Genomic DNA, 57671 nt, shown 5'->3' with positions numbered 1-57671 from the left:
TCGTCGAAAGTTAGGTAAACTGTCTTTTTGCTCGCTTGGGAATCAGACTTCACCTTTGTTTCTGCGGATGCTTCATTTAGTCGGCTTTTATCTTCTTTAACCGCGCTTGCTTGTGCTGAACGAACTGCCTGTTTACTTGCTGCTTGCTTGACTGCCACTGTTGCTTCCGGTTTATTGATGCTGCTGTGAGCTGCATAGGCCATTTGTGAGACGACTGCCTTTGGGGGATTTTTCGATTCTCTATCTTCTGTGACTGCAGAGCTGTTATCTAATTTACTTTCTTTCTCCGCTGAGGAATTGGCCGAGCTAATGATTTGGGAAGGATTTATGTACGCTGTTACTGCCAATATAAACAAGACAACCATACCTGCTACGATACTCATTTTCGCTTTCATCCTCATTGCCCCCATCTTTTATATTCAATAAGTAGATTTTGAGATTCACAATGCTATCTTATGAAACGGGCGGCTAAAAAAGACTATACAATTTGCAAATTGCTAGATTCATATTTTGAATTAAGTTGGATTCATAAAGTACATTTGGGGTTATTTTCTATAAAAAAAGCCGATCCTTAATGGACCGGCGGCAGTAATGGACTTCTTAGATCGAGACTACTTCTCCATATGGGTCTGAATAAACGCAAGCGCATCATCAATATGGCCCTTCACTTTAACCTTGCGCCATTCTTTCACTAATATTCCTTCTTCATCAATTAAAAAAGTGGAGCGAACGATACCCATATACTCTTTGCCATACAGCTTTTTGAGCTGCCAGACCCCGTAAAGTTCAGACACCTGATGATCCTCATCTGACAAAAGTGTGAATGGAAGCTCATACTTGGTAATAAATTTATCGTGCCGGCTCGCCGGATCCGTACTTACCCCCAGAATCACTGTATTCAGTGTGCTGAACGATGCATGAGCATCTCGAAACTGGCATGCCTCATCCGTACAGGAAGCCGTCATATCCTTGGGATAAAAGTAAAGTACAACGCGTTTACCGCGATAGTCGGATAACCGAACCTTCTGTCCTCCGCTTCTTTCAAGCACAAAATCAGGCGCCTTTGCGCCAATGGTTAGTTCCATGTTGCAGCAATCCCTTCTTCTATTGTGTTGCCTTCATGTGCGCAGGCCATCCAGAATTGATTTGTTTCCCTAAAAGAACTTATAATGTACAAGATATCATATGTATATTATTGTAAATCAACGCCGCCTTCTCGACCTTTATAAAACTCATGTGACTGTGAAAGGAAGAGCTTCAGATGACCAAGAAGACCAAACGAATTCTGTGGACCGCTGTTACCGTTGTGATCCTTGCTGTCTTACTGCCTGCAGCTTATTATTTTACTTCGGTTGTAAATGAACTTCAAGATTTGCAGAAGGAAGGCGAGGAGTCCCCTTTCTACAACGTCGAGAAGGTAGACCAGGAGAGAACACCCGAGCCTCCGAAATGGGAAGGTAAAGAACCTGTGAACATCCTGCTCATGGGCGTTGACGCCAGAGGCATGGCCGAAGGTGAAATACCAAGATCAGATACGATGATGGTTGCCTCCCTCAACCCGGTTTCCAAGAAAATTTCACTGTTCTCTCTCCTTCGTGATACATACACCGAAATTCCCGGATACGGCAGCGATCGCATTAATACGGCGATTACCCATGGCCCTAATGTAGCGATGCAGGCAGCCAGTGATTTGCTCGGCATACCTGTTCAGTATTTCGTATATACGGACTTCCAAGGCTTTATTGCGCTGGTCGATGCGATCGGCGGCATTGAATTTGAGGTTGAAAAAGATATGCACTATGTTAGCAAGGCAGATCATCATGAATATGATATTGACCTTAAGCAGGGGCTTCAGCATCTGGATGGTGAAAAGGCATTAATGTATGTCCGATTCCGGCATGATGCCATGTCGGATTTCTCAAGAACCGAACGTCAGCGTGAGCTAATCGGTGCCATTGCAGACAAAATGCAGACAACAACGTCAATAGCCAAGCTGCCAACCATTTTAAATGAAGTAAATCCATATATCGATACAAATCTCACCTTAAATGACATGTGGAAGCTGGCTTCGCTTGGATATCAGAGCAATTTTCAGGGCAGCGAGCAGATTCCGCCAATGAGCCTTCTTGTTGAAGAGAAAATCGGCGGGGCCGCTGTGCTTAGCGTAAGAGATGATGAAGAATTAAAAACTTATGTCCAAGAGATTGTTAATCCAACGGAAACGGAAAAGGTCCAGGATACAACGACTATCGACAAATCAGCCAGCGGTGACAGTCAGTAGACAGCTTGCCAGAAGTCACATTCAATCCTGCTGCCTCCCTGCCATAACCATTTGCAAAGTGATATACTGTAATAGATACAAACAAGTAAGGGCAGCGGAAGCTGCCCTTTTGAGTTGTCCGCCTGAGGGCTTAACTTTACAATATAGAATGCAGAAAGGATGATACAAATGAATCGTACGCAATCGGAGCATCATTACGCTGAAGCTCTTGAGCATATTGTTGGAGGCGTCAACAGTCCTTCACGTTCTTTTAAGGCGGTTGGGGGCGGTGCGCCTGTATTTATGAAGCGTGGAGAAGGAGCTTACTTCTATGACGTGGATGACAACCGCTACATAGACTACCTGGCTGCCTATGGTCCAATTATTACGGGACATGCCCATCCGCATATTACGAAAGCCATTACGGATGCAGCAGTGAACGGAACATTATACGGTACACCGACTACGCTTGAGGTCAAGCTTGCCAAAATGCTGAAGGAAGCTATCCCTTCCATGGATAAAGTGCGCTTCGTCAACTCCGGTACAGAGGCCGTCATGACGACGATCCGGGTTGCCCGTGCCTATACGAAGCGAACCAAGATCATCAAGTTTGCCGGTAACTATCATGGCCACTCGGATCTGGTACTTGTTGCTGCAGGTTCTGGTCCTGCGACGCTCGGGATACCGGACAGTGCGGGTATTCCTGCAAGCATTGCTCAGGAGGTCATTACTGTACCTTACAATGATCTTGGCGGCCTGGAAGAAGCACTGAAGACATGGGGCCATGAGGTTGCAGCCGTTATGGTTGAGCCGATTGTCGGCAATTTCGGTATGGTGATGCCGAAGCCCGGATTTCTTGAAGGACTGGTGAAGCTTGCGCATGAGCATGGCGCACTTGTTATCTACGATGAGGTCATTACCGCATTTCGATTCCACTACGGTTCAACGCAAAACTATGCGGGACTGGATAACCATGATCTGATCAAACCGGACCTGACCGCCCTTGGAAAAATCATCGGAGGAGGACTCCCTATCGGAGCTTACGGGGGATCAAAGGAGATTATGGAGCAGGTTGCTCCGCTGGGTCCCGCCTATCAGGCCGGAACCATGGCAGGCAATCCAGCTTCGATCTCCGCAGGAATTGCTTGTCTTGAGGTGCTGAGTCAGCCTGGTGTGTACGAGGAAATGGAGCGCCTCACCATTAAATTGACAGATGGAATTAAAGCCGCTGCTGATCGAAACGGTATTCCGCTGACCATTAACCGGATTCGCGGCTCGTTCTCTACTCATTTCTGCGATCATCCGGTCACGAATTACGAAGAGGCCCAGGATACGGATGGAGAAGCGTTTGCGGCATTCTTCCGCCATATGCTGAACCGCGGTGTCCATCTGGCGCCTTCCAAGTATGAAGCATGGTTTCTAACTACCGCGCATACAGAGGCAGATATTGATGCCACCATTGAAGCGGCCGAGCAATCCTTTAAAGTAATGGCATAAGCCTAAACTATATAATAATGATTAGAAGCTGCAGCTCTCAGGAGGGACAATCCTCCTGGAAGCTGCAGCTTCATTCTTACGCCATATTTTCTTTGTGAATGAAAATTTATACAGCTGCGCACAATTAAATAAGTCTCTCGGTATATTTTCAAGGTGAGCGTATCCCAACAAGAAAGAGGCTGTTTAATGAATCCAGTGAAACCTTCCTTTTTACAAGCGGCGATGCTGATCATGCTGTCTGTGGGCTTAAGCAATCATGTGTTTATTATTCCGGTTCTGCTCCAAGTCGCAGGTCGGGACTCCTGGCTGTCTGTAGTGATCTCTTCCCTCCCAATCATCCTGTTTACCTTGGTCGTATTTCTCATATCCAAGCAGCTGAAAGAAAATACACTGGCTGAATGGCTATCAAGTAATTTGGGCAAGGCAGGCGGGTTCCTGTTCAAGCTGGTCAGTTCGGTTTATTTCCTGCAGGTCAGTTATTTTACCTTCTATGACACGGCCATGTGGGCAAAATCATCGTATTTATATGAATCGCCAATGTTTGTAATTGGCTTGATTCTGGCCTTCCTCTCTGTGTTAACAGCCTGCTTGGGGATGCGCACTTTGGCCTTCGCTTCTGGTATTTTACTGCCCCTGGTCGTCATCTTTGGCTTCTACGTTGCTACCGTCAACGTACAGTACAAGGACTATAATCGACTTCTGCCCTTATTCGAGCACGGATACACCCCGTTGTTCAGAGGTATATTCTACTGTATGTCCGGTTGGGTTGAAATTGCGCTGATTCTATTCATTCAGCCCTATCTCTCTAAGAAAATCAAGCTTTGGCAGCTCCTTCTGCTCATGTTTATTATGGTCGGCCTGACATTCGGCCCACTGACCGGAGCTATTATGGAGTTCGGTCCGTATGAGGCAGAACACATGCGATATCCTGCATTCGAAGAATGGCGCATTGCCTCACTTGGGAAATACATCACCCAGACCGACTTTTTCTCTATTTATCAATGGCTTGCTGGAGCCTTCACCCGAATTAGTCTTGCCATGTATATTGCCGTTGTCGTTTGGGACATTAAGAAGAAACGCAACTTAATCTTCATGATCTGGGGAATTCTGATGAGTTCAAGCTTGATCTACCCTTTGAATGACACTGTCTTTCAGAACCTGCTCATCACCTTGATTTTCCCGGTGAATTTTGCTTACTTTAGCTTTTTAATCGTTATTGCTCTGATGGCTATTCCCATCGGGAAGCTTAAGAAAAAAAGGAGGGGGAACGGTGCAACCACACGAGGAAGAAGCTCACCTTAATTATGAAATGCTGAACAACTTGTTTCAGAACTGTGCCGACGTGGTCGTGCATCATTTTACAGATATGTCCACGCCCATCACGCTGGTGTATTGCGACGGACTGACGGATCAGAAAACGATTAACGAAATTGTATTGCCACGGCTTACCTCTGTGGACTTGACTGACAGCTCCAATCTCTCTTCCAGGCTGGCTCTCACCTTGAATGAAATTGAATTCCCTGTTGATTCCGTTCAAATTGAGGAACCGGTATTCAGTGGACAGCTGCTGATCTTGACTGGAAGTGAACAGAACACTCGTATATATACACTGGACATTGCCAGTGTGCCGGGCAGAACGCCAGAGGAATCTGCGATTGAATCGGCGGTGAAGGGGGCAAGGGATGGATTTACCGAGGAGCTCACAACCAATGTAGGATTAATTCGGAAGCGGCTGCGGACCAAATCCTTTTGCTACGAGCAATTTGTATCCGGCGAGCGCTCGCATACCAAGATTGCTCTGTTTTATGTAGAGGATATTATTAATCCCGAGATCTTAAAAACAATCCGGGAGCGGTTGAGTCAGATTGATACGGATGGGCTCGTCGGAACGTCTATTATTGAGCGGGCAGTCATGGGAGGCATTCCGTCCATTCTGCCGTTGACAGATATGACCCAGCGTCCAGACTATATTGTCACCTCCCTCCTTAATGGCCGTTTCGCCGTCATGATGGAGGGATCACCTGTCGCCATTGTTGCACCGACAACACTGTTTAATCAAATTCACTCCCCGGAAGATGCAAGCACACCATTTTTTATGGTTGCTGTTGAACGGCTGCTTCGAATCTTCGGTCTATTCGTTGCTGCTCTCTTTCCTGGTTTCTATATTGGTCTCACGACCTTTAATGTCGACCAGATTCCGCTGCCGCTCTTGGCTACGGTTGCCGGTACACGGGTGGGACTGCCGCTTCCCGTTCCGCTCGAAACATTTATGATGATTGCGATGTTCGAATTATTTAACGAGGCGGGAAGGAGACTTCCACGTGCGCTTGGGCAGACGGTTACGGTCGTAGGAGGACTGATCATTGGTGACGCAGCAATCCGCGCAGGGGTAACTTCCCCGACCATTATTGTCGCTGTAGCCATCTCTGTCATCTCTTCCTATATGCTCGTTAACACGGTCCTTAGTTCGGTAACATCACTCATTCGACTGTTCGTTCTAGCGTTTGCTTCTTTTTTGGGGATGTATGGATTTTTTATAGCGGCTTTTATTCTTGTCATTCATATGGCCTCACTTGAGAGTTACGGCGTTCGCTACCTATCTCCCGTCACCCCCCTTAAGCTTGGGGATGCCATACAAACCGTTCTCATGAAGCCAACCTTTGGGCGGAAGAAACGACCTGAATCGCTGCAAACTCAGGATGATACGCGTACCGGTAATAAATCATGAGAGTGAGATTACTGCTGTTATGCTGCCTCCTCTCCCTCATGCTGCTGCTCAGTGGATGCTGGAGTACGAAGGAAGTTCAAAGCATCAATTTTATTACAACACTGGGAGTCGATTACCGGGACAAGCAATTTATCGCCTATGCGCAGGTCGTGGATTTTGCCAATATAGCTAAACAGGAAGGCCCCAACCAAGTTAATGAAGGAACGATATGGGTAGGTGAAGGAAAAGGGAAGACACTGATGCTCGCAATTTATGATTTGTACCGCACTTCACAGCAGAGAACCATGTGGACACATGTGAAAGCCATCGTTCTCTCTGAAAATATATTAAACCAGAAGCTGGAGGAGACGCTTGATGTCATCCTTCACTCGGGTGAGCTGCGTTATACGCCATGGATGTATGGCACAAGCGAAGACCTTAAGACACTGCTGACCGCCTCGTCCTTGCTGAACCAATCGGTGCAAAGCATTGAATTGTTTGAGCCTGTTTCTCTGTATCGTCAAAGCTCTGAATACGAACCGATCCGGATTCATTTTTTTCTAGACGGTTTTCGAGAGCCTGCTTCCACTGTCCTGCTTCCTTCTGTCGCCACAAATGCGGAGGCCTGGAATCAAGAGAGTAACAAGAAGCCGCATATGATCTATTTTGATGGACTCTACCTGATTTCTAAGAAGAAAAATACGGGGAAAGTCAGCGGTCAGGAAGCAGATGGTGCAAGATATGTCAGCTACCGTAAAATGCAGCAGTATCCCCTGGACCTTGATCCTGAATTGAAGAGCTCACATGTGATGCTCGTTCGTGATGCGAAGTCCAATATCTCTGCTGTAACCAAGGATAATCATACGGTTACCTTCAATATTACCGTAAATGCCGAAGCGACCGTTCTCGAGGACGAGCAGCTGGCATCGGATGTACAACTGAAAAAGGAAACAGAACGCCGGATGGTGGAGAAAATACGTTACACATTCGAACAGACCAAGGCGAAGAAAATGGATATTTACAGCTTGGAAGAGCACCTGTATCGAAGGCATCTTGACTTGTGGAAGAAATTATCCAAGGATAAAGAACACCCCATCGACAATTACGAGCTGGGAGAAGTAAAGGTGAATATCCATCCGGTAAATACAACTACGTACAAATAAGCCAGAATATTCAGAAGAGGAATGACTCACAATCCGTCATTCCTCTTTTTAATATGAATCTAGATCGGATAAGCCATTACACTCATCAGTGCCAGCTCCGGCTGTGTTGTATCCAGCCTGCTGTATTGAACAATGATCGGAATATCACTCTGCACTGTGATTGCATAAGGAACGCCGGGAGGAATCTTCTGTCCCTCTGATTCAAGTCCTGCGGTTCGAATATGACGAGTTCTCCTGGCAGGAACGACAGTCTCGATTCCCTCCATCGGCTCCCTGTCTTCGAAATATATAGTCATCACCAATTGGGCATCCTCGCTGCCTGTATTAAGAACACAGATGCTTTCATGACTCTCAAGACTGCCGCTGCTGTCAGGCGGAATGTAACCGTCAGGAATCATCCATGTTGTGCGTCCAAGTGGTTCATATCCCTTTGCTTCTATTGGATTCATTGTGCTTATCCCCCACTCATCGATTGATATGGCCCCGAAGATACATCTGAAGCGGCTGCAATTGAAGCTCGGATAGGGCAGCTGCCACCTCTTTGGCCAGCCGGGTAGCTCCGCGGACAGAGAAATGCGTGTTGTCCTCCACTCCTGCCGGGTGGTTCATATATTCGCCTGGGAACGCCCATAAAAAGTCATGTTTGCTCCCTTCTACGCCTGCTTCTTCAAAGAGCACCCTGCTGCGCGCTGCTAGGTCGATCATTGGAACCTTTTCCTCCACAGCAAGCTCCTTAACCGCTGTAATGTAGTCGCCATGCGTGTCGATCAAGCTTCCATCCTCATTAAAGTATCTTCGGTGCACAGGCGTAACAAGAATTGGATAAGCCTCATGACGCCTTGCCGTATCTATGTATTGGTGTAAATACTCTTTATAAGTTGTAAACGGCTGTGTCCCCCGCTGCGCATCCGATTTCTCATCATTGTGTCCGAACTGAATTAATAGGTAATCTCCAGGTTTGATGCGTTTCTCGATCGCTGCAAGCCTTCCTTCGTCGATAAAGCTCTTTGTGCTGCGACCGGAATGCGCGTGATTGTCTACCACCACGTCATGCTTGAAGCAGGCAGGAAGCATCTGTCCCCAGCCCGAGTACGGGTAGCCTGCTGCAGGCTGGTCGCATACGGTTGAATCTCCGGCGATAAATACCGTCAATGTTTGATTGGCAGGCATAACCTCTATCGCATTAATCCGCGGCGCAGCTCCCGAGAAGGAGAGTCGTAATGAATCTCCCTCCCTCACATGAACGGTGCATTTCTCCTCAATCCATTGTCCTGGCGGCGTGTGTATCTCGGGAAGGATCAGCCTCCCTTCCCCCGCCTTTATGATCGTCCTCGTCTCGGTTAATTCATCACCGATGAGCAAATGAATTCGGTAGCTCCCCGCAGGGACATCCAGGCGAAATACCGTGTTCAGCGGAATGCAGAAGCTGTCCTGCAAACGCTTCCTGTCTGATCCAGATGCCCCCTCGCTCACATTGCTCTGTTGATTGTTCGGAGCCAATCGTACTTCCGCCCGGTCTCTTCCATAAATTTTGCCGACTGACTCAAACCCGTATCCGAGCCCCTCATCGTAAATCGTGTCAGGCTGGATTCCAATGTAACCGTTTGCAGTGATGCCGGGACCAAAGTCAAATTTGAAATGGGATAGTGTGCTTGTGCTCAAGAGTTCGTCCTCCTTACAATGTACAAAACATCATCTTGCCCTTCTTTTGTAATGAGACGGTGTCATCCCTGTCCATCTCTTGAATACTTGGCTGAAGTAACCTGAATTTCCGCCGAAGCCAAACCATTCTGCTAACTCGAAAATTCTGACATCCTCATCTTCCTGCTGAATATAACTGCAGGCTTGTCGTATCCGGTATTGATTTAAATATTGAGAGAAATTAAGCCCTGTATCCTTCTTGAACATTTTACCTAAATAATCCGGATTCATGTACAGCATATGTCTTGCTACCGTATTCAGGGATAGATCAGCATCGGCATAATGATGGTGCACCAGCTCCAGCATGGAGCTGACAATCGCCGATTGTTTGACGCTGTCCTCCTCCTCTCTGAAGACACGGAGTCTGATTACAGGTGCGGACCTTCTGCTGCCGGAATCCCAAGCTCGACTAACAACATGATCCAAATTATTCATGCATTCGCACGCCTCCTTTTATAGAAGCCTGACCTCAGTACGCAGGTAAATCGAAACAAAATCTGTGATGCAGAAATATAAATCATTAATTATTCTGTGTTTGTCTGTAGAAGTCTTTGTTGTTGATTATATTACAAGTTCATAATTATTGTACAGTGAATCGAATCAATTTCATAATACCTTTGGCTGCTTCAATCATCTTGATCAAAGCAATTGATCGGAATATAAAAAAGGCCGCCCTCATGAAGAGAGCAGCTACAGCTGTGAACAGGTATGAAGCACTATGAAGGGCTGTCATCTGCCTTATTTTTACGGATTGATAAAGACGGTCTTAAGCTTAGCATTGTACTGTACATCATAGCCCAGCCCTTCAGCGATAAGGGCAAGAGGTACATAAGTCTTCGCTACCTTGCCAACTTGATGGAGGAAAGGAGCATTCTTCACAGGAATCAGCTGATCATTCACGAGTACACTCGGCTTATCAATCTGGATCTGTACTCGATTTGCATTATAAGTAATCATCGTCGCCTTTGCTTCATGAATCCACTGTGATTTCGCGCCTACGGCACTTACAATATCCTGAATCGCCACATAATTCTGATTGTTTCGCAGCACCGGCTTATACGGAGTATTCAGCAGCTGTCCGCTGACGATAATGTTCATCGGCTCCCCGGCCTCTACCGCCTTTAATTTCACATATTGCCCCCATATTGTTTCTGCAAATACTTTGGCAATCGCCTCATAACCGAGCTGATTCGGATGAAAATCCCGGCTGCCAATCATATGGGTCATCGTTCCCTCTCCACCGACGAACGCCTCAGCGATGTGTGCGACCTTGATCGATACGCCCTGAGTGCTGAGTTCAGTGGCCAGCGCATCCACTGTGCGGGTAAAGGCAGCGCTTGCTTCCATCAGCTTGGCATAAAGTCCTGCATTCCCCACCTTGGGAACCGGCTGATACTGATCTGCCAGCACGATTATAGCATCACCATTCATGGTGTGGAGCTGCTGAACAGCGGCCGTAACCTCTAATGTATATTTTGCAAGCAGCTCCTCAACTCTGCGATCCAAATCTGAAGCGTTCATTCCGTCTGCGGTCACCAGCAGCTCCGATACATCATTGCCGCCGATCGTAATCGTAATGACATCTGCCTCGGCTACATCCTGATTAATCTGAGCGATACTTGCCATATAAGAGGCCACACGAGCATCTGGAAGTCCGGGCTGTATATCCTCAGGTGTTACGGACTTCTTATTTAGTATCGCTTCCGTAAACTGCTTCAATCCATTGCTTTTTAAGCCGCCAATTCCGTAGTTCGTTACCACGGTCCGCTCATGCAATAGACCTTGCTCAAGTAAACGCTCGACGTAGCCATAAGGAGCTGTAGAGTAATCCTCCATCCCCGGCTCATAGCCTACCGTGATGGAATCCCCAAGTGCGACGATCTTAAACGGCTCCGTGCCAGCCACTTCCTGCGCATTCACCGCCGTGTGCCCTGCGCTCAAGAAGAGCACCCCTGCAAACAGTGAGACAACGCCTTGCTTAGCCCTTCTCTTGAAGCCTGTGATCTTCATCATATGTAACAATATCCCCTCTCTCATGCCATGTTCCTTATTTTACCACCAAGCATATGGAGGGAGATACTACTATTTAACAACTTCACACGAAAAAGAGATGCCCCGATATCGGGGCATCTCTGTAATATTAATCAATAAATAGCGGTGATTACTCGGATAAACCGGCCTTCTTCATATAGTCATCATACCGATGATCTACTTCCTTCGCCATACTGCGAAACTTCTTCGTTTCTTCTACAATCGGATCGAGCTGTGTCTGAATGCGGATTTCGTGCTTCGGAGATATGTTCTGCCGCTCTCTTTCCTTGCGGTCTCCAAATTCAGGCTCTCCTTCCGTCAGCATTTCGCTAAGCTGGCGCTCCAGTTCACGTGAATCCTTCACGATCCATCACTCCTTTGTTTTTGCATACATTATTCCACCGCAGAGGAGCCTATTATGCAGCAGAGGCATCAGTTTACGCCGGTTGCATTCTCTTCTGTCAGTGTACGAATGAGTTCTTCATGAATTTGACCATTGCTTGCTGCAACATACCGAACCGCCAGATGATATGGATTGCCTTGTGTATCTGTCACGGTTCCCCCGGACTCTTGAACCAGCAGCGCTCCTGCAGCGATATCCCAAGGGTTGAGTCCAATCTCGGTATATGCGCTGAGTCTGCCTGCTGCCACATATGCAAGGTGAAGTGCGGCCGAGCCTCCTGCTCTCAAATTGCGAACTTTGGGTGCCAGTGCCTTAGCAACACTCATGTTTGCAGGAAGCGCAAATTCGGGATCAGGCGGAAACCCAATCGCGACCAAGCTGTCTGACAAGCTCTCTTCACGAGAGACCTTCATTCGATCTCCGTGAACATATGCACCTTTCCCCTTCTCCGCTACAAAGAGCTCATCTCGAATAGGATCATAGATTACACCTACGATCACTTCTCCGCGATGGGCAAGTGCAATGGATACGGAGAAAAAAGGGAAGCCATGCACGAAGTTGGTCGTGCCGTCTACCGGGTCTACGATCCACAAATATTCTTCCTCACGTGCAGCCTCAAGCGCCTTAGCAGATGCTTCCGCTCCCGGCTCAACCCCTTCTTCACCAAGGATCGCATGATCGGGAAAATGAGTCAGGATCAGTCTGCGAATCATCTGTTCTGCACCCTTATCCACCTCGGTCACCAAATCCTGGGCTGAGAATTTCGTCGTCGTTTTAACGGCAGAGCCGGCACGGCTCTTAATCCACTCTCCCGCTTTGGCAGCAGCATTAATTGCAACGGCAGTATAACTCTTACTAGTAACTACGTATGGAATCTTCTGATTGTCGTTCAAAGCGATCACACTACTTTCTTTGTATCTTTGCGCTATACAGAATGAACCTATAGCTAAGCTTACTATAATAGTAACGTTTAAAACGTGTTCTCGTTACACGTAAAAAGCCCTATTTCAAAATATTGTGCATTTTCTTACATCCGAATTGTGGCTCCGTCTATGATTTCGATACCTTCCCCCGCGAGCTTCTCGAAATCCTTCATTAAGTTAAATAACGCCTCATCCTTGCGTTTCGCTTCGATCATCACATCAATAGCAGGGGTCCGGTCCGCAATATGACGCAGGAAGTCCAGCAGAGGCTCCAGCACAACTCCATCCGCATGGCTCCTGATATCCTTCTCATTCTTGGGACTCGAAACGTGAATCTTGGGAGGCAGGACTTCTTCAGGAGAAGAATCCGCCTGAGCATAGATCGTCTTCCATGTCTCCAGAATATCTTCCCACAATTCCCAGGGCGCTTCCCCATCGTTATTCACCCAATGATGATGTATATCCAGCACCATAGGGAGGCTTGTCTTCTTACATACCTCCAGCGTTTCAACCGCTGTGAAGGTCTTATCATCATTCTCAAGCGTGATCCGCTGCAGCAGCTCGGGAGGCAGGGCTTCCGTATTGACGATGAATCGTTCTGCGGCCTTCTTCTTGTCCCCGTAAGCACCGCCGATATGAATATTGTTCTTCGCCCTTGCATCCAGTCCCATCGCATCAAGCATCGCCTTATGGTGCATTAGATCACGAATGGAGCTTCTCAGCACTTCCTCCCGTGGTGTACTTAACACCGTAAAATGATCAGGGTGAAACGAGACTCGCATCCCGTGCTTTTTCACAAAATCACCAACCTCCTGAAAAGAGGGGACTAATGCCGCAAATGGATCCCAATCGGCCAGATCTCCGTGTGTAGCAAGCGGAATGAGCTTGGATGAGAAGCGATAGACTTTGATATCACTTGCCAGATTATGCCTCAGCAGCCTGAGGGTGTTATGTAAGTTCTCGGCAGCAATGCGTTCGAGCTTACGGATCGCTGCTTCCCGGTCTTCTATCTTGTTAAAGCTCGCCATCGTCATCGTCTTAGACGGTGACGCGTTCGCTACCACCATTGACATGGCTACATATCCGAATCGTACGATCATGGAAGCGGTTCAATCCCTTCGTCATAATAGTACAGTTATACCCTATGTCTACGGATTAAAACCTGCTTGAAACGTCATTCAAGGCTACTTATTCTGCTCTCCAAAAAACATTTCGTGAGCTAGCGCAGTCTGAATCCGGGATTCCTCTTCGTTCAGCTTGCGTTCAAGTATCATCTCCACCTCAGTGACCTCTTGTCCTTGAAAATTAATCTCGGCAATACAGCCGACAATTTTCACTATAGCAACCGCGATATTCTCAGGTGTATAGGCAATAACCTTCTGACCCGTGGGGAACACCCTGAAGCCCTGCTTCACCATTTTGCCCCGGCCATATTCCAGCAGCTCATACAGCTCCTGATCACTCTTAAATTTACAGACCGAATTAAACTCTGTTTGAAATCCCATACGTACAACCTCCTGTATCCCAAATTTTATATCCATAAGATTCTGTGAACTTCCTGTATATATGAAAAAAGGAGAGCATATCACTCCCCTTCGTGTTCACATCGACTACCGGTTACCATTCTCGTAATTCAGTGCTTGTTTCTGAGCATACCGCTCCAGAGCAAGCTCAATCATCCGATCCAGCAGCGCTTTGTAGGATACACCTGTCTCCCGCCACAGCAGCGGATACATGCTGAACGGCGTAAAGCCCGGCATCGTATTCACTTCATTAATAAGCAGTGCTCCGTCCGATCTGCGAATGAAGAAATCGGCCCGTGTAATGCCGTTACCCTCAATGGCACGAAAAGCCTGGAGAGCAGCCTCGCGAACACGGTCGGCCTCCTCCTCATCAAGCGGCGCAGGAATCAGCATCTGTGACTGGCCGTCGATATATTTGGCCGCATAATCATAATATTCACTGGAGGATACAATCTCTCCCGGTACAGAAGCGATCGCTTCCTCGTTACCGAGTACGCTGACTTCGACTTCTCTCGCGTCTACAAATTCCTCGACGATAACTTTAATATCGTAGCGGAATGCGAATTCAACCGCCTGAACAAGCTCATCGCGATTACGAGCCTTGGAAATCCCAACACTGGAGCCGAGATTCGCTGGTTTAACAAACATCGGATAGCCCAGCTGGTCCTCCATCCCCACGATGAGATCATGACTCGCACGCTTCCACTGCACATGATTGAAATACGCAAATTCACATTGCGCAAGACCCGCCTGTGCAAACAGCTTCTTCATCACGACTTTATCCATACCTGCTGCAGAAGGCAGCACACCAGCACCCACGTAAGGGATATCAGCCATTTCAAACAAGCCTTGAATGGTGCCGTCTTCACCGTTCGTACCGTGCAAGAGCGGGAACATAACATCTAGTTCACCCTCGGTACCATACAGTTGTCCGAATACGGTATTCAGTGCATCTCTTGTCTCTTCCGCATTCCCACCGAGCTTAAGCTCATCTATACTGGCAGGAGGCGCAGTCAGTCTGCCGCCCTTAGCCCAGCTTCCCTGCTTCGAAATAAAGAAAGGAATAATTTCATATTTATCAAAATCAAATGCGCTGATGACGGCAAATGCAGTCTGCAATGATACCTCATGCTCTCCTGACTTGCCTCCATAGACCACGCCTACGGTCATCTTGTTGTCTTTACTGTGTACCATGACTTACCTCCGGTTTCTTAACGGTTACAGGTCCTAGGGAGAGAATCATTTTGATTATCGTATCCGCCAAGGCCTACCGAATTATGCCAATAGTATATTCATCTTAAGGATGAGCGTTACGCTTTTTTTAGGCTCCAAAAGTATCTGCGATATGGAATAACCGGTATGTTGTGTTCTCGGTCCAGGCATAAGAATCCTTGTAATCCCAATAACGATGCCTGCTGCTTACAGTGTTCGCATTCACAAGGGGCATTCCACCCGCATCAAATGCCGTTACAATCGTACTGTGCTGATACCTGCCGTCCCCATTCCAATCATAGAAAATAACATCGCCCAGCTGCAGCTGCTCCGGCCCGTCAACAAGCGTTGCCGTCAGCCCGCTATGATTCCGCGCAAGATAATTCTCCAAACTATCTGACACGGCCCAGCTGTAGCTCCATTGCTCTTGTCCCGAAGCGTAACCTTTATACCACCAGCCTGTTTCTCTCCTACCAGTATAGTTGATCGGCGCGCCCCCTGCAAAGAGACATTGCGAGATATAATTGGTGCAGTTCACTTCGAATTCTTCAAACTCCGGATTACCCGAATTCCACCATTGATCTGCATAAGCCACCGCATCCTCTCTCCGGTATCGAACCAGTCTGGCCGGAATACCTGGATACAACACCTCTCTATTCAGAAGAGGCTTCCTCAAGATACCTGCCTGCTTGGCATTCTCTGCTGCGATCAGCGTCTCATAGGCGACCGGCTTTCGTTCCTGTACATCTCTGACCACACGCGATACAACCCAATAATTACCGTCCTTGGTGAAGGTCAGCCGCTCTTTCTCGATGCGGTCCTCCCGGTGCGTCATCCCTCCCTTGGAGTAGAATAACCGGCTGTACAGCTGTACATCGACCACAGCTTCACCCTTGCGATCCGACAGTGTCCGGAGCAGCTTAGCGCTTGTCTCGCAGCGCAGAGGTACGGCCTGACGCTCGCGATACCACTCTTCCAGCTGAGCTGCCCGCTTGCCTCGTTCGAGCAGGACAGCAAGGTCTGTAATCATATGCTGCTCCTGCGGCTTATAATCAATCTCGCCTCGATTATATTCTTTCACATAAGAATATAAGGTATTTTTCCATTCTCGCTCCAACGGCCCATATCCCCTTTCTACTACTCCGGCTTGCTTCTCGATCGTATGATTACCTTCTCTTTTCACTATATGACTAATTTTATGTTGGTATGTACGGGGCCTATCCAGAGAGAGTTGAAGCATTCACTTCCCTGTAAAAATAGGCGTTCTTACAAGAAAAAAACTTTACGTCAATGGATGAAAACGGTATACTAAAATCAAAAGTTCATTTTTGAAATTACGTTTCACACTGTGAAACTCCATGGACATTGAACGGATAAAATGAACTTCTGGCATACTATTAATCAAGGAGGTACATCCATGTCTCAACAGAATCATTTCTCTGCTGCAAGCTCGCTTGAAGTCGGAGGCAAAACGTACCGCTATTACAGCCTCAAAACGCTTGAAGAGCAAGGACGCGGCGACATTTCCAAGCTGCCTTTCTCCATTAAGGTGCTCCTCGAAGCGGCGATCCGTCAGTTTGATGGACGCGCTATTACTGAAGATCATGTAAGCCAGCTTACAGGCTGGGCAGAAGGCAAAGATAACAACAAAGAAATTCCTTTTATTCCTGCGCGTATTGTACTGCAGGACTTTACTGGCGTTCCGGTGGTCGTTGACCTTGCCGCTATGCGCGATACAGTGAAGAAAGCCGGCGGCGATCCGAAGAAGATCAATCCGCTCGTTCCTGTCGATCTCGTTATTGACCACTCGGTCATGGTCGATGCATTCGGAACGAACAGTGCACTGGACTATAACATCAAAGTCGAGTTTGAGCGCAATGAAGAGCGTTATCGCTTCCTTCGCTGGGCACAGACTGCTTTTGACAACTTCCGTGCAGTTCCTCCTTCTACAGGGATTGTTCACCAGGTTAACCTTGAATATCTCGCTTCCGTAGCTGCAACCAAAGAGATTGACGGTGAGACTGTTGTGTTCCCGGATTCTTTGGTAGGTACGGACTCTCATACAACGATGATCAACGGTCTCGGCGTTGTAGGCTGGGGTGTCGGCGGTATCGAGGCTGAAGCCGGAATGCTTGGACAACCACTCTACTTCGTAACGCCTGAGGTTATCGGCTTCAAGCTGACAGGCAGCCTGGCAGAGGGCTCTACGGCTACTGACCTTGCCCTGACGGTTACCGAAATGCTTCGTAAGAAGGGTGTTGTCGGCAAGTTCGTAGAATTCTATGGTCCTGGCCTGTCCAACATCAGCTTGGCTGACCGTGCGACCGTAGCTAACATGGCTCCGGAATATGGTGCAACCGTAGGTTTCTTCCCAGTCGATCAAGAGACGGTTAACTACCTGCGTAATACAGGTCGTTCTGAAGAACAAATTGAGCTGGTTGAAGCATACTACAAAGCCCAAGGCATGTTCCGTACGAACCATACCGAAGATCCAGTCTTTACAGATACCATTGAGCTTGATCTGGCATCGGTTGTACCGAGCCTTGCAGGACCTAAACGTCCTCAAGACCGGATTGAGCTGTCTCATATGAAAGAGAATTGGGAAGGCATTGTCCGCACACCAATCGACAAGGGCGGTTACGGACTAAGCGATGAGAAGATTGCAGAGAAAGTGCCTGTTACCCATCCTGACGGTTCCAAGAGTGAACTGGCTCCAGGTGCAGTTGTAATTGCTGCAATTACGAGCTGTACGAACACTTCCAACCCAAGTGTTATGGTCGGCGCAGGTCTTCTTGCGAAGAAAGCGGTAGAACGCGGACTGACCAAGCCTGGTTATGTGAAGACCTCGCTGACTCCAGGATCTCTTGTTGTTACAGAGTACCTGACCAAGGCAAACCTGCTCGATCCGCTTGAGAAGCTGGGCTTTAACGTTGCCGGCTACGGATGTGCAACTTGTATCGGTAACTCCGGTCCGCTTCCAGATGAAGTGAGTCATGCGATTGCTGACAACGATCTGACTGTTGCTGCAGTACTGTCTGGTAACCGTAACTTCGAAGGCCGTGTGCATGCCCAGGTCAAAGCAAACTACCTGGCTTCTCCGCCGCTGGTTGTTGCTTACGCGCTGGCAGGTACGGTGAACATCGATCTGCAGAACGATCCGATCGGCTATGATCAGAGCAATCAGCCTGTATATCTTAAGGATATCTGGCCGACTTCCGCAGAAATCCAAGAAGCAATTAATGTCTCGCTTAACGCAGATATGTTCCGAAATAAATACGCGAACGTCTTCACTGCCAATGAACGCTGGAATGCAATTGAAGTTCCAGAAGGCGAATTGTATGAGTGGGATGAGAACTCGACATACATTCAGAACCCGCCGTTCTTTGAAGGACTTGAAGGTGATCTGAACGACATCCAGAACATTCGTGATGCACGCGTGCTTGCGCTGCTTGGCGATTCTGTAACGACCGACCATATCTCGCCTGCAGGTAATATTTCGCCAACCAGCCCGGCTGGTCTGTACCTCAAAGAGCATGGTGTAGAACGCAAGGACTTCAACTCCTACGGTTCTCGCCGCGGTAACCATGAAGTTATGATGCGCGGAACATTTGCCAACATCCGTATTCGTAACCAAGTGGCACCAGGCACGGAAGGCGGCGTTACCAAATACCTCCCTACCGATGAAGTCATGTCCATCTACGATGCTTCTATGAAGTATCAGGAGAAAGGCAGAAACCTCATCGTACTGGCTGGTAAAGAGTATGGTACAGGAAGCTCCCGTGACTGGGCAGCCAAAGGTACGCTTCTCCTTGGCGTCAAAGCTGTTATCGCTGAGAGCTTCGAGCGGATTCACCGCAGTAACCTGGTTGGTATGGGCGTACTTCCGCTTCAGTTCAAAGAAGGCTATGGCTGGTCCAGCCTTGGATTGAACGGGCGTGAGACGTTTGATATCGTAGGTCTCTCCAACGAAGTTACTCCAGGTGAAGAATTGACTGTAACTGCAACACGCGAGGACGGTACTAAATTTGAGTTCCCTGTTATCGCGCGTCTCGACAGTATGGTTGACGTGGATTACTACCATAATGGCGGTATTCTGCAAACCGTACTTCGTCAGTTGATGAAATAATCGACGTACAAATAGTAAGGCCGTATCCCCTGCCTCTCGGCAGCTGGATACGGCCTTTTTTTATCTCTATTAGATTATCGAATTGCCATCTCTTTCATAAACAACGGGAACCTCGCCGCAAGCGCCTTGGTATGCTCATGTACACTTGCTGCCACGCTATCATCTCCATGACGCTTAAGCACAGCAGCAATACACTCTCCCAATATGCGCATTTCTTCATCTCCCATGCCCCTCGTCGTCAATGCAGGCGTACCGATTCGTATGCCGCTAGTAACAAATGGACTGGCTGTTTCTCCAGGTATCGTGTTCTTATTAACCGTGATGCCTACATGCTCCAGGATCGCTTCAGCCTGCTTGCCTGTAAGTCCCCAGGGCCGCACATCTATCAGCATCAAATGGTTATCCGTTCCTCCCGATACAAGTGTGGCTCCTTCTTGAATGAGAGTATCTGCAAGCACCTTCGCATTATCGACGACTCTGCCTGCATAGAGCTTAAAGGAAGGGTCCAATGCCTCTTTGAAGCTCACTGCCTTCGCTGCAATGATATGCATGAGCGGTCCGCCCTGTATGCCAGGGAATATGGATTTGTTAAGCCCCTTCGCCGTCTCCTCATCATTCGTCAGCAGCAGGCCTCCCCGAGGGCCGCGCAGCGTCTTATGCGTCGTACTTGTCGTAACATCCGCATAAGGGACCGGAGAGGGATGCAGACCCGCTGCAACCAGTCCGGCTATATGAGCCATGTCCACCATAAGCTTTGCCCCGACCTGATCAGCAATTCCCTTGAACTTTGCAAAGTCAATCTGACGGGGGTAAGCACTTGCACCAGCAATGATCAGCTTCGGCCGCTCTTTGCGGGCAAGGCTCTCTACTTGATCGTAATCGATCAGGTGTGTTACTTCATCCACTCCATAGGAGACCACATCAAACCATTTCCCTGACAGGCTTACTGGACTGCCATGAGTTAGATGTCCGCCTTGGGAAAGATTCATGCCCATCAGCTTGTCTCCTGGATTCAGGAGATGAAACAGCACTGCCGTATTGGCCTGAGCACCGGAATGCGGCTGAACATTCGCATAAGCAGCTCCAAATAAGGACTTTGCCCGCTCGATCGCGAGCGTCTCAGCACCATCCACATGCTCGCAGCCCCCGTAGTAACGTTTCCCAGGGTACCCTTCTGCATATTTGTTCGTTAGAACGGTTCCCATCGCTTCCATCACTTCAGGACTAACAATATTCTCTGAAGCAATCAGTTCCAGTGTAGCCAGCTGACGTTCCTGCTCTTGCTGAACAAAGCTGTAAAGCTGTGGATCAAAGGATTCCAAACTCATTAACAACACCTCCGCGAGATAAATGATAAATCTATGGATACGCAAAAAAGGACAGAGATCACGAACAAATTGTCGTGTTCTCTGTCCTGGGTACCTGAGAGTTTAAACGGCGGCAGCCGTTGTTACCCCTTGGGTGGCTATTGCTCTCTCCAGAGTTGCGTCCGATGGCGGTTCCTTGTACCTGAGAGATTAACTTTAAGACTCGACCAGCCATAAAGCTTGCTCCTTCGGCGCAAAAGCATCCTCATTAAACGTGACCAAGCGATGCTTAAGACTCTCCCTGCCATCATCTTCCGCTTATGGATTTTTCTTTATCTGATTAAAGCAGAAGAAAGATCCTATGTCAATATAGCTGACAAAAAATCTTGATAAATGTATTTCTCTACATTTTCGGAGCAGTTAATAGGTCTCGCTGAGATGACAAGCCAGATATACCTTGAGCCAATCATCGGGATCATTTAGACTGACCTGCATCAGCTCCTCAACTTTATGCAGCCGGTGGTACAGTGTATTGATATGAATATGCAGCTCTTCGGCTGCTGCTGAAGCGGAACGATTTGCAGCCATGTAAGCTTTTAACGTGCGTTCCAGATCCTCACCCTGCTGCTTGCCCCTTGAATACAGAGGAGACAACACACTCTCAATATAATGCCCGATCTTTGCAGGCTCCTGATTGAGAAACAATTGATTCACCCCGATATCCTCATAACGGGTAAGTCCTGTCTTTTGCCTGCGGAGCAGAAAGGATAAGGCATCAAGTGCCTCATCGTTACTTCTGGCCACCTGCTCGAGGCCACTATACAAGCTGCCAATGCCCCCGCTCACGGATTTGCCTGTTGATCTTGCCCATCGCTCGGCAGCTGCTCTCATCCGTTCCACCATTTGCTTTTGCTGGGCGATATTCAGTGCTGCCGCAATAATCGTTACTTTATCATGGGAGCCAAATAGCAGTTTCTCACTATGACCAAGCTCTTTTTCCAAATCAAGTATCAGTTTACGTAAAAAAATCTCACGCTGCTTCAGATCCCCGTGCTCTCCCAGAAGGTGAAGGACACTAACGAATAGAGGAACATCCTTAGGCAGTCCAAAATTACTCATCTTGGCAGCGACTCGTTCAGGCTCACGAAACTGCACCAGCTCATTGAAGAACTCATGACTCCGTTTGTAATACATTTCCGTGGCGGAGTGCGTGTTCATTAGCTGAAGTGCAACGATCGCGCCTCCCTGCTCCAGTACAATGTGATCCAGCGGCTCCAGCGGACGAAGGAGTGGAATAACGAAGACGCCGAGCAGCACCGGGCCATTCACAACAGGGTACAGGTAATACCCATGCTCGTGACTGCCCGTTATCGTGACAGGAGCTTTATTCGCCTCAAACACTTGGAACAAATCCAGATCGGAGAGCTCATGCTGATCGTCAGCGACAGGATGCCAGTTGTTCAGCAGCAGGTCAACAAATCGCAAGGGCAGCTTAAGCATAGCGAGCACTTGATCAACCAGCACCTCCACACTTTCCTGGCGGACAGACAGCTTGGTAAATACATTGTGAATATCGCTCCGTTTCACGAGATACTCATTCGCTTCTCTCAGCTCTGAGTACATTCTTGCATTGGATATCGCAATAGCGGCCTGATCAGCAAAGCCCTGAAGATGCAGCAGGTCCTGATCATGAAAAGGTCTCCTGCCATCCTGCAGCTGATGCACCAGCATGACGCCGATCCGATCCTGATTCATCGTGACGGGAACTGCGATGACTGATACTACCTGCACCACATCTCCGTCAAATGCGTTAACAAGATAACTCAATGCATCCTTCGGAACATCATCCATCGCATCCAGGGCTGTTCTGGAGGTATATATTTTCCCGATCCCGCTCGTAAATACTTTACCTGTAATCCCCTGGCTATGCCTTGTCTGAAACTGATAAATCGTATCTTTAATCCCAATGCTCGCCCTGGGCACCAGTCTCTTCTCCGCCTCCTCATACATCATGAAAAAGCCGCAGTCTGCAGCGGGAATGACCTTCAGTGCATTCTGCATAATGTGCAGCAGCAATTCATTCAGGTCGAGAGAAGAGGTTAGCGCGCGGAGCCCCTCAAGCCAGCGTTCGTGATCCAGCTTTTGCTTGGCGAGCCTTATCGTTAGCAGCTCCATTCTCGTCAGCAGCTCCAGCTGCTCAAGCTCACTGTCCGTCAATTCATCTTCAGCTTCAATCAGCATCAGCATGGGTCTCTGCTCTGAGGCATCATTCGGTGAAAAATAGATGAATAAGAGTGTGGATCCCTCCACACGCAAGGTCCGGCATACGAGCTTCTCCATGTGTTGTTGAAGCGGCAAACCCATTGCATTCATCTTCACTTTCTCGATCAGCCTGTCGGCTCCTTCTGTGCCCAGCCATAGGTATAAGCTTTCAGCACTCTCCGTATAAAACCATGCCCCATATTCCACGTCTCCAAATCTCTTCTCCAAAAATTGAGGCAGATCCACGCTTAACATCCCCTCTCCACTCCGTACGTGTCAGTTAATATAACATAAATGAATGCATTTCAACTTGAAATCGATTGTCATTGGAAATATATACAATGTTATCTATGAAACATTAGTCATATGAACAATGATTTTCGTTAACTCACATTATAAAATGTTACCATACTTAACACAATCATTTGGAGCGTGAGATGCCTATGAAAAAAGAGCCCAACAGTAAATTGATACTCACCGCCTTATTCGCAGCCTGGATTGTCTCCTATATTGACCGAGGAGTAATTACGCTTGCTCTCAGTCAAATGGGCAAAGACATGAGTCTGGATGCTTCGGCACTCGGAATTGTGCTGAGCAGCTTTTTCGTCGGCTATGCGCTCATGCAGATTCCCGGTGGATGGCTCGCGGACAAGTTCGGTTCACGCAAAGTCATCGTCGTCGCCATCCTGTTCTGGTCCCTCTTCACCGGTTTATCGGGCGCCGCCTGGTCCCTGGCCTCTCTGCTCGTGATTCGTTTCCTCTTCGGGATTGGAGAAGGAGCTTACCCTTCTGCCAGCACCAAAGCCATCTCTGATTACTTCGCCAAAGAAAAACGCACCAAGGCTCAAACGACCATGATGTCCTCCAATGCTCTCGGAGGAGCCATTGCCCCCATTATCTGTACTCCGCTGCTCCTGTGGTTAGGATGGAGACATACGTTTCTCGCGATTTCCCTGCTTGGCGTAGTGCTCGTTATATGGTTCCTTTATATCACCAGGGGATCTTCCGCCCAGCACAGTACTGCTTCACCCAAAGTGGAAAAGGGTGTGTATAAGGAGCTGCTGCGCAATACGACTTTGTGGAGAGTCATGGCACTCTTCTTCTTTGCCAACATTGCCAGTTGGGGACTCTCTTCGTGGATGCCTACCTATCTCATTGAAGCACAAGGGATCGATCTGAAGGCAGCTGGTCTTGTATCCGCTATTCCCGCAGTCATCGCTGCTCTTGGCATGCTCATCAGCGGACGGATCATCGATCGAATCGGAGCCAAAGCGAAGTATGTAGTCACAGGCTGCCTCTTCATGTATGCTCTATTCTTATTCCTCGTGACACGCGCCGGCGGACTCGCCGAAATTATGCTGTGCATGAGTATTGCCATGGCGTTCGGCTCCTTCACATTGTCCTTTGTGTTTACACTGCCTCACCGACTGATGAAGCAAAGAGTCGTTGGTACTGCCTTTGGTATGATTAACTTTGGCGGACAGGCCGCAGGTATCCTCTCTCCCGCAATAATGGGCTTCCTTATATCATCTACGAACTCTTATAACAGCGCCTTTTTATTCCTTACAGCATCATGCCTTGTCGCTGCAATCATTTCATTAACAATTCCTAAATTGAACAAACAGCCTGACGAGCCTATTACAGACCCATCTGCAGTTGTGTTGACCGCAAGACACTAAATCTTAGGAGGTATATAGCATGAGCAAAACAAACCTGATCCAAGCGCTTAACGAAGGAGAGCATCGCTTCACAAAAATGGCGAAGGACATATGGGAGCATCCGGAGGTCGGCTACACCGAATCCTACGCCTCCTCTCTTCAGGCTCGCCTGCTAGAACAGGAAGGCTTTCGCATCACATCAGGCGTGGGTGAAATTCCTACCGCCTTTGTCGCCGAGTACGGTCATGGAAGTCCGGTGATCGGCATCCTCGGCGAGTTTGACGCCCTTCCCGGTCTATCCCAAACGGTAAGCCCAGATCAGACACCGATCGTTCCCGGCGGACCCGGTCATGGCTGCGGACATAACCTGCTCGGCACAGCTGGAGTAGAAGCAGTCACCGCGCTTAAGCAGCTCATTAACGAAGGAACACTCCCCGGCACCATTCGTTATTACGGCTGTCCGGCAGAAGAGCTGTTATCCGGCAAGACCTTTATGGCTCGTGACGGCGTGTTCGACGATCTGGACTGTGTGCTCACTTGGCATCCAGGCAGCTCCAACATGGCGGCGAATTACAGCATGCAGGCATTGACTGGTGTGGAGTTCTTCTTCTCGGGTCGTACCGCACACGCTGGAGCCGCCCCTCATCTAGGCCGCAGTGCTCTAGATGCGGTGGAGCTGATGAACGTCGGCGCAAATTACCTGCGTGAGCATGTGCCAGACGGCAGCCGGATTCATTATCAGATCACAAACGGCGGTCAGGCTCCGAATATCGTGCCGGATGCGGCGAGCGTATACTACTTTTTACGCGGAAAAGACCGAGCAGCTGTCGATCACTTGCTAGAGAGGCTCATCAAAATCGCCCAAGGTGCGGCATTAATGACTGAAACGAGTGTACGGTGGGATATCAAAGCAGGCTGTTATGATACACTGCCAAATGCCACGCTGAATGATCTTATGCATGCTCAAACCGAAGTTGCAGAGCCTATTCAATTTACTCCGGAAGAAGAAGCCTTCGCCGAACAGCTGCTGAAGAGCGTTCATCCAGACGTCCTTGCAGCCAATCCAGAAGCTGCCCTGCACTCTGAAAAATCCATTCTGCCAACCGCGTTTATTAACAATAAACAAGTCTTCGGTATGACGATGGGCGGCTCCTCTGATGTGGGTGATGTATCCTGGATTGCACCGATGGGTCAGATCATGACGACTTGTGCTCCACTGGGAGTTCAAGTTCACACTTGGCAGGCCACGGCCGCCTTCGGCTCCTCCATTGGAATGAAGGGGATGCACTATGCCGCGAAGCTGATGGCTCTCTCCGCCTATGATCTGCTTCAGAATACAGATGGTGTCATTGAGCAGGCCAAAGCCGAATTTAAAGAAAGAGCAAGCGGCATTACTTTCACGGCGGGAATCCCTGCTGAAGTGAAGCCTCCAGTGCCGGCTCATATTAAAGTGACGGTACCAGCAGGCTGACTATAATGCGTATACTAGATATGCGACCAAGTCGGCGCGAATCATGTTCATTCTCTAGCAGATTTTGTTCCCATTAGAAAAACTCCAGTTCCCCTCGCTTTCAGGCAAGGAGGAACTGGAGTTTTTTATGTTGATTCTAGCCGTATTTTCACCATACAAAAAATGAAAATCACGCTGTTATGTGTTTAGATCATTCAAACCCGGGGCATGCTCATTCGGCATGTCTGGCAGCATGGGTACCGGATGACCAATTGGAGGAGGCGTTACTTCGAGCTCACCGCCATTACGGCTTGGGGATTTCCCGCTATAAATCTCCCCGATCCGAGTATCATCCAGCCTGAAATTAAACTGTGCATTATGAAAGCCCATGTCCACATATTTTCTGCACTCCGGATACTTGTTGATATCATAATTAGGTACCGGGAACAGCTTGCCCCACTCTACACCGAGCGTCTCAAGTGCTTTGGCGAACGCATTCTGATGGGCATTGTCCCGCACGATAAGAAAGGCTAAAGTTTCTCTGAATGTCTTATTGGAGCTCATTTCATAAATACGGGATTTCTGCAGGACCCCTGTTGATTCAAGCACCAGATTATCCATCAGGTCAGCTACAAGATTACCATGGTTGTACACATAGTTGCCCATCCACGGATTCCCAGCTGCATCTACGGGCAAAGACCCTTGAGCACCAACGATGTAGTGATGCGGATTCGCATGACGAACAGCCTCATCCAACGGAGCCCCATCCACACCTGCGTTACCCGGCGTCTCTTCGCCCGATCCGTTCAGCAGCTGATTAATGGTCGTCTGCACCAGCTCCACATGGCTGATCTCCTCCAGAAATACACCTCGCATCAAATCACGATACTGGGTCTTATTCCCACGGAAATTACTGCTCTGAAAAAAATACTGCATCATCGTACGCATTTCGCCGAACCGTCCGCCTAATGCTTCTTGCAGCACCTTAGCCGCAGCGGGATCAGGCTTGTCCGGAACGATAATATTGATAAGATCCTCTTTGTAGAAATACACAGGAAACACCTACTTTACTGGCGAATTTGGAAGACATCCTATTTTGTGTCCAGAGCACCTGTTTTATACAAAATGAGGAAGTTCTCGCAAAACACCTGAAAGGAGTGTGAGGGATGAATATCGGTTCTGCCAGACAAGCAGCAGTGAATTGGGTAATGAGCCACGGAAGCCAATCCCCCGGTTATCTCGGCGCATATTTTAGCGGCTCTACTGTTACCCTGCCTGACGACGCTACCCTGTCTCCTTCCTCGGATATGGATATCGTCATTGTTGTTCATGAAGTACCCTCTATTAAGCTTGGGAAATTCCGATATCAAAATGTCTTGCTGGAAGTAACCTATCTACCGTGGGATCTCTTCGATTCAGTAGAAAAGGTGCTTACAAACTACCATTTGGCCGGAAGCTTTCGCACGAACACGATCATCGCCGATCCTTATTCACGTCTGTATCCGATATACCAGCAGGTATCTCAGCACTTTGCTCAAAAATCATGGGTCGAGAAGCGATGTGAAGATGTCCTTTATAAAATAAAGGCAGGGCTCCATTCCATAGATATGACGCAGCCTCTCTATGATCGAATCACCGCACTTCTCTTCCCCGCTGCCATTACAACACATGTCCTGCTCACCGCTGCACTGCAAAATCCGACGGTTCGTTTACGGTATCTCCGTGTGCGAGAGGTACTCACCCAGTATAATGAGCTCCCGGTATACACTGAACTATTGCAGCTGCTCGGCTGTGAACAGATGACCGCAGAACAAGTTCGTCAGCATCTTGAACAGCTTGAAGTGACCTTTGATACAGCTGCGGATGTAGCGTCTACCCCTTTCTTTTTCAGCTCCGATATTACAGTAAGCGCACGCCCCATTGTGATCGAGGGAAGCCGCGAGCTCATCGAATCCGGGAATCACCTTGAGGCTGTGTTTTGGATAGCAGCTACCTTTGCCCGATGTCACAAAATTTTAGACACAGACGCAGCACCGGATACTAAGCAGCCACTTGCGCCAGCCTTCCAGGCGCTGATCGATGATCTTGGCATTGGTACATCGGAGTCCTATCTGAACAGGGCAGAGCAAATTCGAAACTACTTGCCTGCACTTTCGAAGACAGCTGATGATATGATCGCTGCCCACCCTCACATCTGGAGTTGATTCACAGGATTAATAATTCATCGCACAAAAAAACGTGGAGGCCCATATGCGGGCCCCCTTATGTGCAATCCTGTACAAGCTCCGTCACAGATCTACGGTCTTGTTCAAATCCATCTCATTCTTGCCTGTCATTTTGTTGATCAGATTCTTGACCAGCTTTGTTTTACTGCCTGTTTCCCAATACTCGGCGGTGTCTGCCTGAATCTTGATGAGCACCAGCGAAGGGTCGTCATAAGAAACATCAAGCAGCATCTCATAGGCTTTGTTCCAGAACTCCTTCACTTTCGCCGGATCCTGAATCAGCTCCGCTTCACCCCGTATGGAAACATAGGATTTACCGACATAGGCTACATTGACCAGCGGATTTTGCATCAATTCACGATACTTATTGGTGTCCTTTTTAGTTAAAAACCAGAGATCTCCGTCAAATTCAACCTCCTGTGTCTTCATCGGACGAGAGACGAGTCCTTCTGGTGTTACGGTTGTCAACATCGCTGTATCTATATCCTTGATCAAATCTCTTACCGTCTCAATTGCTTCTTGATTCACTGCTGAAGTATTCATAAATGCGATTCCCTCCTTGGCTTCTGGCTCTCACATTTATATTAACCAATTGGAGAATCTGCAATCTACGAAACGGGATCTCACATTATTTCCCTCATGCATTGGGAGATTGTTCGTTCACCTGTTCTGACCCCGATATTCTTCGGCCTTCTCCTGCATACCGGCATGGATCGCTTCCTTCTCACTAACTCCCTTGACGGATGCCATATTCCGAATATCCTGAGTGATGCGCATGCTGCAGAATTTGGGTCCGCACATCGAACAAAAATGCGCCGTCTTCGCTCCCTCTGCGGGAAGAGTCTCATCATGATAGGATAAGGCACGCTCCGGATCAAGGGACAGATTGAACTGATCCTTCCAGCGGAACTCAAATCTCGCTTTGGAGAGGGCATCGTCTCTTCTGTGCGCTCTAGGATGACCCTTGGCCAGATCGGCTGCATGGGCAGCGATCTTATAGGCAATGACCCCTTCCCTTACATCATTCTTATCCGGCAGTCCCAAATGCTCCTTCGGCGTAACATAGCACAGCATAGAGGTGCCAAACCAGCCGATCATCGCCGCCCCGATCGCAGATGTAATGTGATCATATCCGGGAGCAATATCAGTTGTAAGTGGACCCAGCGTGTAAAATGGGGCTTCCTGACAGATCTCCATCTGCAGATCGACGTTCTCTTTGATCTTATGCATGGGTACATGTCCGGGACCTTCAATCATCACCTGCACATCATGCTTCCAGGCGATCTGCGTCAGTTCTCCGAGTGTTGCCAGCTCTGCCATTTGAGCCTCATCATTCGCATCATAGATGCTGCCGGGTCTTAGTCCATCTCCAAGTGAAAAAGCAACATCATATCGGCTCATAATCTCACAAATCTCTTCAAAATGAGTGTACAAAAAGTTCTCCTGATGATGTGCCAGGCACCAAGCTGCCATGATCGAGCCGCCCCGTGACACAATTCCAGTCATTCGCTCTGCTGTCATTGGAATATATCTTAGAAGAACGCCTGCATGAATCGTAAAATAATCTACACCCTGCTCCGCCTGCTCAATCAGCGTATCTCGGTATATTTCCCAGGAGAGCTTCTCTGCCTCCCCGTTCACCTTCTCCAGTGCTTGATAGAGTGGAACTGTCCCAATGGGTACAGGAGAATTGCGGATAATCCATTCTCTAGTCGTATGAATATGGCGGCCTGTCGAGAGGTCCATGACTGTATCCGCTCCCCAATGCACAGCCCAGCTCATCTTCTCTACCTCCTCCTCAATCGAAGAGGAAACAGCAGAGTTTCCGATATTCGCATTGATCTTGACATGGAATCGGCTTCCGATCAGCATTGGCTCACTTTCCGGATGATTGATATTAGAAGGCAGGATTGCCCTTCCTCTTGCAATTTCACTCCGTACAAACTCCGGATCGAGTCCCTCGCGGATCGCTGCGAACTCCATTTCAGGTGTCACGATCCCTTTTCTGGCATAATGCATCTGAGTTACACATCGACCTGACTTGGCTCTAAGCGGCTGTCTTCTAACACCCGGGAACACCTCTACCTCCTGCTGGGCACTTCTGTCGGATCGAATCCCATTATCCTCTGGCCGTATTTCTCTTCCTTCATAAAACTCAACATCCTCACGCTCAAGGATCCAATTCCGGCGCAAGAGCGGAAGGCCTTGACGGATATCAACTTCTATATTCATATCTCCCATGGGTCCGCTCGTATCGTATACCCGAAATGGCTCATTCTGCTCTACCCCTTGGGGTGTGCTAGTGGGATGGAGCTCAATTTCACGTTCGGGTACGGCAATGTCCGGCCTTGATCCTTGGATATATACCCTCTTGCTGGCGGGGAATGGCTGGAGTCTTCCTGATTCGCCCTTTAATTGTTCTCCTCTTATAGCCGATGTCTCTGTGTTCAGTTCTGTGTTCGAATGATTCATATGTGCTTCCTCCTTTTTCGAGTTGGGAAGCCCTCTCCTGAGCTGTGTTTGAAAGATAGAAGATATACAAACGACAGCCAGTTATGCAGAAGCTGCGGCAACAAAAAAGAGCCGATTCCCACAGGGGGAATCAGCTCTAATCCAAATAAGATCTTACCGATGTACCGGCTAATGAAGCTGCATAGACTACTAGCAGAAGCTTCACCTCATACACGGATCTTATCCACATTTTATCGCCAATTACTTCCCTACGCTGGTATGATCCAGATCAGGTGCAAAGAGTCCGGCACCTTGCAGTGCCATCTCAGCCCGGCATTTCGGGCTCCCCTAGTAAATTGTTATTGTTGTTTAAATAAATGGTTTAACCTCATCCTTTGTCTGAATTAAGGTCCATACAAGATTATCTCATTCACAGCATATTTTCAACCTTTATTTTCCATCCAATCCGATAGCATTACCTCAGCATGAAACCCATTTGCGCCGCTGTCTCCATAACAATAGGTGCATATTCCCGAAGCGTCTCTTCTGACAGCCTGCTGACCGGTCCCGATAATGACAAGGCTGCCGCTACTTTGCCCTTGCGATCAAAGATCGGCGCTGATACGGCTGCTGCTCCAGGCTCTCTCTCTTCATAGCTCGTTGCATATCCCAATTCTCTAATCTCTTGCAGCTGACTCATATAAGTATCTTGATCAACAGACAAGGGGATATCAAAATTGCGTATCAGCTGCTCCTGCTCTTCTCTTGCTGCAAACGCAACCAACACTTTACTCGATGCGCCAACAGACAGAGGCAGCCTCACACCAACAGGCGCTACCCTTCGAATTGCTTGATTACTCTGCACAGCCTGAACGCGTATCCGCTCATTGCCGTCCTTCAAATACAAACTGACTGTCTCTCCCAAGCGATCTCGAAGACGCTCCATCGCAGGCAGCAGCAGAATGGCCGGATCATCACTCTGTGACATATGTGCCGCAAGCTCCCATATGCGAATGCCAAGCCGATACTTCTCTGTTGAAGGATTGCGTACAACAAATCCCCTGTCCTCCAGTGTTGTCAGCAAACGATGCACAGTACTTTTATGTAAACCGATCTTGCCAGAAATTTCTGTAAGACCCAGATCTGATTGCTCCGTAAAGCATAACAAAATATCCAATGCCCTCTCGACCGCTCGAACCGTTAATTTGCGATCTTGCTCTTCCATGGCATAATCCCCTCTCTGTTTCATCACGTGAAACCTGGTTACATAAATTATAAGAGAATCGAGGATCAAAGTAAAGATTTAATTGAGAATTAATCTCAATTACACAGCTCATTTTCTCTCATCCATCGATCATAATGGAAACATTTCGGAATAAGTCTTCCTTCACTTGACAAACATTTTTCACCATTAATTTCACTTACATTACAAGTGTGTAACAATTAGTCCCAATCGATTGACTTTAGACAGGACGCATCATAGGATAAAGAATAAAGTTATACCAACCTCATCTTTGATTACAAGTTGGTTTTAGTAAATTAGTCCTATATAACATTCTATTGGAAGGAGGAGTATGATGTTTCCTATCTCCGAGAATAGATCACTTAATCAAAACGTATCGAGTGCTCCTCCCGCACTTTCCACTCGGCTCATCCGTTTTAAGCATATTGTGGTTGCCCTTATTTTATCGATTATATTTTTCCTTGTATTTTGCTTTATTGCTCTTCATGCTTATATCGCATGGGTACTGTCCTATCCGGCAGTAGCTCCGGTATATTCCAATCCGCTGCTGTCCAAGGGCATGGAGTATGAAGAGGTGACTTTCCCTGCTACAGACGGAAGCCGGAACGTCAGCGGCTGGTACATCCCTGCCGAGGAGAACAGCAGCAAAACGATTGTGTTCAGTCATGGCTATGGTGCCAACCGGGAGGAATCCTGGATTCCTATGTATGATTTGGCCCATTACGCTCATCAGCAGAATTTTAATGTCATTATGTTCGATTACGGCTTCGCCTCCCAGAACACAAGAGTCGTTGCTACAGGCGGAAAGGCAGAATCGAAACAGCTTCTTGGCGCAGTACAGCTCGCTAAGCAAAAGGGAGCTCAAGAAGTTGTCGTATGGGGCTTCTCGATGGGTGCAGGAACTGCTCTCCAGGCTGCCCTTCAAACCGAGGACATTGATGCTATGATTCTCGACAGCACCTTCCTGCTGGAGCCGGATACGCTGTATCATAATATACAGAATCAGATTGACTTGCCGAAGCAGCCTACCCTGCAAATTCTAACCATGCTGTTCCCGATCCTGAATGGTACCAGTCTAAATTCCATTCCTTATCAGGAGGTAAGATCAAAGGCTTATGACATCCCTATCTTCTTCATCCATGGAACCCAGGATGAGAAGGCGCCTTATCCAATGGCAGAGCTCTTTGCGAGTAACCAGACCAATCCGAACTCTGATGTGTGGATCGTAGAGGAAGCACGTCATGAGCTCATATACAGAGAGCATCCAAGAGAGTACTTGAACAAGGTGTCTTCATTCCTTGGCGGTATAAGTCTCGCTCATAAATAGATTAAGCTGAGGCACCTTTAAACAGGTGCCTTTCTCATATCCTTTTTCAAACTCTCTCTTATTTTGACAAGTCATCATAGTCCAAGCTCTAATGAGAATAAGTATACGTTAGATCATTACGCCGTCTGCTGCTATGCATAACATTAGGTTTAAATAAGAATGATTCTTGGGAGGTGCCGAGCTTATGGAGCTCAGTTATGGACCCTATTTACCGCTGCGCGCGCTGGAAGAGATAAGGTCTTGGAAGGATACTGAAATGGGATGCACAAATATGATTACTTCGATTGCACCGGACCTTGAGGAGGCCTATGTGAAGCTTCTCAATGAATGGGGAAGCGTATTCCAACGATCGGCCGATGCAGCCGATGATCTGCTTCAGCGGGTAAGCACAGGCGTACAGCCGCCGGATGATTATGCGCTTGGTCAGCTCGATGTGCTGCTCGCCGCTGCGTTTACCCAATCGAAGGAGTTCCATCGCCATCTCGGACATATCCTTGAGCATAGTGCAGCTCTATCAAGCAACCCTGCTGCTGAGGTTGTTTTCCGATACATCCAGGACCAATCAGAGCATAATGTGAACAGACTCCGCGGACTGGATCAACCCGCAGCCATCTCCCAAAGAGTAAAACCTAGAAGCATCTGGAATGAAGAGCCCTTCCCTTATCCGGAAGTGTCGTCACCGCGAACGGGAGCTTCCGAGGAACTGGTTCAGGAATTATCCGCTGCTCTCACTGTATCAGACACCGCAGCAGCAGACAGCTCCCCTCCTGCGTCTCCAGTTCCGATTGGAGGGCACAAGCTGCCGCCGCTGCCTTATCCTTACAATGCGCTGGAGCCCTATATTGATGAGAAGACGATGCGCATTCATCATGACAAGCATCATAAAACGTATGTTGACGATCTTAACACCGCAGAGAAGAAGCTTCAGGAAGCACGGCAAACCGGGAATTTCGAGCTTGTGAAGCATTGGGAACGAGAGCTGGCCTTTAACGGAGCAGGACATTATCTCCATACCATCTTCTGGGACACCATGAGCCCGAATGGCGGCGGAAAGCCTGTCGGTTCATTGGGTGAACAGATCCGCAAGGATTTCGGAAGCTATGAAGCATTTAAGAAGCACTTTACAGAAGCAGCCAATAAGGTGGAAGGCGGCGGATGGGCTGTGTTGGTGTGGAGCCCAAGAGCACATCGGTTAGAAATATTACAGGCAGAGAAGCATCAAAATCTATCGCAATATGATATTGTTCCGCTTCTTCCACTGGATGTGTGGGAGCATGCCTATTACTTGAAGCATCAGAATGAACGCAAGAAATACATTACGGACTGGTGGAACGTCGTAAACTGGCCTGCTGTGGCAGAACGATTCCAGGAAGCCCGCAAGCTGAAATGGACTCCTTATTAAAAGTAGTAAGCACGTACCAAGACAGCTCTCCATAGTTCTTAGAATAATGTAGGCTGTCTAATCGCACCTCTATTCTCAAAGTAAAAGACCTCGTTCTGAGGTCTTTTTTCACTATACCTGTTATAGGATGAGCTTAATCGTAACGCTCCTTTAACACGGCGACTGTGCGCTCCACCTCGGATTGAGGAACAGATGGCCTAGCTCCGGTATACACCTTCTCTGCTGAAGCACCGATCGTTTCTATTAAAGACTGCATGTATGCCTCAGCAGACGGTACACCCGACAGCTCATTTAGACTTCCCATGCTCCCGTACCTCACTTGAGGATAGCCCTCATCAGCATCCCCGGCTGCCTGATCATAGAACTGGATGATGTCTTCTGTCAGCTCATCCCCGCTTCCTTCCACGATGATAAAGCCGGTAACAAGATAGGCCTTGGCCAAACGGCGCTGGGCAATTCCGCAAAACTTCCGTCCATTGATCGCGACATCATAGTCTCCCGGGCAATAGGCTCCTTCGATCTCTCCTGCCACTGCATGACCGCCCCAGGGAAGAATCGCCTTCCGAATATATTCAACCATGGATTTAAAATCATCATGGATGTTAATAGCATGTCCAGGGTTCGGAAGCATGAGACTTAGATTCACCACTCCTCTGGTCAGTCTGACCGCTGCACCTCCAGAAGGACGCACACAGGTGCTTATCCCCTTATTCCGAAATTGCTGCATGGCTTCCTCCGCCTTCTTCAGCCTGCGGTCTCGGAGACCGATGACAAGCGCATTCTCGTGACGCCAGAGATGAGCGACAGGGCGATGCCCCAGCCCCACTTGCCTGCACATCACTTCTTCCCATGCAAAAGCTTCAAGCACGTCCTCATCCTTCTTCATAAGCGGCGATTCCCAAATCTGGATCTCCTCGAATTTGTGAAGCAGTGTATCTTCCCTCGCCATGTGCGTCTTCTCCCCCTAATAAAAAAGCCTTGATCAATTCGATCAAGACTTTCCGAAATTTCGAGATTAACCTTTAACAAGAGACAGGAACTCAGCCCGGGAAGCGGCATTATCCCGGAATGTACCACGTGTAGCAGAAGTCACTGTCTTGCTGCCCGGCTTCTTCACACCACGAGCACACATACACAGATGTTCTCCTTCCACAACAACCATGACCCCATTCGGCTTAAGCGCATCCTCAAGGATGTCCGCAATTTGCGAAGTAATCCGCTCCTGCACCTGCAGACGACGAGTTACAGCCTCAACTAGTCTCGCAAGCTTACTAAGTCCGACAATTTGTCCACTTGGCACATATCCGATATGGACCTTGCCGAAGAAAGGAGCCATATGATGCTCACATTGACTGTAGTACACAATATCCTTCACAATGACGAGCTCCTCATGGTTCTCATCAAAAGTGACACCAAGTACATCTCTAGGATTTACTTCATAGCCCGCAAAAATCTCCTCGTACATGCGGGTAACTCTAGCCGGTGTTTCCAGCAGACCTTCACGTTCTGTATCTTCACCGATCAGCTTCAATATCTGTTCAACATGATACTCAATCTTCTCGCGATTAGCGCCAACAGAAGAGTTCATGTAATCTTTAACTCCAGCCATTCCTTCTTCCTCCTCCCAAGCGGCATACACCTGTACCTGGCAGGCAAGATTGCAGCATTATCTTTTTCTTCCCTGGTTCTTGCGCATAGGCGGCTGCATCTTGCCTGCACCATTTCCGCCCTGCTGGGATTTCATCATCTGTTGAGCACGCTGCATCTGCTTGCTGTTCAAATTGTAGCCCATTTGTTTTGCCATTTTTTGTAGAGCCTCAGGATCCTTCTGCATCTTCTCAAGCTGCTTGCGCAGATAGAATGCACCGATAAAGAATCCCCCAACGAGGCCCACAATTAGTGTAATAATGGGAATAACGATATCCATACTTATACACCCCTGTTTTTCGCTTGATTGCTATTCTTAACGCATCATACACGATATCATAGCATGTAGAAACGCGGCTAGCAAACGCAATTTGGTGTTTTTGTCAATTCGACTTCTGCCCTTCCAATGAGAGCAGGCGTTCCTTCACGTGCAGCCCTCCAGGGTATATCGTTACTCCACCCTCACTTCCCGTTAAACGGTGATGAGGAATAATAATAGGAAGCGGATTTTTGGATACCGCCGCCACAACCGAGCGAACAGCCTTCGGTCTACCTATCTTCTCTGCTAATCCAAGACTTGAGACATGCTGACCATATGCGATCTCTGTGAGTGCCTGCCATACCTGCAGCTCGAATGGTGTTCCTCTTAGATCCAGCTGAAGCTGGAACTCCGTACGCTCACCAGAAAAATATTCCTGAAGCTGCCATGTCACCTCTTGAAACCGGGATGGATCATGTACAAAATGATATTCACCCAGCCAAGTGCGTGCCCATTGCTGCAGATGTGCCTCTCTTACGGTATAGTTGCCAAAATCGAGCCTTGCAAGTCCTTGTTCCGTGGCACAAAGCGTCAGCTCTCCTGCTTCTGTTGATATTTCATGATAATAAACAGGCTCACCCGTAAGCTTGGTTACCGGAGTAGGCTTCCAGGCTGCTTTGTTGTCACTGCGATTCAGTGCCATATTAGATTCATTGTTACTGCCATCCGATGAACTCGTTTCAGACGAACCAAATTCAGCCGCAAACTCTGCTTCGGATTTCTTCTTCTCGGATAGAGGCCCCATGAGCAGCTTCTCCTGGGCTCTCTGCAGCATGTCCAGTACGTTCCCATCTTGTTCTCTTGCAGCAGCTTCCGATATCACATTCATTGCTTCTTCTCCTCCTATTTGGCTGAGCGACCAAGCAGCGGTTCCTCTCAGTTCGGGACGAGGATCCCGCAGCAATACTTCGCTCAGCTCGGGTACAGCGCTTTGATCTTTAAAATTGCCAAGCGCGATGACGGCATTGCGTTGTATTGGTTTTTTACCTCGCCAAGCGGCAGAGCTGTGTCCAAACCGTTCCTTAAATTCCTTATTGCTCAGGAAGAGCAGCGGTTTAAGCAAAGGCTTGACAATCTCGGGGTCGGGCGCAAATTCAGGATGATGATCCCAATTCTTCCCTCTATTCTTCGGGCATACGATCTGGCATGTATCACAGCCATACAATCGATTCCCGATCTTCTTCATATATTCTTCGTCCAAAAAGCCTTTGGTTTGCGTCAAAAAAGAAATGCACTTCTGGGCATTCAGCTGTCCCGGGCCAACAAGCGCTCCTGTAGGGCAGGCATCAATGCACTTCGTGCATTCTCCGCATCCTTCTGTCACCGGCGCATCCGGTGTAAATGGGATGTCTGTTATGAGTTCCCCTAGAAATATCCATGAACCGAACTTGGGTGATATGATCGCGCAGTTTTTGCCGCTGAAGCCGATTCCCGCCCGCTCAGATACAGCCCGGTCCACCAGAACACCCGTGTCCACCATATTCTCAATGCGCGCCTCTGGAACCTTCTCCTGGATAAAAGCGGTGAGCTTGTCCATCGCTGCCCTCAGAACATGATGGTAATCCTGTCCCCAAGCTGAGCGGGCCAATATCCCTCTGTAGCTGCCAGGCTCTGACTTAGGCGGATCCTTCATCTTGGATGGGTAGGCAATGGCAATAGCAATGAGCGAAGCAGGCTTACCCGATTCCAGCGCGGGATTGACCCGCTTCTCAATATCAGGCTCTTCAAATCCTGACTCATGGCCCTTGGCACGATGCTCCAGCAATATGGAACGCAAGGATTCAAAGGGTTCAGCGGAGGCAAAACCAATATCATCGATTCCAAAAGACGGTGCTGCCTGCTTGATCTCCTGCTTCAGCCACTCAAAATGTACTCCTGGGCTTACGAGCGAGTCTCGACTAATCATATGATCACCTCTAATCTAATCCAATTCATAATATCTCTGGCTGTCTTCAATGGAATAAACGTGAATTCCTCACATATATCTGTATAGCCTAATCTTCTGTTCCCATTCACAGCTTCTTCATATCACTCATCGGCCAAAAAATAAATTCGGCCTTCCCGACGATCTCTTCAGCTGAGACACTCCCAAACGATCGGCTATCCTTGCTCTTGCCTGCATGCCTGTTATCTCCCATAACGAAGTAACGGCCTTCTTCAAGCCGGATTGGACCAAAATCCGGATCCTCAATTGGAGTATTTGTATAGGGTTCCGTCTGAGGCTCTTCGTTGATATATAGTACGTGTTCCCGTATTTCTACCATATCCCCGGGAATACCAATGACTCTTTTGACAAGGAATTCTTTACGATCAGGCGTATGGCTCGGATCATGCAGCACGACGACGTCGTGACGCTTCGGCGTATCAAATTCGTATACGATCTTATTAATGAACAAACGATCTTGTTCAACTAGGGTTGGCTGCATTGATTCGCCCTTAACAATGGAAATATTGAAGACAAACAAATTAAGAAGCAGCATCAGTACGACAGCAACCAAAATGGTCTTAAGCCAATCCAGAAGCTCTCCAGACAGAGTTGAGCCCGAAGAGGATGTTGTCGCCGTATTCTCTATATCTGGCGGTATTTCGCGGCTCATTTGCTTCTATCACCTCAAGATTATATTAAAAATGCCATATCAATAGAAAAGCATATCTCAGTTCCATTTGCAATTGGAAGCCAAGATATGCCTATTATGGATTAGCAATAAAATAGAATAATACCTATGTTCTCTCTCTATATCTAATCTCGCTCATTGCTTGAACATGAGACGCCAATCTAGCAAACCTATACCTTGCATTCAAAGCACTCTATTAGCTGTGTGCAAGAATACTAAGATTCTGGAATGCCTTCATGACCTGACTAGCTCCGTAACCCATCGCTTCATATAGCGGCATCGCGGCTTTGTTATGCTCATCACCAGCGACCCACACCCCTCTTACCTTGCGCTGTTGAAAACGCTGTTCAAGCGCCTTAACCAGGGCTTTTCCAACGCCTTGACGTCTGAAATCAGGGTGAACCGCAATACGATAAATACAACCATGGTTCTGATCAATAGTACCGATTAAAGCACCGATCAGCTCCCCATCCTGCTCAGCAACCATAATAAGGTCTGAATCCCAGGACAACTGGCGAGCGAAAGGACCCATCGTGTTCTCAAAGCAATCTTCCGACAAAGCAGCCGCAAGGAGCTCTGTTACACCATTTGCGTCACTCAACTGAAAGGAACGAATGTTCATCTGCTAAATCTCCCTTTTCGTTATCTTTAGTGAGGTTTTACAAAAAGGTACGCCCTTTTTACCAAAAACCCGATGATGATCCATCTGAATATATTAGAATGATATGTACAGACGGAAAAACCGGCAAAAGCCGGCCGAAACATCTGTCACGCCTATTAAGGAGAGCCAGAAATGTTCAGGAAATGATAATATGACAAAAAACGAGATATATCTTCTTCATCGTCCATTAAACCACACTTTGCTCCAGAAAACACGCTTTTTCTTCTGTAAGCGCTTAATATCAAGCGCTTACATTTTTATTGCTAAACATTGTATATTTGGTGTTAAACTAGTTAACACATTAATAGATTTTAAGAATAGTTTTGTTAATTTCATGTTACATTAAAACCCTTCTATAACAACTTAACAAACAAAAATGTTGATTAAATAGACTGAATAAGGTTTAATATAAGTGTCGAGGGGAAATCTACATAAAGATTTAACCTTTAATTTATTTTTAGGAGGAATTTCAATCATGGCATTCCAATTACCAGCACTTCCTTACGCAAACGATGCATTAGAACCACATATCGACGCTCAAACGATGGAGATCCACCACGATCGCCATCACAATACTTATGTAACGAACCTGAACGCTGCTTTGGAAAACGCTCCTGAGCTTCAAGAGAAATCCCTTGAAGACCTGCTTGCGAACCTCGACAGCGTACCTGAGAGCATCCGTACAGCAGTCCGCAACAACGGCGGCGGTCACTACAACCACAGCCTGTTCTGGGAAATCATCGGACCTAACGGCGGCGGCGCTCCTACAGGCGAAATCGCTGCAGCTATCGACAGCGAGCTGGGCGGCTATGACAAATTCAAAGAAGATTTTGCAAAAGCAGCAACAACTCGTTTCGGCAGCGGCTGGGCTTGGCTGGTTGTTGGCAAAGACGGCAAACTGGCAATCACAAGCACGCCTAACCAGGACAGCCCTGTATTTGAAGGCTTGACTCCAGTTCTTGGTCTGGATGTATGGGAGCATGCTTACTACCTGAAATATCAAAACAAACGTCCTGACTACATCGGAGCATTCTGGAATGTAATCAACTGGGATGAAGTAAATAAACGTTACGCTGCAGCGAAATAAGAATTAGACCTCTGCAGTTAAACAGCGGCAACGCTGTTTGCTTCTAAAAAAAGCAGTCCAGAATAAAGCGGCCTTTGTCCGTTTTATTCTGAGACTGCGTTTTTTTCTTAAGCTCTTCACTATCTAGTCTTTCAACTCATTAAAATAATCGCGCAATAATTTCAGAAATACATTCGGAAAGGCCATGGTATCCATATCCTTCGGCTCGATCCATCGGTACAGATGTCCTTCTTCCTTATATGCTTCGACCTGCTCTGCAACCATAGAGGATGTCAGCACAGCTTCCGCTTCTGCACAATGATATACCTGCAGATTCCAATGAATATGGCTGAAGGTATGCTCAGCCATTCTCCAGAACGTTGTAGGCTTAACGTGATAGCCCTCCTCAAGCAAATGTCCGGCAATCAGATCCATCGCAGGCTCGTGAGGAACCAGATGGGCCAGCTCGCCAGGTGCTGATGCCTGCATATGAGGAAGCTCCCACATCTTGGCCAGCAAGCCGGTTGCAGGACGCTGACGAACCAGCACCTTCCCTTCATTCACCCCCGTACCGACAACAAGCGCAGCAATTCTCTGCTCGGGGCGAGGGGGCTTGGCCTTTTTCTTCACAGGTAAGGTTTCTTCCCGTCCCTCAATCCGTCCCGTGCACATCTCCATCACTGGACAGGTCAGACAATGTGGAGATTTGGGTGTACATACGAGCGCTCCGAGCTCCATTAGTGCCTGATTGAAATCCGATGCTCGTCCCTCCGGGATGAGCTCCTCTGCCAGCGACTCCATCTTGACTCTTGTGCTGCCCTTCATAATGTCATCTTCGATCAGAAAATAACGTGACAGCACCCGCATGACATTTCCATCTACCGCAGGCTGTGGCTGATTAAACGCGATGCTCAGTATTGCACCCGCAGTGTAAGGACCAACGCCTTTAAGATTAAAGACCGCGTCCTTCTGGTTCGGAACTTCCCCGCCATGCTGCTCCATGACCTGCCTTGCGGCTGCCTGCAAATTACGGGCACGAGAGTAATATCCCAGTCCCTCCCACAGCTTGAGCACGTCCTCCTCAGGAGCCTCTGCCAAATCCTGTATCGTCGGAAAGCGTTCAATAAAACGCTGAAAATACGGGATCACCGTATCCACTCTTGTCTGCTGCAGCATGATCTCCGATACCCATATGTAATACGGGTCCCGATGTCGCCGCCACGGAAGATCGCGTTTATTTTGCATATACCAATGAAGCAGCTCCGTGCTAAAGAATTTTTTTGCATTGCTATGATTCATTCGATTCCTATTCTCCCATTCTGTAATACTAAATGATTCGTATAATCCTCAGTTACATCCGTTCAACGATGGCGAAGGCAGCGGCCACACTTGGCTGATGCGAGATGCTGATGTGTACCATGTAAGAATACTCGCCGCTAAGACCAAGCCGTTTCCAAGCGGACTCAGAGATCGTCGCAGTCGGCTTCCCCAGCTTATTCGGTAAAATCTCAATATCCTGGAAGCTCAGCAGCTCCCCGATTCCACAGCCAAACGCTTTGGATATCGCTTCCTTCGCTGCAAACCTTCCGGATACATACTGAACTTCACTCTGTGTACGCCCACTAAGTACAGCTCGCTCCTCTTCTGTCAGCACTCGGCTGAGAAATCTGGCCCTATGAGTGCCTTCCATGATTTGAGCAATCCGGTCTGTCTCCAGCACATCGTTGCCAATCCCGTAGATCAAGCTCTTCACCACCTTTTCAACCTAATCTATTGTATCAGTTGTTTGGACAAATCAAAAACCCTCGTCAGGGCAGTAAATTGTCCCATATTACGAGGGTTCTCTTGCTTATAGGCACCCGCTAATCAGATACCCGGAATCGCATTGCGTTTATGTGCTGTACGAAGGTAGGCTGCTTCAAGCTTCTCTCTTGCTTCTGCATTGATCTCCTTGCCTTCCAAATAGTCGCTGTTATCATCATATGTAATACCAAGTTCCTTCTCATCGGTCTGGCCTTCCCATAGTCCCGCTGTCGGCGCCTTGTCCAGAACCTCCTGCGGCACGCCCACATAGGCTGCAATTTGACGGACCTGACGTTTATTCAGGCTGGTCAGCGGCGTAATATCAACGGCGCCATCGCCCCATTTGGTGTAGAAGCCCGTAATAGCTTCCGATGCATGATCTGTCCCGACAACGAGCAGATTCATTTCAAACGACAATGCGTACTGTACAACCATTCGAGTTCTGGCCTTCACATTCCCTTTGCCCTGCGGTGTCATATGACGCGGAGCTCCAAGAGATTTGAAACCATGCTCTACTTCAAGAGCAATCTCGTTGACCGCTTCTTCGATATTTGTCTCCACCGTATATTTCAGGTCAAATGCCTTCGCTACCGCATAGCTGTGGGCAATATCCACTTGTTCTCCGTAAGGCTGGAATACGCCCAGTGTCTTGTATTCTTCACCCTTCTCCTCTGTCAGTTCATCCGTAGCCTGCTTACAGAGCGCTGTCGCTACCGCACTATCAATACCGCCGCTGATCGCAATAAGCAGTCCTTTTGTGCCTGACTTTAGGACGTACTCCTTCAGGAAATTCACCCGTTTCCGAACCTCTTCTTCCACGTTGATCTCTGGTTTCACTCGTAATTCTGCGATGATTTGTTCTTGTAAACTCATGTTTACGCACCCCGTCTCTTAGAGATTAGTAAGTATGAATAATGGAAAAAGCCAAAACGCCCCGTAATTTCGGGACTAATCCGAAAGAATCGGGGCGTTATGTAACTAACTTATTTGCAATACTGGTTAAATGCTCCCACCAGATCAGCCGCAATCTCTTCAGCAGAACGATTCTCAATCTGATGACGCTCGATAAAGTGTACCAGCTCTCCATCCTTCATCAAAGCAATGGAAGGGGAGGATGGCGGGTATGGAGCAAAATATTCACGAGCTTGAGCAGTCGCTTCTTTATCCTGACCTGCAAATACCGTAAACAAGTGGTCAGGGGTTATTTCATTCTCCAGCGCTCTGGCTACACCAGGACGTGCTTGACCTGCTGCGCAGCCGCAAACCGAATTGACGACAACAAGGGCAGTTCCTTCAGCACCCGGCAGTTTAGCTTCTACTTCTTCTACGGTACGAAGCTCTTCGATACCGAGACGTGTCAGTTCATCCCTCATTGGTTGAACCATATCTTTCATGTATTGGTCAAAAGACATTGACATGTTCTATTCACTCCTTCACTAACTTTTATTATACATTCCTAAGTTGTGAACGCAAGAGATAGACATGTCAAACCAGGCACCTGAGATTTTACTGACCAAGAATGGCCTGTAATCTCACGAAGTAACAAACCTACGTTGCCGGGAAATTATCCCCGTCGAGCTTCTTGTCAACGATTTGACCTTGCCCTCTCTGGTTCTTCTTATTGGACTGCTTCTGGATTTCCTGTTGTTTGGAATCATTTTTCGCCATGGGAAACTCTCCTTTTTCACTTCAAGATTAGGATTCTCACCCGTTTAACTAACAGATGGCCATGTTATTATGACTCCAGACGATCATTTCTATCCTTCAAGCAGCATATACAAGCAGGCAGCTCTACAGTTTAAAAACAACGGTAAATATCGTGCCCCGTCCATCACCAGAGTCCACCTGAATGGCGGCGTTATGCCGCTCAGCAATACCCCGGCATAACGCAAGTCCGAGACCGGTGCCCTTCGATTTGGTCGTATAAAAAGGCTCGAACAGCTTCTCTTGGACTGCCGGCGGAATACCCGGACCTTCGTCGATGACCTTAAGCAGGATTCGATTCTGCTCACACGATGTCTCGATATAGAGTGTTCCCTTGTTGTCCATAGCCTCCATACCGTTACGTGCCAAATTCAAGATCAGCTGCTTCATTTCCTTGGAGTTCAGATGATATTTAGGTATCCTTTCGCTCAAGTTAAGCTTAACCGACTGCCCCCTCATGTTCGCATCAGCCATTAGCAGCGGAAGCATATCGTGGATAATATCATGCAGGTGAACCTCTTCCTTCTCAACGATCCGATTCTGAGCGAGGGACAAAAAATCCGTTATAATTCCGTTTGCCCGGTCTAATTCTTCCATAACAATCCGATAATAGTGATCAAGTGACCGCGGACTTCTCTCATGCATTAATTGCAGAAAGCCTCTTACGACTGCCATTGGATTCCTGACTTCATGCGTGATACTGGCAGCCATTTGTCCAACAAGGCTGAGCCTCTCTACATGTGCAAGCTCGTTACGGAGATTCTCCAGCTCCGTGATATCCTGCAGCACAAGTGAGCTTCCAATCAAGGATCCTTCATAAGGATCTCTGACCGGTGAGATTAATGTATGGAAAATATAAGGTCCGACATTCAAATACTCTGAAGAGATCTCTCCACTCTTTGAAGCAGTTCGGATTCTCTCTGTTACTCGTGACCCGTGTTCTTGTCCAACGATCGATTCAATGCGCTTGCCAATCATATCGGACTCCTGATTCATACCGGGATTCCTTCTGCGCAGATCGTCTAACATTCGCTCGTTCATGTTCACAATTCGCCCATCGACATCAAAAGCGACGACCGAGACAGGGATCGTGTTCAATAGCTGCTTGTTCAAATGGGAATGGTGCATGAACTGCCTGCGTTTCGCTTCAATCTCGGAGGCAAGCGCCTGCTGCACGAACTGAAGCTCTGTAAATTGAATAATGGCCAGTCCTGTTCCTAGAGACAGGAGCGAGTAAACAAGAGAATATAGAATAAAGTCAATCTGAACCGAGTCTGCCTTGGCGAAATATGAAGCAAACGCTGCAGCCATGCTGATCATTGCGAAGAGCGCAAATGGAATCAGGAACAGCTTTCTTTTGCCTTCCAGTCCCTCTTGCTTGAAACGCTTTGCCAGCACGAGCAAAATAGGATACAACAAAATACCGGATTGAAGAAAGATCAGAGGATCATTCCATAAATCCGTTGTAAATACAAACAATAACGCACTAAAAATCGACACAAATAGACCCGCCGAAGTGCTTCCATAAAGAATTGCCAACGAAACAGCGAGTGTATCTAAATTCAAATACAGGGAATCAAATAAAGTCGTAGAGAAAACAACACAGAACACCATGGATATTATGCATGCCAGCAGCAAATGTCTCTCAGTAGTCTTTGAAATAGGAGACGAATTCAAGTCATGAATAGGACTGCGCATGCGTCCAATAAATAACGAAAAGAGAAGTGGCGTAATTCCTGCCAGCAGGATCTGCAGCAGAATATTCTTGACAGCAAACACAGGCGTTTTATCTCTCCTCTCATTTCGTTCACTGACAATCGACCTTATGTAACCTGATTAAAACATAGGCGACAGTATATTACAATATTTTCTATGTGTAGTTATGCAAATGAATCATTATATCCCTCAAGAAGACGATAAAATTGTTTCTAATAACAAAACATAAACAAAAAACGACAACGATCGGCGAATCTGTTACGATGTTTGAAGGAATTTGTATTGAAGAGGAGATTTATTAAATATGAAAAAAGTAATTGTCATCGGTGGAGGACCTTCCGGCCTTATGGCTTCCGTTGCCGCTGCTGAGCATGGTGCATCGGTTGTTCTCGTTGACAAAGGCAATAAACTGGGGCGTAAGCTTGGCATATCCGGCGGAGGACGCTGCAACGTAACCAATGCCAAAGATCAGGATGAGCTGATCAAGCACATTCCTGGGAACGGAAAGTTCCTCTACAGTGCATTTCAGCATATGGATAATCAAGGAATAATGCGTTTTTTTGAAGATCTAGGCATTGCCTTGAAGGAGGAAGACAACGGCAGAATGTTTCCGGTGTCTGACAAAGCCAAGACCGTCGTCGATGCATTGATTGGCAAAGCAAGCTCGCTGGGTGTGAAGATGATGACAGACTCCCCCGTAGCTGAGGTCCTCTATGAGGAGGGCAAGGTTGCTGGTGTGAAATTAGCTTCAGGCAAGGTTGTTCCAGCTGATGCGGTCATTGTAGCTACAGGAGGCAAATCCGTGCCGCAAACCGGATCAACAGGTGATGGCTATCCTTGGGCAGAAGCCGCGGGACATACCATTACAGAGCTGTATCCAACAGAGGTACCTATTACCTCTAATGAAGCCTTCATCACCTCCCGGGAGCTGCAGGGTCTCAGCTTGAGCGATGTCGCTCTGTCAGTTCATGATGCGAAGGACAAGACGGTCATTCGGCACGAGGGAGATATGATCTTCACCCACTTTGGACTGTCCGGCCCCATCGCGCTGAGATGCAGTCAGTTCATTCGCAAGGTGCAGAAGAAGACGGGGACGAAGAATGTCATCATGAAGCTCGATTTGTACCCGGCATACCCGCTATCCAAGATGGAGCAGGACCTGAAGGACAAGCTTGAATCAGAGCCTAAGAAAGCCATCAAGAACGCGCTGAAAGGTATTGTTCAGGAGCGGCTGATTCCTGTTGTATTGACAAAGGCAGCGCTGGACGGTGAGACAACTTATCACCATCTTCCAAAAGGCTCTATTGATACGCTGGCTGCTGTCCTTAAGGGCATGCCGATTCAAGTGAATGGCACACGCTCGCTTGCCGAAGCGTTCGTTACCGGCGGCGGGGTGCATTTGAAGGAGATTTATCCTAAGACCATGGAATCCAAGCTCATGCCCGGCCTCTTTTTCTGCGGTGAAATCCTGGACGTTCACGGCTATACCGGGGGTTATAATATTACCTCCGCCTTCTCCACAGGCTATACGGCTGGCAAGCATGCTGCTATGGAAGACACTTACTAAGGGTCATAAATGAACAATTTAAGATAAGTACACACCAAAAAAAACGATCCTTCTTCATCCATATTGTCGATACGGTGAAGGAGGATCGTTTTTTTGGTGTACAAGCTATTTGAAGTAAAGTTTGCTTGTTATTTAATCACTGTTACGAGACCCGGAGTATTACGCCTTTACGCTTCCGGAGAATCCGCCAAATGAGCCTCCGAATTCGGTATCCTCGGTTCGGTTATGCTCTTCCGCGAACTCTGTGTCATCATCCTCTGATGCTACATCGTAGCCTGATGACTCCATTCCATAGGGTGAATCTGAGTAGCCCGCCATATAGGATTCATCCAAATCCTCATTTACAGTATGTGCAGGAATCGGCATATAGGCAAACTCCGTATCACTCATTTGATTCATCTCTGGAGTCAAAGCCTCATGCACCTGCTGATTGCTGTCATCCTGAACCTCTCCGCCATAGGCTTCAATAATTTCGAGCGCTGAGGTTACATCCTGTCGCTCAATGTTGACATCCATCATGCCACCGCCAATCATATTTGGCTTGTAGCCCAGCTCGACGAGCATATCAAATGCCCCGCGGGCCTTCTGATCATTCTCGAATTGAACGAGAAATGCCGCATCATTCATTCTATTTCACCCTTTCGTTCTGTCTCTAAAATTAATTACCCTTAACTGTGCGCCCGTCACGCTAAGAGTAATATTCCACAAGGTGAAGTAAATTATATTAAATCGTTCTTTCGAAACAAAAGAAGCCCGGCTGCTGTTGACACAGTCCGGACTTCCTCTATCTAAACACCAATATATAATAACTCTCGTTCATGGATCTCGAAGAAGAATGGCATATGACTATCACACTAGCTATTCTTCTCTCTTGCCTGCAATCTGAGCCTGTGCAGCCACTCCTGACTCGACCGGTGACGGCGGCTGCTTGCGCAATCCCGCTGTGACAATAAATCCGCAGATTCCAATGATAAACATGATAAGAAATAAAGAATGCAGGCTTAGCTCCAGTACTTGCTGCAGCAATGCCTGAATGTTCTCTGGCAGCTCAAGCGTTCCGTGCGGCGCCAGAATCGTATTGATATCCTTCTGTGTTACGCCCTGCTCCGCTAAATTCATGGTCTCTGTATGTGCAGAAATTCGTGAGTTCAGCCATGTTCCAAACGCCGCTGCCCCAATCGTTTGTCCTAACGTACGCATAAACGTGTTGAGCGCAGTAGATGCTCCTCTCTGCCGATAGCCGACAGAGGATTGGGCAATAATCGTAAATACAGTGAAGGAGAAGCCGAAGCCCAGCCCATATACGAACATATAGAAGAGCAGCAGCCAGCTTGGTGAACTCGCGCTAAGGAAGATCAGTCCGGCGGAGCCGGCGACAATCCCGGTCAAACCGATCAGGGAGGTATAACGAGACCCCAGCTTCATCAGCAGTCGTCCCGCAAATATACCGCCAATCAGCCACCCGATGGACATCGGCGCAAGCGCAAGTCCTGAAGTCGTAGCGTTCCCTCCCTGCACACCTTGTATCCATAATGGCAGATAACTCGTCAGGCCAATCATCAGGGCGCTGGTCAGTAAGCCTGCAATGTTGGCCAATGTAATATCACGTATCTTAAACAGTCCGAGCGGTACAATCGGCTCCTTCGCCTTGGTCTCCACGAATAGAAAAATCGTAATAAACACGACGGCAGCAAGTAATAGACCCAGGATGAAGGGAGAACCCCACGAGTAAGCGTGGCCTCCAAGGGATAGAGCAATGAGCAGGGAAGTAATGCCGACGGTAAACGTAATCGCTCCCAGATAGTCGATTTGCACTTTTTGCTTCACAACATCTTCCTTCAGATACCTGCCCACATACCACATGGCCAGCAGACCAAATGGAATATTGAAGCCAAATATCCACGGCCAGCCCAGGTAATCCACAAAATATCCACCAATCAGCGGTCCCAATAAGGAAGAGATGCCCCATACAGAGCTGATCATGCCCTGAACCTTACCCCGTTCCTCAATGCTATAGATATCCCCGATAATCGTAAAAGTCACCGGTACGACAGCACCAGCGCCAATCCCTTGTATCGCCCTAAACAAAATCAAGCTCTGCATGTTCTCGGCAAAACAGCATAGCAGGCTTCCGATCAGAAATAGCCCGACACCGATCAAAAAGACGGGCTTACGCCCGAACAGGTCACTGATCTTCCCAAAAATCGGCGTACTGACCGCCATCGTCAGCAGATACGAGGTGAAGATCCAGCTGAGCAGCGATACATCACCCAGTTCACTAACGATGGTCGGACCTGCCGGACCGATCACCGTTCCTTCAATTGCGGACAAGAACGTGGCAAGCAGTACACCCGTCAGAATAAAGCCCCGTTTTGGAATGTTAGCCTGTGTATTCAAGATTTATGTACCTTCTCTCTATAATTTACATCACTTCAACCATCATAACATGAGCTTACTTGCCATGGAATAATGAAGTAAAGTTTCGAGAAGGGATGTGACTGCTTACTTCTGCACATCCAAACGCCCATCTGCAAGATGCCATATTTGATCGGCATGAGCAGCCAAGAGCTCGGTATCATGCGTAATCATCAGGATCGCTGCTCGCTCATCCACCTTCTGTCTGCACAGCTGTATGAGGGCCTCAATCATGGCGTAATCAAGTCCGGCTGTCGGCTCGTCCAAGATGTAGAGCTGCTTCGGGACGACCAGCTGGGCGATGACACTGAGCAGCTTCTTCTCACCGCCGCTGAGCAGATAGGGCGAGGCATTCTTTTTGCCGATTAATCCGGTTACCTTAAGCAGATCCATTGCTGCTTCAGCATGAGCTTCCGGAATAACATCTTCAGGCTTCAGCGACAGTGCTCCCCGAATCCCGTAGATACATTCCTCCCGCACCGTACTCGCCACGAATTGATGCTCCGGCTGCTGAAAGACGTATCCCATCTCTCTGGACAGCTGATGCACCTTGAGCTCAGCGATATCCCTGCCTTGAAAATACAGGCTTCGCTTCGGCACCGGCAGCAAGCCCATCATGAGTCGGCTCAGGGTCGTCTTGCCTGAGCCGTTCTCGCCGGTCAGTAGGGTCCACTGACCTGCTGACAGCGTACCGTTCACCTCCTGCAGCGCCTTGCGGCCAGCAGGATAGGTGAACGTAAGCCCCCGCGCCGCGAGCAGCGGGGGCTGGCCTTGGGCCCGTGCCTCCCGCCCCGGAGCTTCGCCTCGGGGCGGGGGCGTAAGGCCCAAGGCCGCAAGCTCCGCAGCATGCTCGCGGAGCAGCTCCTGCGGCGTGCCAGCGAAGCGCACGGCACCGCCATCCAGGACGATCACGCGTGACGCTTGCAGCGCGTGATCGTCGAACCGCCCGGACGCGGTGATGAGCGTCCGGCCCTGCTCGTGCAGCGCGCTGCACAGCTGCACGAGTCTTCGCTGCGCCGGCGGGTCAAGGCTCGCCGCCGCATCGTCGAAGACGAGCACCTCTGGTGCGAGCGCCAGAATGCTGCTGATTGCAGTCCGCTGCTTCTGCCCCCCGGACAGCCGGGACACTTCATCGAACCGTTTCTCCACAAGCGACACAGCGCTGAGGGCGTCACTTACCCGCTGTTCCAGCAGCTCAGGAGCAAGGCATAAATTCTCCGGGCCAAATACGACCTCGTCCTCGACGATGCCCTGAACGAGCTGTGCATCCGGGTCCTGAAACACTAATCCGCAGACCGCTGCAATATCGGCAATCGAAGCGACGGCCGGGTCCAGACCACGAACCCGCAGTTCTCCCGAGCGTTTCCCTCCGCCGGACCGGGGCAAGTAACCGTTAAGCAGCTGACATACCGTAGATTTGCCGCTTCCGCTGCCTCCGATCAGAGCAACCCGCTCTCCTTGGGAAATGGAAAAAGAGAGGCCCTTCAGCACAGGGCTGGCCTCTCCTTCGTATTGATAGCTGACATTTTTGAATTCAACCATGGGTTTATGAATCATAAGATTATTATGTGCATCCTCCATATCTCCCGCTCCTTACACTTCTAACGGTTGCTCGGATGAACGATACCTCTTCAAGAGACCCGTGCGAATCAATCCATCCCCCAGCACTTTTGTCAGCCATCCGCACAGCACGGAACCACTAATGACACGGGTAACAAAAGCACTAATAAGAACAGGCCAGCCCCACGCTGTGTAGCCGAACATTTGCACGGCAAAGACAAACCATAACGGCACAAGAGCCGCACCTGCGATGAGCATAAAGGTCAGATTCCATCTCTTATATCGTGTGATCCAGCATAGCCCTTCCAGAACTACCATATAGCATAGTGCCGCAACAATGATAGATGCCAGACCGTAGGCGGAGCCTATAAAACTCTGCACCAGCGCACCTATACTGTATGTAATGACAGCTGTACCCGGCTTACGAATAATGTAATAGGCCAGTAATCCATAGATCATATATAATCCCACAATTGTCGAAGTGGCAATAGGGCCTCCGAAATTGTTCAGCATTTTGTTCACGACCGACAAGTAAAAGGTCATGGCCCCATTCGCTGTCGCCAGCATAGCCATCAGAACAATGTCCAGGGTAGTAAACGCCGCAAAATGACGTTTAAGCCGAGATTGTTTATTTGACACGATCCTCTCTCCATTCTGTTCAGATGTGATATAGCGATATACTTATACAAATTAGCAAGCTCAGTTCCGTCGACGTGTCTTGAGAATGCTTTACTGTACTTAATTTATAGACATGCCACTCAATTGTCAACACAAAAATAATCATTTTAGGTTAACAATAAATTCAGAACAAGATACGATGATGAGCTGAACCGCTCACCACACCATTCCGATCAACACCATCAGAACGCTTCCCCCTGCATACCACGCACTATAACGCGAGAACCTGCGAACTCTTAGATAAGTACGCTCCGGATAAGCCCCGAATCCTTTTGCCTCCATTGCTCCAGCCGTTTGCTGCACTCTTCGGACACAGTTGACCAGAATTGAAACACCATAATTTCGGTAATAACGAAGCTTATTGCGGATTCCTGTCTTCGGTTCACTTCCTCTCACCTTATGCGCCTGAGCAATCACTCTCCCCTCCTCCTCGAGTAAAGGCAGAAATGTGAGGGCAATCGAGACGCCAAACGCAAACCGGTACGGCACCTTCAAACGAAGTGTCAGTGAATGAACAAAATCCCGTGGATCCGTTGTTGTAATAAACAGCAGAGATGAAACAAACAGATTAAACATGCGCACGGTTAGCGCGCCGGCCAGCATCATACTGTCCTCTGCGATATGAATGGGGCCCAGCTCCCATAACAGTTCCTTCCCAGGCACTGCGAGTGTAGTTAAGACAAAATACGGAAGACCAAAGCTAAGCACGAAGAAGACTGCTTTTCTCAGCTGTGAGAAGGGTAGTCCTGCACCTAATTTTCCAATTACCAGCAGAATGAGGAACATCATTCCCTGTACCAGCAAATGCTCCGAATTCAGAACTGCTGCGGTCCACGCCGCAAGCATCACCAATTTGCTTAATGGGCTGATCCGGTGCAGCAGAGAGGCTCCCCTTCGATATTGAAGCAGCATTACTCCATATTCCTCCTTTATTCTTCACATTTCTATTTATATTTCCATTCCTCAAACAAAATCGAGTGCATTTGCATATCCTTATATCCAGTCGATGTATAGTGCAGCTGCCTAAGCAGGCCCTCACACTGGAATGACAGCGCATGGAGAAGCTGCTGTGAGGCTGTATTTCTAGGATCCACCAGCGCTTCAATTCGATTCAGTCCCATCGTTTCAAATCCGTATTGCAGCAGGGCTCGAAGCGCTTCTGTCATGTATCCCTTGCGCCAATGGGTGGAAGCAAGCTCATAGCCAATCTCTCCACGAAATGCACCTTGAAGCTGCCAATTATTAAATCCGCAGCTGCCGATAACAGCGCCGCTCTCTTGGAGAATGATCGCATAGCGAAAGCCGTCTTCTGTCCGTGAGACCTGATCCAGCAGATCAATCATATCCTCTGCCTCCTGTACGCTGTGCATCGCTGAGATGTTCATATAGGCAGTAACCTTTGGATCGGACCAAATAGTATAGATCTCTTTGCTATCTTTTCTCATAAGCTTGCGAAGCAGCAACCGCTCCGTCTTCAGCTCAGGAATGTAACCGCCGCATACATACATTACTTTATACTCCTTTTTGCTCATGTACTGAATAATTCCAATTGTAGTTTATCTAATCACAGGATTGAAATGGTGACAAGCGTTTAATAATAGGTAAATGTGTCAAGTGGACATGAATGGCCGCCGTCATTCTAACAAATACTATTACCGATGTTGAAAGGAGGGTCTTCCATATATGTATCAAATCGCTTTTCTGCTTCTCTCGGTCTATTTCCTGATTGAAGGCATCGTTTCGTTTGGATTTAGGCAAATGATACGGATGAAAGTACGCAGTGAAGACTACCTGTTCTCACTCCTGGAGAAAGCCGGTGTGTATCATCGTTCTGATTTTAAGAAGCTTCAGAAAGAGGATGTCTGGATCCGAAGCCGTGATGGACTTAAGCTGCATGCAGTGATGATTGAATCGAATCCTTCCTCTAAGCGCTGGATGATTATCGTTCACGGATATACCGCCTCACACTTTATTTCCACACAATACATTCAAATGTTTCAGGAGTCGGGCTTTAATCTCCTGCTTGTAGATCAGCGCAGACATGGTAAGAGCGAAGGAGTCTACACCACGTTCGGCTATAAGGAAAAGTACGATATTGAAGCCTGGGTGAAATATGTGAATCAGCGTGCTGGCGAGAATTGTGTTATAGGTCTGCATGGTCAATCCTTTGGCGGAGGCACCGTACTGGAATATAGCGCAATGGCTGCTTCCAATATCAAGTTCATTATTGCGGACTGCCCCTACTCCGATCTGACCGAGCTGATGAAGTATCAGCTGCGAAGGGTTCGTCTATATCCTGTATCCTGCTTCTACTATCTGGTAAGCCGGCGTGTGATGAAAAAAGCAGGCTTCCGTTTCGAGCAGGTATCCCCGACGAAGGCGGTCCAAATGAGCGACATTCCCACCCTGTTTATCCACGGAACCGAGGATCGCTTCGTGCCGACGAAGATGAGTGAGGATTTATATAAGGTCAAAAAAGGGTTCAAACGGCTGCTCCTGATCGAAGGGGCTGTTCATGCTAATGCTTATATGGTCAATCCGGAATTATATCGTACACAGGTTCTTGAATTTATTGACGAAGTGCTTGAGCATGAGCATGTTCAGCTCTATCCTGCATCCTCTATTCCTGCTTCCTCTGCTTCGATAGAACAGCAGCTGCGGACCCAATGGGGCTAGAGAAGATGATGATGATGCTAATAAAAAAAACGTCGTACCCTCGAAGCGAGCTTCCTGTGACTGTCAGTAATGACAGTAAGGAAGCCTCGCCGTAGGGGTGACGGACTTTTTTTGCCGATGACCCATATGAAGATGCCACCGTAGCAAGCTACACTTTATTCGTTTCTCCCACTTCAGAGCACACCGTATTCAGAACGGTCTGAATTTCCTTGAATTCATTAATTCCTGCACCGGTAATGCTGAATTGTTCATTATGGGAAGTCAGAAAGTTCTCCTGCGTCAGTCTCTCCAGCTCCTGTTTCACTTCCCGTTCACCGACTCGGTAATCTAACGCCTCCAGCCGTGTCAGGACGTCTGTAACCGTCAGATCCTCCGTTTGAGCGAGATGAAGCATATGAATACGAATGAATAAGTTTTGCACATCTGCGAGCATAATCATATCCCCTTTCCGACTTCAATTACAGTATTTACTTCACCAATCCTCTTGCTTAAGAAACGTCCATCCCTTACAATGACAAGGATATCCATACAAAATTATAGCTGGTGGGTCAATTTCATAACTTGCTCAAAACGTGAACAGGTCTATGAAATGGGCATACCCTATTCATACCGGAAGGTGATAAGAAATGTTCCATGCCATGACTTATGAGGGTACTCGAAGCGAGCAGTACCAAGCTGTTCTCGATCAATTGAAGGGCTTAATCTACGAAGAACCCGATGCCGTAGCGAATATGGCTAACGCCTCCGCTCTGCTGAATGTATTTCTTAAGGACATTAACTGGGTCGGATTCTATGTATACGACGGCACAGAGCTTGTGCTGGGTCCATTCCAAGGGCTGCCTGCCTGCATTCGTATTGCGCTTGGACGCGGCGTGTGTGGAACAGCAGCGGCGGAGCGCAAGACTCAGCTGGTTCGCAATGTTCATGACTTTCCTGGCCATATCGCTTGTGATGCTGCGACGAACAGTGAGATTGTCGTGCCGATTTTGAAGAATGGCGAACTGTTCGGTGTGCTTGATATCGACAGCCCGCTGCTTCACCGTTTCGACGAAGAGGATCAGGTGTTCCTGGAGAAATTCGTGAACATACTGGCAGCACAGCTGTAGACGGCTGTATATAATCTTTCAACACAAATAGCAGGGCGTGGATGGTCTCACGCCCTGCTATTTTTATTAGGAGCTTCTATATACCACGGTTCATGACAACAAGCTTCAGCTCTGTCATTGCTTCTATCGCATATTTAATCCCTTCACGCCCATATCCGCTTTGTTTGACTCCGCCGTATGGCATATGATCCAATCGGAAGGTAGGAATATCATTAATGATGACGCCTCCGACCTCCAATAGATCCGCCGCCTTCAGCGCATGCTGAATATGATTCGTATAGATTCCTGCTTGAAGACCGTATACCGAATCGTTCACCTTCTCAATTGCCTCATCAATCGAGCTCACTTCGTGAATGACCACCACCGGACCAAACACTTCCTGGCTGGATAGCTTCGCCGAATGCGGCACATGGGTCATAATCGTTGGCGCAAGCACTCGTTGTGAGACCTCACCACCGGTAATGAGCTCAGCACCTTCATGAACGGCTTCCTCGATCCACTCCAGCACCCTGCTCGTGTCCTCCTCTGAGATCAGGGCTGATACATCCGTTGCTGAGTCCAGTGGATCCCCCGTTACCAGCGCCTCCGTCTTCTCTCTGAGCAACTCGATAAATGAAGAAGCTGCCGACTCATGCACATAAATCCGCTGGACCGAAATACAGACTTGTCCCTGATAAGAGAATGAACCGTGCGCTATACGCTCTGCAACCACATCCAGATTGTCGAGATTCTTATCTACTATGACGGCCGAATTCGAGCCGAGCTCCAGTGTAACCCCTTTGAGTCCTGCCTTCTCCCGAATCCCCTTACCCACACCTGGACTGCCTGTAAAAGTAATATGCTTAACCCGTTCATCAGACACCAGCAGATCTCCGATCGTTTTGCCGCTGCCGCTCACTACATTCAGAGCCCCCTTGGGCAGTCCTGCCTCCTCAAACAGTTCGGCGATGAAATAAGCAGACAGCGGAGTCTGACCTGCAGGCTTGAGTACAACTGTATTCCCTGCCGCTAGGGCGGGTCCCAGCTTGTGTGCGACCAGATTCATCGGGAAGTTAAACGGAGTGATTGCCCCGACTACACCAACCGGCTCTCTCACGGTATAAGCGACTCTTCCCTCTCCTCCGGGCGCTGCATCCATTGGCAGCGATTCTCCCTGAATTCGGCGGGCTTCCTCTGCCGCAAAACGATATGTTTCGATCGTTCGCTTGACCTCGGCTCTTGCTGCCTTCATTGGCTTGGCTGCCTCTCTTGCGATAAGAGCAGCCGC

The 57671-nt window shown here is 48.2% G+C and carries 52 protein-coding genes and 2 riboswitches (2 of these 54 running past the window's edge); of the genes, 15 read left to right on the top strand and 37 right to left on the bottom strand.

Features of this window, described 5'->3' with window-relative positions; genetic code table 11:
- A protein-coding gene (locus TCA2_RS10910) for a polysaccharide deacetylase (protein WP_238546347.1) crosses the window boundary here: on the bottom strand, window positions 1-395 show its 5' portion. It extends 1021 nt beyond the left edge of the window; the window shows 395 of its 1416 coding nt (coding positions 1-395); its start codon is at window positions 393-395; the stop codon falls past the left edge of the window.
- 216 nt (window positions 396-611) lie between these two features.
- Window positions 612-1085 carry a thioredoxin-dependent thiol peroxidase gene (gene bcp / locus TCA2_RS10905; protein ID WP_047911612.1) on the bottom strand — a complete coding sequence of 158 codons (474 nt, stop codon included), beginning with the start codon at window positions 1083-1085 and terminating at the stop codon, window positions 612-614.
- A 176-nt stretch (window positions 1086-1261) separates the two neighbouring features.
- On the opposite strand from bcp, the gene TCA2_RS10900 reads away from it, so the two are divergent.
- The 5 genes from TCA2_RS10900 to TCA2_RS10880 all read left to right on the top strand — a co-directional run bounded on the left by TCA2_RS10900 (window position 1262) and on the right by TCA2_RS10880 (window position 7627).
- Window positions 1262-2281, top strand: a complete 1020-nt coding sequence (locus tag TCA2_RS10900; protein ID WP_047911611.1) for an LCP family protein — start codon at window positions 1262-1264, stop codon at window positions 2279-2281.
- Between the two features lie 168 nt (window positions 2282-2449).
- Complete coding sequence (locus TCA2_RS10895) at window positions 2450-3757, top strand: glutamate-1-semialdehyde 2,1-aminomutase (protein WP_047911610.1); 1308 nt, start codon at window positions 2450-2452, stop codon at window positions 3755-3757.
- Window positions 3758-3943: 186 nt separating this feature from the next.
- The gene (locus TCA2_RS10890; RefSeq protein ID WP_047911609.1) at window positions 3944-5059 is read left to right on the top strand and encodes an endospore germination permease; all 1116 of its coding nucleotides are present in this window, start codon (window positions 3944-3946) and stop codon (window positions 5057-5059) included.
- The gene (locus TCA2_RS10885; protein WP_047911608.1) at window positions 5028-6485 is read left to right on the top strand and encodes a spore germination protein; all 1458 of its coding nucleotides are present in this window, start codon (window positions 5028-5030) and stop codon (window positions 6483-6485) included. Before TCA2_RS10890 ends, TCA2_RS10885 begins: the two co-directional genes overlap by 32 nt.
- Window positions 6482-7627 (top strand): Ger(x)C family spore germination protein, encoded by a 1146-nt coding sequence (locus TCA2_RS10880; RefSeq protein ID WP_047911607.1) that lies wholly within the window; start codon window positions 6482-6484, stop codon window positions 7625-7627. The genes TCA2_RS10885 and TCA2_RS10880 overlap by 4 nt, the downstream gene beginning before the upstream one ends.
- Window positions 7628-7686: 59 nt before the next feature.
- Here the strand turns inward: TCA2_RS10880 and TCA2_RS10875 are convergent, their stop codons facing one another.
- The 10 genes from TCA2_RS10875 to TCA2_RS10830 all read right to left on the bottom strand — a co-directional run bounded on the left by TCA2_RS10875 (window position 7687) and on the right by TCA2_RS10830 (window position 16537).
- The gene (locus TCA2_RS10875) at window positions 7687-8076 is read right to left on the bottom strand and encodes a sensory rhodopsin transducer (protein ID WP_047911606.1); all 390 of its coding nucleotides are present in this window, start codon (window positions 8074-8076) and stop codon (window positions 7687-7689) included.
- A 16-nt stretch (window positions 8077-8092) separates the two neighbouring features.
- Window positions 8093-9289: a rhamnogalacturonan acetylesterase gene (locus TCA2_RS10870; RefSeq protein ID WP_047911605.1), complete on the bottom strand. Its 1197-nt coding sequence runs from the start codon at window positions 9287-9289 to the stop codon at window positions 8093-8095.
- A gap of 30 nt (window positions 9290-9319) precedes the next feature.
- The gene (locus TCA2_RS10865) at window positions 9320-9763 is read right to left on the bottom strand and encodes an AraC family transcriptional regulator (RefSeq protein ID WP_047911604.1); all 444 of its coding nucleotides are present in this window, start codon (window positions 9761-9763) and stop codon (window positions 9320-9322) included.
- Between the two features lie 309 nt (window positions 9764-10072).
- The gene (locus TCA2_RS10860) at window positions 10073-11341 is read right to left on the bottom strand and encodes a GDSL-type esterase/lipase family protein (protein ID WP_052511891.1); all 1269 of its coding nucleotides are present in this window, start codon (window positions 11339-11341) and stop codon (window positions 10073-10075) included.
- Window positions 11342-11489: 148 nt separating this feature from the next.
- On the bottom strand, window positions 11490-11723 hold the full coding sequence (locus TCA2_RS10855; protein WP_177178758.1) for a hypothetical protein: 234 nt from the start codon (window positions 11721-11723) through the stop codon (window positions 11490-11492).
- Window positions 11724-11791: 68 nt separating this feature from the next.
- Window positions 11792-12655 carry an inositol monophosphatase family protein gene (locus TCA2_RS10850; protein WP_370510329.1) on the bottom strand — a complete coding sequence of 288 codons (864 nt, stop codon included), beginning with the start codon at window positions 12653-12655 and terminating at the stop codon, window positions 11792-11794.
- 134 nt (window positions 12656-12789) lie between these two features.
- Window positions 12790-13785: a UV DNA damage repair endonuclease UvsE gene (gene uvsE, locus TCA2_RS10845; RefSeq protein WP_047911602.1), complete on the bottom strand. Its 996-nt coding sequence runs from the start codon at window positions 13783-13785 to the stop codon at window positions 12790-12792.
- 84 nt (window positions 13786-13869) lie between these two features.
- Complete coding sequence (locus TCA2_RS10840) at window positions 13870-14190, bottom strand: hypothetical protein (protein WP_047911601.1); 321 nt, start codon at window positions 14188-14190, stop codon at window positions 13870-13872.
- Between the two features lie 105 nt (window positions 14191-14295).
- The gene (locus TCA2_RS10835; protein ID WP_047911600.1) at window positions 14296-15402 is read right to left on the bottom strand and encodes a D-alanine--D-alanine ligase; all 1107 of its coding nucleotides are present in this window, start codon (window positions 15400-15402) and stop codon (window positions 14296-14298) included.
- 127 nt (window positions 15403-15529) lie between these two features.
- Entirely contained in the window at window positions 15530-16537 is a 1008-nt protein-coding gene (locus TCA2_RS10830; protein WP_047911599.1) for an amidase domain-containing protein, read from the bottom strand.
- 300 nt (window positions 16538-16837) lie between these two features.
- On the opposite strand from TCA2_RS10830, the gene acnA reads away from it, so the two are divergent.
- Window positions 16838-19546, top strand: a complete 2709-nt coding sequence (acnA, locus tag TCA2_RS10825) for an aconitate hydratase AcnA (protein WP_047911598.1) — start codon at window positions 16838-16840, stop codon at window positions 19544-19546.
- Between the two features lie 74 nt (window positions 19547-19620).
- Here acnA and glyA read toward each other — a convergent pair whose 3' ends face one another.
- Window positions 19621-20874 (bottom strand): serine hydroxymethyltransferase, encoded by a 1254-nt coding sequence (gene glyA / locus TCA2_RS10820; protein ID WP_047911597.1) that lies wholly within the window; start codon window positions 20872-20874, stop codon window positions 19621-19623.
- A gap of 158 nt (window positions 20875-21032) precedes the next feature.
- A riboswitch (glycine riboswitch) is annotated at window positions 21033-21167 on the bottom strand.
- Window positions 21168-21273: 106 nt separating this feature from the next.
- A complete protein-coding gene (locus TCA2_RS10815; protein ID WP_193746023.1) occupies window positions 21274-23361 on the bottom strand; it encodes a helix-turn-helix domain-containing protein in 2088 nt (695 codons plus the stop codon).
- Window positions 23362-23558: 197 nt separating this feature from the next.
- Here TCA2_RS10815 and TCA2_RS10810 point away from each other — a divergent pair, with 197 nt between their 5' ends.
- A complete protein-coding gene (locus TCA2_RS10810; protein ID WP_047911595.1) occupies window positions 23559-24794 on the top strand; it encodes an MFS transporter in 1236 nt (411 codons plus the stop codon).
- A 19-nt stretch (window positions 24795-24813) separates the two neighbouring features.
- Window positions 24814-26244, top strand: coding sequence for an amidohydrolase (locus tag TCA2_RS10805; RefSeq protein ID WP_047911594.1), 1431 nt, complete (start codon window positions 24814-24816; stop codon window positions 26242-26244).
- A gap of 177 nt (window positions 26245-26421) precedes the next feature.
- On the opposite strand, the gene TCA2_RS10800 is transcribed toward TCA2_RS10805, so the two are convergent.
- Entirely contained in the window at window positions 26422-27276 is an 855-nt protein-coding gene (locus TCA2_RS10800) for a manganese catalase family protein (RefSeq protein ID WP_047911593.1), read from the bottom strand.
- Between the two features lie 113 nt (window positions 27277-27389).
- Here TCA2_RS10800 and TCA2_RS10795 point away from each other — a divergent pair, with 113 nt between their 5' ends.
- The gene (locus TCA2_RS10795) at window positions 27390-28427 is read left to right on the top strand and encodes a hypothetical protein (RefSeq protein ID WP_047911592.1); all 1038 of its coding nucleotides are present in this window, start codon (window positions 27390-27392) and stop codon (window positions 28425-28427) included.
- An 84-nt stretch (window positions 28428-28511) separates the two neighbouring features.
- On the opposite strand, the gene TCA2_RS10790 is transcribed toward TCA2_RS10795, so the two are convergent.
- The 3 genes from TCA2_RS10790 to TCA2_RS10780 form a co-directional block, all read right to left on the bottom strand.
- Window positions 28512-28991, bottom strand: a complete 480-nt coding sequence (locus TCA2_RS10790) for a pyridoxamine 5'-phosphate oxidase family protein (protein WP_047911591.1) — start codon at window positions 28989-28991, stop codon at window positions 28512-28514.
- A gap of 117 nt (window positions 28992-29108) precedes the next feature.
- Window positions 29109-30920, bottom strand: coding sequence for a phosphomethylpyrimidine synthase ThiC (gene thiC / locus TCA2_RS10785; RefSeq protein WP_081872383.1), 1812 nt, complete (start codon window positions 30918-30920; stop codon window positions 29109-29111).
- A 228-nt stretch (window positions 30921-31148) separates the two neighbouring features.
- A riboswitch (TPP riboswitch) is annotated at window positions 31149-31259 on the bottom strand.
- A 115-nt stretch (window positions 31260-31374) separates the two neighbouring features.
- Entirely contained in the window at window positions 31375-32124 is a 750-nt protein-coding gene (locus tag TCA2_RS10780; protein WP_047911590.1) for an IclR family transcriptional regulator, read from the bottom strand.
- 352 nt (window positions 32125-32476) lie between these two features.
- Here TCA2_RS10780 and TCA2_RS10775 point away from each other — a divergent pair, with 352 nt between their 5' ends.
- Complete coding sequence (locus TCA2_RS10775) at window positions 32477-33469, top strand: alpha/beta hydrolase (protein ID WP_152557706.1); 993 nt, start codon at window positions 32477-32479, stop codon at window positions 33467-33469.
- Window positions 33470-33653: 184 nt separating this feature from the next.
- Complete coding sequence (locus TCA2_RS10770) at window positions 33654-34871, top strand: Fe-Mn family superoxide dismutase (protein ID WP_047911589.1); 1218 nt, start codon at window positions 33654-33656, stop codon at window positions 34869-34871.
- A 133-nt stretch (window positions 34872-35004) separates the two neighbouring features.
- On the opposite strand, the gene TCA2_RS10765 is transcribed toward TCA2_RS10770, so the two are convergent.
- From TCA2_RS10765 to TCA2_RS10740, 6 genes are all read right to left on the bottom strand, one after another.
- Window positions 35005-35820, bottom strand: coding sequence for a lipoate--protein ligase (locus TCA2_RS10765; protein ID WP_047911588.1), 816 nt, complete (start codon window positions 35818-35820; stop codon window positions 35005-35007).
- A gap of 66 nt (window positions 35821-35886) precedes the next feature.
- On the bottom strand, window positions 35887-36480 hold the full coding sequence (gene folE / locus TCA2_RS10760) for a GTP cyclohydrolase I FolE (protein ID WP_047911587.1): 594 nt from the start codon (window positions 36478-36480) through the stop codon (window positions 35887-35889).
- Between the two features lie 57 nt (window positions 36481-36537).
- On the bottom strand, window positions 36538-36798 hold the full coding sequence (locus TCA2_RS10755) for a YneF family protein (protein ID WP_047911586.1): 261 nt from the start codon (window positions 36796-36798) through the stop codon (window positions 36538-36540).
- Between the two features lie 103 nt (window positions 36799-36901).
- On the bottom strand, window positions 36902-38743 hold the full coding sequence (gene queG / locus TCA2_RS10750; RefSeq protein ID WP_047911585.1) for a tRNA epoxyqueuosine(34) reductase QueG: 1842 nt from the start codon (window positions 38741-38743) through the stop codon (window positions 36902-36904).
- A 106-nt stretch (window positions 38744-38849) separates the two neighbouring features.
- Complete coding sequence (gene lepB, locus TCA2_RS10745) at window positions 38850-39434, bottom strand: signal peptidase I (protein WP_047911584.1); 585 nt, start codon at window positions 39432-39434, stop codon at window positions 38850-38852.
- Between the two features lie 214 nt (window positions 39435-39648).
- Window positions 39649-40074: a GNAT family N-acetyltransferase gene (locus TCA2_RS10740; RefSeq protein WP_047911583.1), complete on the bottom strand. Its 426-nt coding sequence runs from the start codon at window positions 40072-40074 to the stop codon at window positions 39649-39651.
- Between the two features lie 514 nt (window positions 40075-40588).
- Here TCA2_RS10740 and TCA2_RS10735 point away from each other — a divergent pair.
- Window positions 40589-41200, top strand: coding sequence for a superoxide dismutase (locus TCA2_RS10735; protein WP_047911582.1), 612 nt, complete (start codon window positions 40589-40591; stop codon window positions 41198-41200).
- Between the two features lie 123 nt (window positions 41201-41323).
- Here the strand turns inward: TCA2_RS10735 and mutY are convergent, their stop codons facing one another.
- The 5 genes from mutY to TCA2_RS10710 all read right to left on the bottom strand — a co-directional run bounded on the left by mutY (window position 41324) and on the right by TCA2_RS10710 (window position 46465).
- Window positions 41324-42478 carry an A/G-specific adenine glycosylase gene (gene mutY, locus TCA2_RS10730; RefSeq protein WP_047911581.1) on the bottom strand — a complete coding sequence of 385 codons (1155 nt, stop codon included), beginning with the start codon at window positions 42476-42478 and terminating at the stop codon, window positions 41324-41326.
- 52 nt (window positions 42479-42530) lie between these two features.
- Entirely contained in the window at window positions 42531-42932 is a 402-nt protein-coding gene (gene acpS, locus TCA2_RS10725) for a holo-ACP synthase (protein WP_337999903.1), read from the bottom strand.
- A gap of 113 nt (window positions 42933-43045) precedes the next feature.
- Window positions 43046-43855 (bottom strand): ammonia-dependent NAD(+) synthetase, encoded by an 810-nt coding sequence (gene nadE, locus TCA2_RS10720; protein ID WP_047911579.1) that lies wholly within the window; start codon window positions 43853-43855, stop codon window positions 43046-43048.
- 110 nt (window positions 43856-43965) lie between these two features.
- The gene (locus TCA2_RS10715) at window positions 43966-44400 is read right to left on the bottom strand and encodes a BrxA/BrxB family bacilliredoxin (protein ID WP_047911578.1); all 435 of its coding nucleotides are present in this window, start codon (window positions 44398-44400) and stop codon (window positions 43966-43968) included.
- Between the two features lie 373 nt (window positions 44401-44773).
- Entirely contained in the window at window positions 44774-46465 is a 1692-nt protein-coding gene (locus TCA2_RS10710) for an ATP-binding protein (protein ID WP_047911577.1), read from the bottom strand.
- Window positions 46466-46706: 241 nt separating this feature from the next.
- On the opposite strand from TCA2_RS10710, the gene TCA2_RS10705 reads away from it, so the two are divergent.
- Window positions 46707-47969, top strand: coding sequence for an NAD(P)/FAD-dependent oxidoreductase (locus TCA2_RS10705; protein WP_047911576.1), 1263 nt, complete (start codon window positions 46707-46709; stop codon window positions 47967-47969).
- 159 nt (window positions 47970-48128) lie between these two features.
- Here TCA2_RS10705 and TCA2_RS26150 read toward each other — a convergent pair whose 3' ends face one another.
- From TCA2_RS26150 to TCA2_RS10675, 6 genes are all read right to left on the bottom strand, one after another.
- Complete coding sequence (locus tag TCA2_RS26150) at window positions 48129-48596, bottom strand: hypothetical protein (protein WP_052511889.1); 468 nt, start codon at window positions 48594-48596, stop codon at window positions 48129-48131.
- Between the two features lie 231 nt (window positions 48597-48827).
- Window positions 48828-50366, bottom strand: coding sequence for an MDR family MFS transporter (locus TCA2_RS10695; RefSeq protein WP_238546346.1), 1539 nt, complete (start codon window positions 50364-50366; stop codon window positions 48828-48830).
- A 105-nt stretch (window positions 50367-50471) separates the two neighbouring features.
- The gene (locus TCA2_RS10690; RefSeq protein ID WP_047911575.1) at window positions 50472-51965 is read right to left on the bottom strand and encodes an ABC transporter ATP-binding protein; all 1494 of its coding nucleotides are present in this window, start codon (window positions 51963-51965) and stop codon (window positions 50472-50474) included.
- Between the two features lie 12 nt (window positions 51966-51977).
- Entirely contained in the window at window positions 51978-52517 is a 540-nt protein-coding gene (locus TCA2_RS10685) for an ECF transporter S component (RefSeq protein ID WP_047911661.1), read from the bottom strand.
- Between the two features lie 261 nt (window positions 52518-52778).
- Window positions 52779-53534, bottom strand: a complete 756-nt coding sequence (locus TCA2_RS10680) for an energy-coupling factor transporter transmembrane protein EcfT (protein ID WP_047911574.1) — start codon at window positions 53532-53534, stop codon at window positions 52779-52781.
- Between the two features lie 32 nt (window positions 53535-53566).
- Window positions 53567-54154 (bottom strand): GNAT family N-acetyltransferase, encoded by a 588-nt coding sequence (locus tag TCA2_RS10675; protein WP_238546345.1) that lies wholly within the window; start codon window positions 54152-54154, stop codon window positions 53567-53569.
- A 151-nt stretch (window positions 54155-54305) separates the two neighbouring features.
- On the opposite strand from TCA2_RS10675, the gene TCA2_RS10670 reads away from it, so the two are divergent.
- Window positions 54306-55298: an alpha/beta hydrolase gene (locus TCA2_RS10670; RefSeq protein WP_047911572.1), complete on the top strand. Its 993-nt coding sequence runs from the start codon at window positions 54306-54308 to the stop codon at window positions 55296-55298.
- Between the two features lie 148 nt (window positions 55299-55446).
- On the opposite strand, the gene TCA2_RS10665 is transcribed toward TCA2_RS10670, so the two are convergent.
- Window positions 55447-55731 (bottom strand): hypothetical protein, encoded by a 285-nt coding sequence (locus tag TCA2_RS10665; RefSeq protein ID WP_047911571.1) that lies wholly within the window; start codon window positions 55729-55731, stop codon window positions 55447-55449.
- A 193-nt stretch (window positions 55732-55924) separates the two neighbouring features.
- Here TCA2_RS10665 and TCA2_RS10660 point away from each other — a divergent pair, with 193 nt between their 5' ends.
- A complete protein-coding gene (locus TCA2_RS10660) occupies window positions 55925-56404 on the top strand; it encodes a GAF domain-containing protein (protein WP_047911570.1) in 480 nt (159 codons plus the stop codon).
- 76 nt (window positions 56405-56480) lie between these two features.
- Here the strand turns inward: TCA2_RS10660 and TCA2_RS10655 are convergent, their stop codons facing one another.
- Window positions 56481-57671, bottom strand: partial view of an aldehyde dehydrogenase family protein gene (locus tag TCA2_RS10655; RefSeq protein ID WP_047911569.1) — the 3' portion only. The gene runs 240 nt beyond the window's last position; only the last 1191 of its 1431 coding nucleotides appear in the window; its start codon lies off the right edge, out of view — the gene reads right to left on this strand; its stop codon occupies window positions 56481-56483.

The sequence above is a fragment of the Paenibacillus sp. TCA20 genome (assembly GCF_000732325.1).
Taxonomy (GTDB): domain Bacteria; phylum Bacillota; class Bacilli; order Paenibacillales; family Paenibacillaceae; genus Paenibacillus; species Paenibacillus urinalis.
This window is presented reverse-complemented; position numbering and strand designations above follow the sequence as displayed.

Bases quoted from the DNA above. Each gene is read 5' to 3' on its own strand.
- bcp (WP_047911612.1), bottom strand. From the start codon at position 1,085: ATGGAACTAACCATTGGCGCAAAGGCGCCTGATTTTGTGCTTGAAAGA.
- TCA2_RS10900 (WP_047911611.1), top strand. From the start codon at position 1,262: ATGACCAAGAAGACCAAACGAATTCTGTGGACCGCTGTTACCGTTGTG.
- TCA2_RS10895 (WP_047911610.1), top strand. From the start codon at position 2,450: ATGAATCGTACGCAATCGGAGCATCATTACGCTGAAGCTCTTGAGCAT.
- TCA2_RS10890 (WP_047911609.1), top strand. From the start codon at position 3,944: ATGAATCCAGTGAAACCTTCCTTTTTACAAGCGGCGATGCTGATCATG.
- TCA2_RS10880 (WP_047911607.1), top strand. From the start codon at position 6,482: ATGAGAGTGAGATTACTGCTGTTATGCTGCCTCCTCTCCCTCATGCTG.
- TCA2_RS10875 (WP_047911606.1), bottom strand. From the start codon at position 8,076: ATGAATCCAATAGAAGCAAAGGGATATGAACCACTTGGACGCACAACA.
- TCA2_RS10865 (WP_047911604.1), bottom strand. From the start codon at position 9,763: ATGAATAATTTGGATCATGTTGTTAGTCGAGCTTGGGATTCCGGCAGC.
- TCA2_RS10860 (WP_052511891.1), bottom strand. From the start codon at position 11,341: ATGATGAAGATCACAGGCTTCAAGAGAAGGGCTAAGCAAGGCGTTGTC.
- uvsE (WP_047911602.1), bottom strand. From the start codon at position 13,785: ATGATCGTACGATTCGGATATGTAGCCATGTCAATGGTGGTAGCGAAC.
- TCA2_RS10840 (WP_047911601.1), bottom strand. From the start codon at position 14,190: ATGGGATTTCAAACAGAGTTTAATTCGGTCTGTAAATTTAAGAGTGAT.
- TCA2_RS10835 (WP_047911600.1), bottom strand. From the start codon at position 15,402: ATGGTACACAGTAAAGACAACAAGATGACCGTAGGCGTGGTCTATGGA.
- acnA (WP_047911598.1), top strand. From the start codon at position 16,838: ATGTCTCAACAGAATCATTTCTCTGCTGCAAGCTCGCTTGAAGTCGGA.
- glyA (WP_047911597.1), bottom strand. From the start codon at position 20,874: ATGAGTTTGGAATCCTTTGATCCACAGCTTTACAGCTTTGTTCAGCAA.
- TCA2_RS10810 (WP_047911595.1), top strand. From the start codon at position 23,559: ATGAAAAAAGAGCCCAACAGTAAATTGATACTCACCGCCTTATTCGCA.
- TCA2_RS10805 (WP_047911594.1), top strand. From the start codon at position 24,814: ATGAGCAAAACAAACCTGATCCAAGCGCTTAACGAAGGAGAGCATCGC.
- TCA2_RS10795 (WP_047911592.1), top strand. From the start codon at position 27,390: ATGAATATCGGTTCTGCCAGACAAGCAGCAGTGAATTGGGTAATGAGC.
- TCA2_RS10790 (WP_047911591.1), bottom strand. From the start codon at position 28,991: ATGAATACTTCAGCAGTGAATCAAGAAGCAATTGAGACGGTAAGAGAT.
- thiC (WP_081872383.1), bottom strand. From the start codon at position 30,920: ATGAATCATTCGAACACAGAACTGAACACAGAGACATCGGCTATAAGA.
- TCA2_RS10780 (WP_047911590.1), bottom strand. From the start codon at position 32,124: ATGGAAGAGCAAGATCGCAAATTAACGGTTCGAGCGGTCGAGAGGGCA.
- TCA2_RS10775 (WP_152557706.1), top strand. From the start codon at position 32,477: ATGTTTCCTATCTCCGAGAATAGATCACTTAATCAAAACGTATCGAGT.
- TCA2_RS10770 (WP_047911589.1), top strand. From the start codon at position 33,654: ATGGAGCTCAGTTATGGACCCTATTTACCGCTGCGCGCGCTGGAAGAG.
- TCA2_RS10765 (WP_047911588.1), bottom strand. From the start codon at position 35,820: ATGGCGAGGGAAGATACACTGCTTCACAAATTCGAGGAGATCCAGATT.
- folE (WP_047911587.1), bottom strand. From the start codon at position 36,480: ATGGCTGGAGTTAAAGATTACATGAACTCTTCTGTTGGCGCTAATCGC.
- TCA2_RS10755 (WP_047911586.1), bottom strand. From the start codon at position 36,798: ATGGATATCGTTATTCCCATTATTACACTAATTGTGGGCCTCGTTGGG.
- queG (WP_047911585.1), bottom strand. From the start codon at position 38,743: ATGATTAGTCGAGACTCGCTCGTAAGCCCAGGAGTACATTTTGAGTGG.
- lepB (WP_047911584.1), bottom strand. From the start codon at position 39,434: ATGAGCCGCGAAATACCGCCAGATATAGAGAATACGGCGACAACATCC.
- TCA2_RS10740 (WP_047911583.1), bottom strand. From the start codon at position 40,074: ATGAACATTCGTTCCTTTCAGTTGAGTGACGCAAATGGTGTAACAGAG.
- TCA2_RS10735 (WP_047911582.1), top strand. From the start codon at position 40,589: ATGGCATTCCAATTACCAGCACTTCCTTACGCAAACGATGCATTAGAA.
- mutY (WP_047911581.1), bottom strand. From the start codon at position 42,478: ATGAATCATAGCAATGCAAAAAAATTCTTTAGCACGGAGCTGCTTCAT.
- nadE (WP_047911579.1), bottom strand. From the start codon at position 43,855: ATGAGTTTACAAGAACAAATCATCGCAGAATTACGAGTGAAACCAGAG.
- TCA2_RS10715 (WP_047911578.1), bottom strand. From the start codon at position 44,400: ATGTCAATGTCTTTTGACCAATACATGAAAGATATGGTTCAACCAATG.
- TCA2_RS10705 (WP_047911576.1), top strand. From the start codon at position 46,707: ATGAAAAAAGTAATTGTCATCGGTGGAGGACCTTCCGGCCTTATGGCT.
- TCA2_RS26150 (WP_052511889.1), bottom strand. From the start codon at position 48,596: ATGAATGATGCGGCATTTCTCGTTCAATTCGAGAATGATCAGAAGGCC.
- TCA2_RS10690 (WP_047911575.1), bottom strand. From the start codon at position 51,965: ATGGAGGATGCACATAATAATCTTATGATTCATAAACCCATGGTTGAA.
- TCA2_RS10685 (WP_047911661.1), bottom strand. From the start codon at position 52,517: ATGGCTATGCTGGCGACAGCGAATGGGGCCATGACCTTTTACTTGTCG.
- TCA2_RS10680 (WP_047911574.1), bottom strand. From the start codon at position 53,534: ATGCTGCTTCAATATCGAAGGGGAGCCTCTCTGCTGCACCGGATCAGC.
- TCA2_RS10675 (WP_238546345.1), bottom strand. From the start codon at position 54,154: ATGAGCAAAAAGGAGTATAAAGTAATGTATGTATGCGGCGGTTACATT.
- TCA2_RS10670 (WP_047911572.1), top strand. From the start codon at position 54,306: ATGTATCAAATCGCTTTTCTGCTTCTCTCGGTCTATTTCCTGATTGAA.
- TCA2_RS10665 (WP_047911571.1), bottom strand. From the start codon at position 55,731: ATGCTCGCAGATGTGCAAAACTTATTCATTCGTATTCATATGCTTCAT.
- TCA2_RS10660 (WP_047911570.1), top strand. From the start codon at position 55,925: ATGTTCCATGCCATGACTTATGAGGGTACTCGAAGCGAGCAGTACCAA.